Raw genomic sequence first — 57,671 nt, forward strand, 5'->3', positions numbered from 1 at the left:
CATTACGGTAACGCTTTAATAATGGCATTGCATTAGGCTGAGCAAAATCTTCAAACTGCAGTAACACATTTGGCCAGCGACGTTTAACTGCTTTAATGAATAAGTCTAAAAACTCATCGTATTCGTCTTGTGCAATACGTTTATGGCGAGCACCCATGTACATTGGGTCGTTTAATAATTTTTCGTTATTGGTTCCCACATCGAGCATAACCGGTAACGTATAGGCTGGGCTAATACCGCCACACGCGGTATACAAAGAAAGTTTACCAATTGGAATGCCCATACCGCCAATACCTTGGTCGCCAAGGCCTAAAATACGCTCACCGTCGGTAACAACAATCACTTTTACTTTGCCTTTTGTGGCATTACGTAAAATATCGTCAATGTGAAAGCGATCTTCATAGGAAATAAATAAACCACGGGCACTGCGATAAATATCAGAAAACTTTTCACACGCATCACCTACCGTTGGGGTGTAGATAATAGGCATCATTTCTTCAATATGATCGCGCACTAAGCGGTAATAAAGCGTTTCGTTGTTATCTTGAATGGCGCGTAAATAAATGTGCTTATTTAAGTTGTCGTTAAAACTTGAGTACTGCTGGTAACAACGCTCAACTTGCTCTTCTATTGTTTCGTAACGAGGAGGAAGTAAACCAGCAAGATTAAAGTTTTCACGTTCTTTTTGGCTAAAAGCACTTCCTTTATTCAATAACGGGGTTTCAATTAGGCCTGGGCCAGAATAAGGAATATAAAGATAATTTGGATCGGTATTTGTAGTCATATTTCCAAGCTTTACTGAATCTTAAGTAATGATCTGCCATTATCATTGTTAAAGGCTAAATTGCAATGACATTTAAGCTTGTCAGACCATTGAAAATTTACAAATACAAGCGCTACTTTAGTATAAAGCCACTCATATTTGGTGAATATGTTAGCTGGCTGTTGTGAGTTTATAAAAATTAAAACGAGCATTAGACCAGCGTTTGCTGTGTGCAATGATTACAACAGTGTCAGTTATTTTTAGATTTGCTAATTTTTTACGTTAGTTAACATACTATTTTCAATCAAATAATCATTAACTATTAAGCTGTTACATAAATAACAGCAGGTAATACATTAGCTGCAAACCTGCTGTTGATTATACATGTTTTAGAATTTAAATGAGGCTTTATTATTACTTAAATCCGATAATGCCATCCCTTCCCTGCGAGGATCGGCGGCGCCATACAAACGGTTATTTTTAACTTCTACCGCATGCAGCCCAGAGTTTAAGTCAATCACGCGCACATCATGGCCGCGCTTTTTAAGCTTTGGTACCACCGCTTCAAGTGCAGTGCCTTTTTCAATGCTGGTGTAGTCGTTGCGATTAGTGGTACGCGGTAAATTAATGGCTTGTTGCGCGTTCAAATTCCAATCTAAAACGCCAATAACAACTTGCGCTACATAATCAATAATACGACTACCGCCAGGAGAGCCAACCACTAAACGTAAGCTCCCATCTTGATTAAATACCATCACGGGTGACATTGAGCTGCGCGGACGTTTATGGGCTTCTACTCTGTTAGCCACTAACTTGCCATTTTTACGCGGCGAAAGTGAAAAATCAGTCAGCTGATTATTTAAAATGAAGCCATTAACCATGACCGTCGAACCAAACGCCATTTCTATAGAGCTGGTCATCGAAACAGCATTGCCTTTGCTATCAACAATCGAGACATGTGACGTAGACGGAAGTTCAAAAGAGTCATCATTTGCGTAGCTTAAGTAATCAACTGGATCACCAGGAAATGCTTTTTGATCTTTTTCAGTGATTAATTTTGCGCGGGTGGCGATATAGTCTTTGTTTAATAACTCCTCGGTAGGGACTTGGGTAAAATCAGGATCGCCAATGTATTTATTTCGATCGGCAAACGCAATGCGCGATGCTTGGCTAAAGTAATGAATAGCCTCTGCGCTATTAGCTTTAATATTGGCCATATCTTTATGTTCAAGCAAGCCTAAAATTTGTAGCACCGCTACACCGCCACTACTAGGTGGTGCCATAGAGCACACTTTGTAAACGCGGTATTTAATACATACAGGGGCGCGCTCTTTGCTGGTGTAGTTAGCAAGATCTTGCTCAGATAATTTACCCGGTGCAATTTTTGATTTCTGCACTGCACTTACCATGGCTTTTGCATTATCACCTTTATAAAAAGCGTCAATCCCTTGTGAGGCAATGTCTTTGTATAAATTAGCAAGCGGCTGATTTTTTTTAATACTGCCTACTTTGATCACTTCACCATTGGGAAAAAAATACTCATTTATGACCGGCATACTCATAACACCCGGGTTTAACTGCCTAACGAGTAAACCATGTAATCGTGGAGATACTTCAAACCCTTGTTCAGCTAGCGCAATAGCTGGCTTAAATAACGTTGCCCATGGCAAGTTACCATATTGTTTATGGGCACTGGCAAACGCATGTAAAATACCTGGTACACCCACCGAGCGACCACCTACAACTGCTTCAATCCATTTAACAGCTTTGCCATGTTCATTTAAAAACAGGTTTTCATCGGCATTACTGGGGGCTGTTTCGCGACCATCAAAACTGGTGAGTTTATTGTTAGCTTTGTTGTAATACATCATAAACGTACCACCACCAATGCCTGATGATTGCGGCTCAACTAATGTAAGCACTAATTGGGTGGCAATTGCGGCATCAACGGCGCTTCCGCCTTGGGCTAAAATGGCCTTACCCGCTTGTGAGGCATAAGGATTTGCAGCCGCAACCATGTATTTATCGCCAGGTACTAACTGCTTTTGTACTACCCCTGTGGCGGCTTCTGGTTCACGGGTTTCAATTTGGCTTGCTTGCTGTGCAAATAAAGGAAAAGACAGTGCACTTAAAGAGAGAGCAAATAAAGAGTTGAGCTTAAAATTCATAATTACTGATTAAACTTAAATTGCATGGAAGATAATTGGCATCTTAAAGTTAAACAGGCACAATATGCAAAAATAAATATAAAAAAATGATCATTAAATGCTTAATTTACCCCTTCAGCCGCGTTATGTTTTACCCCCCTTGTGTTTAATTGTATTAAGTACGCTCTTAGCATGGCTTGGTATGAACAATGAGCTTGAGTTTAATCGCCCATTAATTGAACAAGGCCAACTATGGCGCTTATTTACGAGTCAATTTGTACATGCTAACTGGGTACACCTAGGTTTAAATTGTGCTGGTATCGCGCTTATTTGGTTATTGCACGGTGAATATACTACACCTAAGCAATACAGCTTTAATATTGCACTCCTTGCGCTTTGGTGTGGCTTGGGTGTTTATTGGTTTTGTCCAACAATCATTATTTATACAGGGCTGAGTGCGCTATTGCATGGCGTGATCGTGTGGGGGGCCATAAAAGATGTCACCGTCGGGCTAAAATCAGGTTATATCTTGTTTATTGGTGTATGGATAAAACTTATTCTTGAGCAAGTTAATGGTCCAAGCGCAGAAATAGGTCAACTCATTCAATCAACGGTGGCCGTTGATGCGCATTTAATTGGTGCAATTGGTGGGGTTATATTAGCTGTGCCGCTGGTTGTAAAACACATCAAAAACGATAATAAACACGGTTAAAAAAACGCCACATAAGTGGCGTTTTTATTTTTAGTCGATTAAAGCGTTTCTTTAAACAGTTTATAAATTCGACGGTATTCATCTAACCAGCTCGAAGGCTGAACAAAACCATGCGGTTCTACTGGGAAGATTGCTGTTTCAAAGTTTTCTTTTTCAAGTTCTATTAAACGCTGTACTAAACGCACTGAATCTTGAAAGAACACATTATCATCAACCATAGGCGCATTTATTAATAAATGCTTTTTAAGCCCTTCTGCATAATAAATAGGTGAACTACGCTCATAGGCAATCGGGTCAACATCAGGGTGATTCAAAATGTTAGCCGTATAACCTGTGTTGTAATGAGCCCAATCAGTCACTGGACGAAGCGCTGCGCCTGATTGAAACAAGTCTGGTGCGGTAAATAACGCCATGAAGGTCATAAACCCACCATAAGAGCCACCGTAAGTCCCTACCGCTTGGGTATTAACATTGGCATTATCCGCCATCCATTTTACGCCATCGGCTAGATCTTGTGTTTCAGGTGTTCCCATTTGGCGATAAATAGCCGTTCGCCAATCACGACCATAGCCTTTAGATGCGCGGTAATCCATATCCATTACTACATAACCTTCATCTGCTAGTAATGAATGGAACATAAATTCACGGAAGTAGCCAGACCACCCCATGTGTGAATTTTGCAAGTACCCTGCACCGTGGTTAAAAATAACCGCTTTGCGGGTTTTGCCTGTTTCACCCTCTTGGTAATCAGCGGGATAATAGACTTTGGCGTATATGGGCTGATCTGTATGACTAGATGGCACAGCAACAATTTTAGGCGCTGTGAGTTTTTTAGCTAAAAACGCATCAGATATCGTATTGGTTAAACGAGTCGCGGTTGTGTTTGCTTTAGCCTCTGCCACATAAAGTTCAGTCGGCATAGTGATTTTAGAATGTCTAAGTAATAACTTAGATTGATCAGGGCTTAAGGTGTAATCCGTCATACCGTTTAAGTCGGTTACTTGCTCACTAACACCTGTTTGTGGATTAACGCGGTATATTTCGTAAAGACCCGGATGCTCAATATTCGCTTTATAATAAATAGCACTATTGTCATCAGTAAGCGTTAAGTCAGACACTTCAAACTGACCTTGTGTTAAAGCCGTAGCCTTGCCATTTAAAGGTTTTTTATAAAGCTGACTGTACCCCGACTCTTCCGATAAATAATACAGCGTGGTTGAATCATTTAACCAACCAAAGTCGTTAAACGCATACGCAATCCACGCATCGTCATGTAAACGGTGTTGAGATACGAGTTTGTTATTTTCAAAATCAACAGTGGCCAACCAACGATCTTTGTTATCCCATGCTTCAAGCATAATCGCCACTTGGCTGCCATCATCGTTCCAGCTGATAGGCGATTGATCCCATCCCCAGTCTGAAATTACATTAATACCACGCGGTTGTTTCTTAGACTTATACGTTTTGCCTTCGCGGGCATAGTTTTCTTTTTTAACCTCAGCGAGTACATCTTCATCAAAACCAGGCAAGGTATTAAACCCTAAAGTAGTTTGGCTTTGATCTGCAAGGTTAATATAAACAATTTCAGAAGTTTGCTCTTTAGCGTCAGCCACACGACGGCGAACTTTTTTAGGCTCTATAGTCGCATCATCAGTGATGTAGTTAGGCATAATATCGCCTTCACCACGCCATGAACTTTTTTCTTGAACAACCACAATTAACGCGTCGCCATTTGGAGAAAGCTGGGCTTCATCAACCGTGTTGCCATCACCTAAATAGTAATGCGTGTTGGCAATTGAGCTATTTTGGGCTTTAACTTGCTCATTTCGCGCATACTTATCTTGTTTGTTTTTATGCTGCAGTGCAATGTAATCAATCAGCTTATATTGCTCTTTGGCAATATAAGTTGTTGGCTCTTTTATACCTTGTGGTTTGTCAGCCAGCTTTAAATTAGCAATTTCACGGGTTAAACCTGTGGTTAAATCTACTTTAAAAAAGATATTACCTTGGCGATACGCTAAATTACCATCGTTTAAAAATTGTGGTTTTGATTCGGTCGCAGAGCTTTGCGTAATTTGCTTAATTACGCCTGACTGTACGTTTTTAATAAATATGTTGCCTTCAAACACATAAGCTTGAAGTGATTTATCGTTAGAAAAAACAGCTTTACTTGAGCCTACGCTGTGAAGCTGATTTAAAGCCACTTGCTCTGCTGTTTGAGCGTTTACAGCTTGAGTGAATATATCTCTTAGCTCACTACCTTGTTGTTTACGCGCGTAAATAACGGTACTTGAGTCAGCACTCCAAAATGCACTTTGCGGCTGGCGTCCAATCCAATCAGGGTGAGCCATCGCTTGTTCAAGCGTAATTTTTGAGACACCCATGTCTGCAGGTGTGTTAACAACACTTGCAACCTTGGTATTTGTTTGAATAGCTGAGTCATTAGAAGTTGTGGCGGTTGCTGTACAGCCCGCTAACATAACACTTGACGCAACAGCCATTGCAACAAGTGTTTTAGAAGATGAAAATTTAAAAATCATAGTGCTTCTTGACGGTTATTATAATTAACCGTATTTAAGCAGAAGCACCTTTATAATTGCAATTATTTAAGATAAACAACGCTGATATCGGGGTGAGTAACCCGTTTATTCAACCGTTAAATCAAGCCATACCATACGGTGGTCACTTGATGCGTTTCTATCTTTGATTAAACGGTACAATTCGCTTTGTTTTTTCGGCCAAAATACGCCACCATCTTTAATGGTTAGTCCATAATTTGAAGGCAGAACGTAATCAACGCGTGCCTGCCAGTTAGCAGTGTAATTTTTAGCATAAGCTTGTGGGTATTGCTCTTTAGCGCCCTCACTGGTTGGAATAAAACCGGCATTAATCATCGGGCTTTTAAGTAACTGATCTGTTGTATTTGTGCGCTTTTTATCGCCCTCAGGGGCGGCATTTAGGTCACCTAAAATCACAAAGCGTGATTTTGCTGCAAGGCCGCCCTTTTTACCGTTATCGTCATACAGGTAACTTTCGTTATTAACGTAATCAGCAATTAATCTAATTTCATCATGATTACGAATGCCGTTTCTGTCTTCATCACCATCAAACACAGGCGGCGTAGGATGCGAGGCTAACATGTGAACTACTTTATCATTTACTTTTACCGGTATATCCCAAAACGATTTAGAGCTTAAACGTAAAGCATTCCATTCTTCTTCGTTATACCAATTTGTATTGGTTTTTGGATCTACCGGCATTTTCACATTCGGTAAATCTTTGTGCTTAAACGTTTGCAGGGTTCTGATGTTGTCAAAATCAATGGGGTAACGAGACAAAAACGCCATTGCGTAGTGGCCTTCAAAAAATCCAAAACCTTGCGCATCACCCATCACACCATTTTTTTTGCCATCGTTGTCTAAATCAAACTCTGTGGCTAAGCCTGTGTTAACTGGTGCAATGTAAACATAAGGATAATCGATAGCCGCTTGATCATTTTGCCCTACATTTAAGTAATGGGTTTTAAAGTATTCTATCCCTTGTGATTTAGGGACGTAGTCAAATTCATTTAAAAGCACCACATCTGGACGAACGCGTTGAATTATTTCAGCAATATTTTTAATTTGCTGGTGGTCAGAGCGCAGCGCGTTAACTAAGGCATCGCTTTTTACTTTTTCATTTTTAGCGGTGTAATTGGTTGCATCCATACTGACATTAAACGTTGCGACCCGTAATGACTCTGCGTGAACATAGCTTGCTGAAACCAGTGACAATAAAAAGCCACCAATAATTTTAATACCGAGATCATGTCTCATTATATGAATCCATCTATAATTAATAATAAAATAACACTGCTAACCACGATCCAAAGAATCACAGCCATTAAAAACGGTTTAATTCCCGCTTGCTTTAGCACCGATAACGACAAACCACTGCCAATTAAAAACAGTGTCATCACTAGTATTTGCTTCGCTGCAATGTTTATCAACTCCCAATAAGATGAAAGCGACGGCACATAGGTATTAATTAATGCGGCTAATAAAAAGCCTACAATAAATAATGGAATACTCGCCTTTTCATCTGAGCGCATAAACACACCCGCAAGCGTAGTGTATGGAATAATCCACATAGCACGAGTAAGCTTCACTGTTGTTGCTATGCTCAGTGCCACTGCACCATAAGTAGCCGATGCACCTACCACGCTACTGGTATCATGAATTGCAAGTGCAGCCCATAATCCAAACTGCTCTTGGGTTAGTTCAAAATAATGCCCAATTGCAGGGAATAATAATAACCCTACACCATTGAGTAAAAATACGATACCCAGCGCCACAGCCACTTCATGATCTTTGGCTTTTATAACCGGTGCCATGGCCGCAATAGCGCTACCACCACAAATAGCGGTTCCAAAGGAAATTAACACGCCTGTGTTACGATTAAGTTTAAACACTTGAGTTAAAATTTCGCCAAGCCCAATTATGGCAGTAATACTGACAATTGTTAACACTAAAGAGCTGCGACCAACCTCAATTACCTGATTAAAATCAACAGCAAACCCCAACCCCACAACCGCCAACTTTAGCATCCATTTACTGGCCTTTTGTGATAACTCAGCAAACGGGTTACCCAAGGTAATCGCAAATAACGCCCCCATAACCAAGGCACTACCAGCGCCAATAAATGGAGTGATGCACAAAGCCAGTAATATTATAAATACAGGTTTATGTAATTTAGCGATAATCATAACGTTAAGCGCGAATGAGTTTATTAGTCAGTTTATGGACAACGGGGGCAACAAATATAACCGTTGGAAAGGCAATACAAAAGGCAAATAACCACGCTTTAAGCCAGATAGATACGATGTTATCGACCATACCAACATTAAATAGAGAAATAACTAACGACATAAAACCTGACATGAAAAGTGCCATAAAAAAGGCAAACACAATAGTACGAAACTTTGGATGGATCATTGAAAAGAACCTTTAGAAGGTAAAGCGATATATTGAAGTTAAGTTCAATTTATCGCTTTGTTTTTTAACTTATAATAGCGATTTGCTGGTAGCTAATACACCGGGGTAATCTTGCTCTGGTAAACACATTGCGAGTTCACCAAGGCGTTCACCTAATTGCTGTAAATTATCAGCAGATACATTAATGTGGCCCATTTTGCGACCAGGTTTTACACTTTTACCGTACCAATGGCTGGTTACATCTGCTGTTTTTAACACATCAGTAGGGATTTGTGCTTGGCCTAATACATTTATCATAGCAGTCGGTTGCTTAAGTTGCGTACTACCTAAAGGTAAGCCGGCAACAGCACGCATATGGTTTTCAAATTGCGAGCAATGAGCACCTTGTTGCGTCCAATGGCCTGAGTTATGAACTCGCGGCGCAATTTCATTAACCAGTAATGTACCTTGCACATCAAAAAACTCAATGGCGAGTACACCCACATAATTAAGCTCATTCGCAATTCGGGTAAATGCCGTGATTGCTTGTTGTTCTAGTTGGCTATTATTGTTTTTACCTGCAACCGAAAGCGTTAACACACCCTCGGTGTGCTCGTTTTCAGTTAATGGATAAATAGCAACATGGCCGTGTTTATCGCGCGCACCAATAATAGAGACTTCACGTTCAAACGGGATCATTTTTTCTGCAATTATGGTGTGCGGAGCGTGCTCAGTGCCTGATGCAATAAAATCAGCCATTTCAGCCCAAATCTGTTCAATTTGATCGTCTGATTTTAAACGCCATTGGCCTTTACCATCGTAACCCGCTTGGCATGTTTTAATGACTAATGGCTTACCAAGCGTTTGAACCGCGAGTTCAAGATGCGCTTTTTCTGTAATTAATTGATATGGCGCGCATGCGACCGCGGTTTTATCTAGGAGTGCTTTTTCAAGCGCACGGTCGCCACCGGTTTTAATGGCTTGTTTGCCCGGATAAAACTTATTGCTATTACAACACTGTGTAAGTACATCATCTGGAATATGTTCAAACTCGGCCGTAATAGCATCAGCGTTTTCTATCGCTTGTTCGAGCGTTGTTGGGTACACTTCGTTTGTAAGCGGATGTACAATCTTTTTGCTGCCTACATCATAAGCAACCACATTTAAATTAAGCGGTGCACCAGCTAAGCTCATCATTCGTGCTAGCTGCCCTGCCCCTAAAATTAAAATATTCATGATCACTCTGCAGGATTTGGGTTAGCTAAAATAGTCTCAGTTTGTTCTTTACGGAACGCTTCGATTTTTGCGAAGATTTCTGGATTTTGACATCCTAAAATTTGTGCCGCTAATAAACCTGCGTTTGCAGCACCGGGCTCACCAATAGCAAGAGTACCTACCGCAACACCTTTTGGCATTTGGCAAATAGATAACAGAGAGTCTACACCGTTTAGCGCTTTAGATTTAACGGGTACGCCTAAAACTGGCAGAGATGTAAACGCCGCCGCCATACCCGGTAAGTGCGCCGCGCCACCTGCGCCTGCAATAATAACTTTAATACCGCGTTCTGCGGCTGAACTTGCGTAATCGGCAAGTAATTGAGGAGTGCGGTGGGCAGAAACCACTTTAGTTTCATACTCAATGCCAAATTTTTCTAGCATAAGGGCGGCGTGTTCCATGGTTGGCCAATCTGATTTAGAACCCATAATAATGCCAACAGTCATAAATACTCCTCAGTAATGTATTTTAAAAATAGCGGACTTATGTCCGGTTTTATGGCGGGTATTATATACTTAAATGCTGCACTAATGCGACCAGCAGGCAATAAAAAAGCCATGTTAAACATGGCTTTTTTTAAACAGCGAAACAATCAGCAATTAAGCTTCTTTACTCGCTAAATATTCTGAGTAGTTACCTCTAAAGTCGATAACTTTTCCGTCTTTAATTTCCCAAATACGGGTGGCAACTGATGATACAAACTGACGGTCGTGTGACACAAACATCAAGGTACCTTCATACGCTTCAAGTGCTAAGTTAAGCGCTTCAATTGATTCCATATCCATGTGGTTGGTTGGCTCATCCATTAATAAGATATTTGGTTTATGCATCATGATTTTACCAAACAGCATACGACCTTGCTCACCACCAGATATTACTTTTACAGATTTTTTGATATCGTTTTGTGAAAACAACATACGACCTAAGAAACTACGAACAACTTGCTCATCGTCGCCCTCTTGTTGCCATTGCTCCATCCACTCAAACAAATTCATGTCTTTTTCAAACTCATCGGCATGATCTTGTGCATAGTAGCCAATGTTTGCATTTTCAGACCATTTAAACTCACCGCTTTTAGGCGCTAAACGTCCTGCTAAAGTGTTTAATAATGTTGTTTTACCCACACCATTTTCACCAATAATAGCAATGCGTTCACCTACTTCAACCAAACCCTCAAGGCCTGAGAATAAAGTTTCTTCAAAACCTTGAGATAAGCTAGTCATTTCTAGTGCGTTACGAAATAACTGCTTTTCTTGTTCAAAACGAATAAAAGGTGTTTGACGTGACGACGCTTTTACTTCGTCTAATTGAATTTTATCAATTCGTTTTGCACGTGAAGTGGCTTGCTTTGCCTTTGATGCGTTGGCAGAAAAACGCGATACAAACTGTTGAAGCTCTGCTATTTGGCTTTTCTTTTTCGCGTTTTCACTTAATAAACGTTCGCGTGCTTGAGTAGCTGCAAACATGTATTCATCGTAGTTACCCGGGTAAATACGTAGTTCACCGTAGTCAATATCGGCCATGTGCGTACATACCGAATTTAAAAAGTGACGGTCATGCGAGATGATGATCATGGTACAGTCACGTTGATTCAATACATCTTCAAGCCACTTAATTGTATAAATGTCCAAGTTATTGGTAGGCTCATCGAGCAGCATGATATCAGGGTCTGAAAACAAAACTTGAGCTAGAAGCACACGAAGTTTAAAACCTGGTGCAATTTCTGACATAGGTCCGTAGTGCTGCTCTGTAGCAATACCCACACCTAATAGTAACTCACCCGCTTTAGATTCAGCCGAGTAACCGTCCATTTCAGCAAATTCAGTTTCAAGAGCGGCTACTTTCATGCCGTCTTCTTCACTCATTTCAGGTAGGCTATATATACGGTCACGTTCTTGTTTGATATCCCACAATTCTTTATGACCCATAATCACGGTATCAATAACAGAATATTCTTCGTAGGCGAATTGATCTTGGTTTAGTTTAGCAACGCGCTCATTTGGATCAGTACTTACGTTACCCGAAGATGGTTCTAATTCACCACTAAGGATTTTCATAAAGGTCGACTTACCGCAACCATTAGCACCAATTAAACCATAACGGTTTGATTCGCCAAATTTAGCTGAGATATTTTCAAATAACGGTTTAGCACCAAATTGCATGGTGATGTTAGCTGTACTAATAATAGCGCTACCCTCCAAGGGAGACTGAAGTATTTAAATTGCGCGCAGTTTAAACCAAATCACCGTTTTTTTCTATGAAAGTTTATAGCACCAAACTCAAAGTAAACGGTGGCTGTTTATTAACTATAAAAGCAATTAAATAGCCAAAGTACTGGGCGAGTAAATGTGCTAAAAAGGTGAGTAAAACTCATTATTGTACTGTTGATGCAGTAAAAAAATGTTTAATAAAAAAACAACTAGCATAAAACCCTTTATAAATTATTTAATCGCGTTTACAGGCGACTTGGTCGCATTTTACTTTTATTAACAATTAATACGGCTATATTAACGTTTTTTATAGTATTAGAGTTTTAGCTCTACCCATGCCGACAAGCGAAACTATGAAAAAAATTCAACACTCCCTCTCCTGCATTTAAGCCTAATGTCTTATTCCAAAATTAATTGGCAGTTTATACGGCTACAAAATAAAAACAGCATTAACTTAACATGAACAAGCTGCGTGTTTTGTGCTAATTGTCATTGATAATTTTTCACTTTTGAGCCTTTTATTGCTTTGCTAGTCTGCACGACTTCGAATTTAGTAATTATAAAAACGTCTTTAATTTAGGCAAGGCACACACAATGAAAAGAAAATTAGTATCGCTAGCAATTGCGGGTATTTTAGCTGCTCCAAGTGTTTCAGCAGTAGAAGTGTTTAAGGATGAAAAAAATACAGTCGCAGTAGGCGGATATATTGATGCGCGAGTGATAAATACTCAAGGTCAAAACGAAATCGTCAATGGTGCCTCACGAATTAATTTTGATTTTAAACGCCAACTAAAAAACGGCTGGGAAGCAATGGCTTTAGTTGAATGGGGTGTCAACCCTGTTGGCAGTAGCGATATTGTATACAACAACCGTTTTGAATCTATTCAAGATGAGTTTTTATATAATCGTTTAGGTTATGCAGGACTTAAACACGATAAATACGGCCAAATTACGATTGGTAAACAATGGGGTGCGTGGTTTGATGTTGTGTATGCTACAAACTACAGCTATGTATGGGATGGTAACGCTGCCGGTGTTTACACTTACAACAAAGACGATGGTGCAGTAAATGGTACTGGTCGTGGTGATAAAACACTGCAATACCGTAATAGCTACAACGACTTTGACTTTAGTGTTCAAACTCAGTTAAAAAACAGCGCTTTTTATACTTGTGATGTAAGTAATATTACAGAATCACAATGCCAAGCAAATTTTGAGTCTGGAGATGCTGCTGCACAACAAGTTGAATTTAACTATACGTTTGGCGGTGCAGTAACCTATAACGTGACTGATAAGCTAAAACTGACCGCGGGTATTAACCGCGGCGAGTTTGAATTAACGTATGGCGACGGAACAACCCGCTCTGTTGACGATTTAATTTATGGTGCAGGTGTTATTTGGGGCAATATTGATGCGCCAGGCTTGTATGTAGCCGCTAATATCAACAAAAACGAAAACCACGATACAGATAACATAGGTCGTTTAATTAAAGATGCGATTGGTATTGAAACATTTGTGTCGTATCGCTTTGATAACGATTTTAGACCATTTATTGCCTATAACTTATTTGATGCAGGTGATGACTACGTAATTCAACCAAACTTTAATGCCGATCCTAACGATGTATTTAAGCGTCAGTTTGCAGTTATTGGTGTGCATTACTTAATTGACCAAGACACACAACTTTATGTAGAAGCACGTAAAGACTTTGGTGATTTTGAAAGTAATAATAAACAGCAGCAAGCGCTAATGGAGCAATCTGAAGATGACGGTATTGCTTTTGGTTTTAGATACGTTCTTTAATATCAGTTGAGCTTTCAAGCTTAAAATCACAAAGCGAAACTTAAAGCCCTGCAAAATAGCAGGGCTTTTTTTCGATTTGTTTAGTTGAAGCTTGAGCTATTTTTTCTTAAATGCTTTTTTTAACGCACGCGTCCCCTCTGTTGGCCCTAGAATAAGCCATAAAAAAGCAACCCCTCCTGGGACTAAAACTGCTTTTAATATTGGCCCTAGCAAATAAGAATAAAAATAAATTAGTGGAATAAAAAGTACATAACCAATAACACGTTTGATAAACTTCATGTAACATCCTTATAAAAATGAGCATGCTCACAATATTAATTGAGCGCGCTCAACTAATCAAATAATGGTTTAGCCCTTTTATTTAACAAACAAGTAAAGCATTGAAATATAATGAGTAAAAAAGAAAAGACACGCGATAAAATTTTAGCTTCAGCATGGGAATTATTTTTGCTGCAAGGTTACGATCACACATCAACAAGAGAAATAGCGGTTGCAGCCAATGTTGCTGTAGGTACAGTGTTTAGTCATTTTGAAAATAAAATTGATTTATTGATGGCCGGTATGCAACAACAAATAGCCGTTATTATTAACCAAGCAAAGCAGTTAGATACGCAGCACTCCCCTCGCTTAAAGTTACGTCATTACGCTCATCCGCTTTATTCTTTTTATTGTGAAAATAGTGAATTTAGTAAGCTATTAATTAGCGACATCATTTGGAGAACGTCTTTTTTTAAAGCGCAGATGGATGAATTTAAACAACTGCTTTTTAGTGAACAACCGAAGTTTGATGAAACAAAAGCAAGCGTAATGATGGACTGTTATTTTATGACCTTAATCGATGGGTTAAACGATCCCTTACCAAATGCTGAAAATATGCTTAGACAGTTAAGTAATAAAATAGCGCTTTTGTAATTAAGTCCTAAACGTATAGACCGGTGCTGATATAAATAAAGCACCGCCCACCTTTTTTGTTATTTAAATTCTTTATTTAACGATCCAGATAGCCAAACTCAATAAGCGTTATAAACCCACCACTCCACTTATGAGTAAATCGATAATTTATATTACGCCATTGCTAAGATTACATTTAAACACAATTTAGTATGATGTGTTCTTACATGTATTACCTTACATCCTCCAGCCATTTACACCATAAAATAATTTATAGCAAAACGGCTTAACTGTACATATATACAGTTAAGCCGTTTTGCTAGTACTACTCTTAATTAAAGTTTAACAATATTATTAATTAATAAATTCATCATAGGCCATTAAAGCCCCCGTAATACTCAATGCTGGATTATCATTATGCTTTGCATCAGGGTTTACTTTACTGCCCCACACTAACCAGTTACTAGTATGGCTGACTAAACTTTGCTCCAAGTTATTATACGCCTCAAGCATTAATTTATGCTCAGCCCCGCCAACAGTAAAATATAATAAGGCGGGTCTATAGTAGCTCTGTGTTTTAACTTGTAAAAAGGTATTAAGATGATTTACTACGGTCATATCGTCATACCAAGCCGCAGGGCTAAATGCAAAGTAACCATTAAATAGCGATGGTTTGGTATGCAGCGTATATAAAGTAAAACTGCCCCCTGCCGAAAATCCCGTTAATATACGGTTTTCAGTTAACCTGTAGTTAGCCTCTAAATAAGTAAGTAGCTCTTGCTCTATAAAAGCTAAAAACAAATCAGCTTTACCAAAAATTTCTGGCGAAGTTTCATGTTTAGGTCGAGGATTTGTATTTACGTCCTTCCTTGCATAAGGTGGTACAAGATCACGATTTCGGGTATCAGTAAAAAACTGATTAGGTATAGCAACTAAAATAGCCTCATTTAATATACTTTCAGGATTTAATGCTTTTAGCGCTTTATCCCAATTAGCTAAATTAAAATTACCATCTGTTTTTATAATAAGTGGATACGCTTTATTTTTATCAAAATCATCGGGGAACCTTATAAATACCTTACGAGACTCATTAAGCACCTTTGAATCTAGGGTTACATCAACAAAATCTGATACATCATTTTTGTAATAACTAAACCCAATTGTTGTAACCCCAAATACACTAACAGCAAGCAACACATTTAAAATAATCGCTTTTTTTATTCTCATGCGTCACCCATTTTAGTTAATTGCTTATGCCAAATACCATTGTTTAATTGCTCGTTTAACACAAACCCAAGCTTAGTCAGTAAATTATAACTACGAACGTTATGTCCGTGAATTTCAGCATATAATTGCTCTATCTTTAATACACTCGGTATCTGGCTCATAAAACCGCGCAGCACTTCTTGCATTAAACCTTGCTGCCAATAAAAAGGATCGAGTTCGAAGCCCAAATAAGCACTTTTGGTTTGTTTACATATTTTATATAAGCCACATGTACCCAGTAGTTTGCCACTCATATTATGTTCAATAGCGAGTCGAATCACTTCACCTTCGTAATATCCGCTTATATCATCTTGAATTAATTGTTTAATATGGTCTTTGTTTAAAGGTGTTTTATAATCGTTAAACTCATAAACGAGTGGATTATTTAAAATTGTTAATAGCGCTGCGCCGTGTTTGTGGGTAATTAAACGTAAGGTAACGCGGGGTAATTTTATAGTTTTAAACATGCCTACGCCAAATAAAGTAAACGCGCTTTAAATAGCACTTTATAGAGCGTCATTATTAACTTACCATACCGTATTCACAAGCATTAATTGAGATAAACTATGAGTGACAATTTTAAAGTAATACAACCAACTACTACTGTTTACTGCCCAAAACGTGGTGAAGGTTGGACCCTTACCGGCATTACTAATATTAACGAGTTTACGTCGGTTATGTTTGATGGTGTACGTTACACCTTACCAGCGAGAGAAATTGTAGAGCAGTTGTTGCCTAACCAATTAGCGCGTGAACAGCAAAATAGCTAAATTAAACAAAATTTATCACTTAACCATATGTACACAGTTTTCTGGTAATGGGCTTAAGTCATGATTTTCTGGGGTATTAGCAGCAACTTTAAAGCCTAGCTTTTTATAAGCCGATACTGCTGCTCGGTTGTATTTATAAATAAACAATGAGCAATCATTAACATTTAAGTTTAATTGCCCATGTTTACATAATGCTTTAATTAGGGTGGCTGCAATTCCCTCCCCCCTTCGTATAGGGTTTACTATTAAACGCGCCAAATGACATTTGTTTTTTTGTTGATAATATTGCCCAAAAGCGAGTAATACGTTTTGTTGTCCAACCAATACAAAAGAAGTCGAGACATCAAGGTTTAAGTTTTCAATAAAAGTCTGCGCCGTAAATGGGTACCTAAAGTAAGGGCCAGCCCATTAAGTTATGTCATGTTGATCATTAAACCAACTCATTAGCTCGATAATATGCGTATTATTAAGTGGTTGTAATGTCATTCGCCTTGTTGATTCCTTCAAAACGCATCATCTTCGCTATACACATTTACGCCAAGCTCGTCTTCATCATCAAACACCACAAACGTAATGGGCTTACAGCATACTTGACAATCTTCTATGTATTGCTCATCAATATCAGCCACATCAATTAATACTTCTATGGTTTCGCCGCAGTAAGGACAACTGATTGACTTTTCAGTTAACTGGTTCATATTTCACCTGATATTTGTATGATTGTGTGATCTCACTTTAGTAAACAACCTTATATATGACAATGCTCGTAAAGTGACTTAATAATTCAAATTTAAACAGCGTTAGCTAAAATATTGTTTAACTTAATTAAATCAACTAAGCCATGTTGGTTCTGATTTAAAAAATAATCGCATTGCCAACGCTGAGTAACTTTAGCAGAGTTACTAAATGCGCCAATCCCTTTTAATGCCCTACTTTCGCTCCAAGGCGGAAATACTCTAAAAGCCGTTTTACCTTTATAGTTTCTACCTGTGACGATGCCTTTTTTAACTAACAATTCAATCGGAAATAAAAAGAAACCTTTTTGTATATTTGCTACTTGGTTATTAATAGTGGTTAATCCATCACTTGAAACAGCTACTAATAAATAGTCAAACTCATTGGCAAATGGAATTGGTTTAAAATTACTCAAATCCGCTGGGCGTTTCCATAGTGCTAAAAAAGCGCCAGGTCTGTCGGGTGTAACTTTAGCTTTTCTGTAAATTATACGTTTTTGGTTTAAAGTAAATGCATAGCCATGGTATTGGGCATTTTGATTATGAGGTATCAACTCATCAGCGTTTGGTAGTTTATACCCTGAGGGAGCAAAGTTGTTTTGTAAAATGATTAATAATTCATCATGCAAATGATCATTCGTCATTAAACTTTTCATATCTCGCATCCGTTTTATATAAAGTGAGTTCAAACCCTTAAGCAACTTTGTAATGAAAGAGTTTTTAAAGTTAGCGGGTCTTACTATACAAGTATTTATACATAACTAAAGGTGAACATTTTTATGAAACACACATTAGCGCTAGTATTGACCTCTATGGGGATTTTGTTTAGCTCATTAACATACGCTAAAACCGAACAAGCTATTTTAGCCGGTGGCTGTTTTTGGTGTATGGAAAGTGACTTTGAAAAACTCGAAGGTGTAACCGATGTGAACTCAGGGTTTACTGGTGGTGAACTTAAAAATCCAACCTACAATGGTAATCACCAAGGCCACTACGAAGCTGTGCTGGTTACCTACAACACTAATGTATTAAGCTATCAAGATATTTTAAACCATTACTGGGTGAATATTGATCCTTTTGACGCAAAAGGTCAGTTTTGTGATAAAGGCCCAAGCTACCGTAGTGCGATTTTTGTTGCTAATGAGCAACAGCGACAATTAGCTAAGCAATCTAAACAAGCAGTAGTTAACGAATTTCCTGAGCAAACGGTAGTAACCCCTATTCTCGATGCTAAAACCTTTTACCCTATAAAGGGCGATGAAAGTTATCACCAAGATTATTACAAAAATAATCCTATTCGTTATAACACCTATCGCTGGCGTTGTGGCCGTGATAGTCGCCTAGAAGACATTTGGGGCGATCGAGTTACCCACTGAGTTAAAAAACCAAAAGGCTGCAAAAAATGCAGCCTTTCTAATATTTAAGCAAAGTAATAGCAGACTAATTATTTATTCTATGCTCAAAGCTGCAAGCCCACTTAAACAATTCATTTTTTAAGACGGTTAAATAGGCTTCCTATCATGACGATTTCTTTTTTATAGGAAACACCTTAAACCAAAATGCCATTTCAAAAACAAAGCCCGCAATAATAAAAATAAATAAGCCAGTAGTGCTACCATAAGAATAACAGGCAATAGCAGCAATAATTAATGCAGCTAAAATCAACCATTTTATAAACACATTCATCTTTAATACCTTCGGTTCTGTTGATTTATCGTGGCAAATTCCATTTAGGTAATCAGATCCTATGCATCATGATTATTCACCCAAAAGTGTGTCTAGCGTAATTACTCGTTTATTGTTTGTCTATTAAAACGTATCGTAAAATGTTACGCATTGTTTCTACTGAGTTTTTATTTTAAAAAACGCGTTATTTGCAGAATCTTTAATTACTAATACCTCAAGTAAGTACACCTTCGCTCACAATAATTTATTAAATATTCTAATACAAAGGTAAATTTCTTGTTGCCACAAAAGGGACTAATGAGTACTTTAATTAAATAATTAGTTTTATAACTTTAACTAATTATTAAGTACTAAATACAATTTCATGTCTTAAATTAATACAGGAGATTTACCTTGCTTGATATCATAGCGCTTTTTATAAAAGTAAATCATTACAAAACATTTAATGAAGCGTCAGTAAAGTTAAATATTCCTTTACCCACTTTACAAAGAAAAATAAAAAAACTTGAAGAAGACTTATCGTTAGCGTTGTTTTATCGTGAAAAAGGAAGTTTGCGATTAACAGAACCTGGAAAGAGTTTTTATAGCCACTGCCTAGCCCATGTAGAAGGTTTACAAACTACGCTGTGCAATTTTAAGAATTTCAGTGAAAATAAAGTGAGTAAAATTAAACTAATAGCGCCGCAAAACTTTATAAAGAGTGTGTACTTCTCAGGCGTTATAAATCAATTCACATTACTTTATCCAAATATTAAAATTCATATGATGCTATCGGATGAACGCCTTGATTTAAAAGCTACCGAGTTTGATTTAGCCATTAGAATTGGAAAACTAGATAGCTCTCAAAATATATGTAAAGTTATTAACCAAATGAGTTTTGTTTTAGCTTGTTCATCGAGTTTAATTGAGCAATATGGCATACCAAGTAATTTTGACGATTTAGCTAAACTACCCCACATATCGTGCTCGCCATTCGAAAACTGGTCCTTTAAAACAAATAAAAATGAACAGGTAATTTTTAAACCTCAACCTAACTTTATTTCTAACGATATAGAAATGTGTGCCTTAGCTGCTATTGAAGGAAGAGGTGTATATTATGGCCCTAAATATTGTTTATTACCGCATATAAAAGACGAAAGCTTAGTTGAAGTATTAACTCAGTTCAAACCCATAAAGCGAGATGTAAACCTGATATGGCCTGATAAATTAATTCCAAAAAGCACACGCTATTTAATTGATTTTTTAGAGCACTCTCTCAAAGGAATCAAAATGTAGCTACCGCAGCATTAATAATTTAATTAATTTTTGTAATGTTTAAGCAACTAATATTTTTGAAAAATCAACTTTCATATAACACTCTATAAAAATAAAGCGAGTTCTTTAGAATCAAAATCGGTCCAAAATTAGATTATTTAATTAGGACCTCATTAAAATATAATTTTAAAGGATGTAACTTAATGAAAAAAATATTACCCCTATTGCTGTTGTCGCATACAAGTTTTGTAAGTGCTAATACAACTGCAATTTATCCAGATCAACTTAAAAATGAAAGCTTAGGTGCTGGAGTTTGCTCAGCTGATAATAGACTAATTACAAAGGCTGAAGCGCAAACCTACAGAAATGAACTTACTAACAAAATGGGTAAGTGGCAAATAACGGGATTAGCTAATGGCTGGGTTATTATGGGTTCTGGCTACGCAGGTGAAATAAAACAAGGGACTGCTGCAAATTCTTGGTGCTACCCTAACGATCCTATTAATGAGATCCCTACATTAAGTCCCGTAAAAGTATCGCCAGGCAGTCAAAGCCAAATTGAATGGGACTTAGTGAATCAAAAAGAGGGGTTTATAAAACCCCTTTCATACCTTGCCCATACAATGGGATTTGCGTGGGTTGGTGGAAATCGCTCTAGCTATGTGGGTGATGACATGGAGGTAACCAAAACGGGCTCAGGGTGGAAAATACAAGGTTACAATGGTGGCAGTTGTGATGGTTATCGATGTGATGAAAAGTCAGCTATTACCGTATCTAACCTTCAATATGTGATGGATAACGAGTCATATAAAATAACAGGTGATATTGTTGCTGCCGACAAAGAACTAATAAAAACGTTAACAGTCCCTGCAGTGAATGACACGTCAGCAGCTCAAATGTCAGTGGTTACAATTGAATACGATGCGGCAACCAACTGGTCTAAAACCAATGATTACAGTATTTCTGAGTCTGTTACATTATCTAATACATGGAAGTCTCCCTCTGTTACTGGCGGATCAGACACTTCGTTATCAGTCACAATCGCAGCGGAGCAAGCATGGGGAACAAGTAATGGCGGCTCAGAAGCTGAGCGAGTAGTTGTACAGGCAAGAACCAATGTACCAGCATACACACAGCTTAATGCAAAGGTCGATTTGTTTAAATCATCAATATCGTATCCGTATGCATTCGATGCTGATATTACCTATGATCTATCTATAAATGGCTTTATGCGATGGGGAGGCAATGCTTTATTAACCCACCCAGAAAACAGACCTAACGACACTGCTAATTTTGTAATTGGCCGTTGGGCAGGTCAAGATAAAAGCATTGAGTATCAATGGGAACATCGCTATATACCAGGTGAGAATAAAAAATGGGATTGGCCTTGGATGATACAACAAACAAGCTTATCAACAATGCAATACTATTTAAGTCATGTTTTAAGACCTAAAAAAACAACCCTAACAGGCCACTTTTATGCACAAAGCCAATTTGCGGGCAGTGTTTACTTTGGTGACGAAACCCCAATTGTCACTAACCAAAGAAGTAAGCGAAGTGTTTCATCTAGTGAGTACTCTAGTGCAGAAAAGTTAAAAAAAGAGTTTGAAGATGCGGGTTTTAAAAATGTCGTTGTTAATATTGAAATGATTGATTTATAAACACCTGTGGGCTCTCATAATGAGAGCCCTATTTCATAAATTTAAACAAAAATATTATTACTACTCACCTACTTTACTATTCCCTTTATTAAAATACATATACAGCTGAACCAACCTCGCCTTTAGTTTATTGAGAAATTATGCTTTGATGCATTAATAAAACTATTAATCACATTAGTCTATTAACATACACCAGCACAAAGTGATTATAAAAATAATAAGAGAACAACAATGGCACAAAATACAAACAACAGCGTAGTAATACTCAGTGCGGTTCGTACCGCTATCGGCAGCTTTGGTGGCAGTCTCAAAGATTTTAGCCCAGCTGAGCTTGGCACTTTGTGCGCAAAAGAAGCCCTAAATCGGTCTAAACTTATCCCTAACCAAGTAGGTTCATGTGTGGTAGGCAAAGTTATTCATAACGGCCCTAAAGACGCTTACCTATCCAGAGTCATTGGTCTCGATGCTGGGTTGCCTATAAGCAGCCACGCTGTAACGCTTAATCGCTTATGTGGCTCTGGCCTTGAAGCCATTATTCAAGCGGCACAACAAATTCAATTAGGTGATGTAGATGCAGCCCTTGCTGGCGGAGCTGAAAGCATGAGCAGCTCTGGCTATACCCTCGAAAGTAACCGCTGGGGGCAAAAAGTGGGTAATAGCACTATGGTCGATGAGCTCACCACGACCTTACAAGACCCATGGGATAATAACCCGATGGGAATAACTGCTGAAAACATCGCAGAAAAATATTCAGTTAGCCGTCAGCAGCAAGACGAGTACACAGCAAACAGTCATCATAAAGCCGCAAAAGCGATTGCCTCGGGCCATTTTAAACAGCAAATCCTCCCAATAGAAATCAAGTCGCGAAAAGGGTCGTACCTTTTTGACACCGACGAACACGTTCGCGCCGATACCACAGCCGATAAACTTGCAACTTTAAAGCCCTACTTTAAAAAAGATGGCACCGTTACCGCAGCAAGCTCATCAGGTATAAACGATGGTGCAGCCATGTTGGTACTTATGTCAGAGCAAAAAGCCAATGAGCAAGGCTTAAAACCGCTCGCTCGTTTAGTGGGTTATGCTAGAGCAGGCGTTGATCCTACTTTAATGGGTATCGGCCCTATTCCTGCAGTACAACAGGTATTTGAAAAAACCGGCTTAACCATTGACGACATGGATGTAATTGAATCTAACGAGGCCTTTGCAGCACAAGCACTGTGCGTTGCCAACGAGTTAAACTTTCCTGCGCATAAGGTAAACCCGAATGGCGGCGCCATTGCGTTAGGGCACCCTGTAGGCGCAACAGGTGCAATTTTATCAACTAAATGCTTGTACGAACTAAAACGAATTCAAGGCAAATATGGGTTAATTACAATGTGTATTGGCGGCGGGCAAGGTATTGCAGCCATTTTTGAAGCGCTTTAGTTTTAAATTTGTAACAGACGCTTTGCTTTTAGAGAAAAAACAGGGAGCGAAGCGCTGCTACACCTTATTGCTTAACAACAAAAAGCTTGCCTCAAACGTTGGCAAAACTCTCGTCTACAAAACGTGTTTTAAAGTTAACTTTCTTACGCCTACTAAAACACCACCAAATGAGATTAAAAATAATATTGGTAAAAACAGTAATGTTTCGGTGTTTTCTATATTTATAGCTGGGCTGCCAATAACTGCCAGCGTATTAATTAACAGCAGTATCAAACTTGATTGCAAATAGCCCTTGTAACCAATAGCCCCTGCAAACAACAGCATAATAAATGATCCTGATATTGCAGGCGTAAAAGGTGCGGCGGCGAGTAACATACAAACAAACGAAAATATAACAGCACATCCAATTATTACTTTAAACATAACATCCTCCATGGTGTTTAACAGTTAATCCAATATAGCTTAACGTAAAGCACCTTATCGTGCCTTTATTCCACCAGCTATTTATAGCAGTATTATCAAAAATCGTATTCCATTTAACAGGTTTAACCAAATTACTGTTTTATCGATAACCCCTATATAAAAACTACTTATTTCCAAACTGCCGTTCACAGGGCTTGCCATCTTTATCCCCGTCCATTTTGGTATTGAGGCAATGTTGAATAAAAAATAACGCCTCTGCATAGGAGGTCATTTGGCTACAATGTTGGCGGCCATCACAACGAAATGCTTGCTGTGTTTTATTAAGTGAGCTTGAACCCGCGGGCATAAATGACTCTAAGTTAGCATTAGTCACTACAGGTGTTTGTTTGGTATTTAAAAAACCGGTTTTATAAACACTAAAACCAATACCAAAAATAATACCAAGTGTTATAAGCTTCATTAAAGGTGAGTTCTTACCTGAGGTTTTGCTTATTCTAACTGGCCTTGATGAAGCTTTTATGTGTGGTTGTGCGAGTACGCCCTCAATACGGCAATTTACAGCTTTAGTTTTACCATTAGACTCAGTCGCAACCTCAAAATAGATAATGTCGCCCACTTTAGGTTTACGGCTCATATGTTTGAGCGATGAAATGTGTATAAAGGTATCGTGCAGCAGTGTAGTTGATTTAATAAAGCCAAAGCCTTTCTCGTCATTCCACGATTTTAATAATCCTTTGTTCATCCTTGAATCATCCATTTAATAGCTGTTAATTTTACACCCGTTTTAAAACAGGCTCAAAACCAAGCAAACCTAGCGAGCCCACCAACAAACGTACTTTTCCTTATTAACTAACTCATTTTGCAAAAAAGCGTATTTTTGCTTCTTTTAATGTGTTTAAAAATACAGAAAACGCACAAATTCCGCCCCCCATAAACGCAATTTGAAAGCTTGATAGTGACGAGAAACTAAATTGCTGAGAATACATGTACTGCACTAATAACTGTGCAAAGGTAGCCACACCTAAAATAATTAATAATGGGCACACAACTAGCGTAAACCAAAACCAAATACGTTTAATACCTTTCATAATTGATACCTTCCATTAAAGATCCTTTTCCTTAATTTAACACAAAGATTAATTAGCTAGTGAGTCACCAGCATTTTAAAAGCAGCTTATAAGATTGCTGCATGTATTGATGTCTGAAGTCAAGATTTGACCCCATTTGGTTTTTACTCGGCAACTCCAAAATTAACGCAAACCAAAATCGCCGAGCGTTGAGGGTCTGCTTCAATTGTTTGTTAATGCTCTTTACCCAGGGCCATAATCTGATAATCAGACAAAGAAAAACCCGACTTTTCGTAAGCTCGCTTGGCAACAGCATTGTCTTTATGTACGTATAGCCTCAGCTCTAAACCGCCTTCTCGATACATTTCTGACTCTACACATGTGATCAACTCGCTCATTAAACCTTTGCCTCTATACTCGGGTCTTAGGTACATGCTTTGAATCCACCAATAATAGCCAGCATTCCAATCACTCCATTCTCTTATCGAGGAAACACTACCTATCGGAATATCATTTTCATCAGACATAACCCAATAACTTGCAACATCTCGGTCACAAAGTGCGACTTCTATACCACGCTTTAGAGTTTCGGGTATCTTGACAGCATTCTCAGCTTCACGAGCTTCTTCGGAAGTGAACTCGACTAAAAATGACAAATCTCGTAACTCTGCTTTTCGTATATTCAAACTATTTCCTCTCATAGAGCAATAACGCCACAAATAAACGGCAAAAATTAGTTGGCTAAAATTTGTGAGGTACGAACAAAGCCAACTAGTTTTTGTCCGCACTTTTTAATTTGCTTTGTTATATGCCGATTACCAATTCGCCTGCTTAGTTTTTTTTATAACCTAGCCACATAGTAATTGCTAGCGTTAAACATCCCAACAAAATGAAAATAGCTGTTACATTTGGGGACTCTTGCACAATGCCAAGATTTCCATTTAACCATGCAGGGAAGAATATACTAAATGGGATGTAGGTAACGATAAACAACAGAAACCAAATATATTGGCTAAACACGTTTAACAAACTACGACGATTAACCAGTTTAAGTTTATCTGCTAAATGTTTATGGAACTTTACGATACTCAAGCAGAGCCAAACATAGACCACAAATGAAACTACAAAAATAGCAATATTCACATAACTCTCTTAGGCATATAACGCCCCATTAATGGGCTAAATATTGTTGGCTAAAATAAGCGACGAAGGAGCAAAAGCCAACTGTTTTAAGTCCTTGTTTATTTTCTTGTTATGTTTACTCATCACCGTAGCACTTTATGTCAGATGGATTTGATTTAACGTAGAAACATGGGATAAATGATTCTTTATTTAAATCCGCACCATCTTTAGGTACTTCGAATTGGCGCTTAGCTAATTTAGCTTCCACTTTTTTAACATAGTTAGAAGGTGGCTGAAAATTAATATCGATATTTTTTATTGGGTTAGTTGCTTTTGAAAAGCGTAGATTTGATAATTTACCGTCTTTATCTACTTTAACTGCAAATATAACTCCGTAAATATTTACATTATCTCCACTCGAATTATTGGTACTTTGACAACCGAATAATGACACCAATATCGATAATATAAATAGCTTTTTAAACATACGCCGAATTTCCTTGTAAACATAACGCTTTGCTAAGCGGCAATAAAATAGTTGGCTAAAATTAGCGAGGAACGAGCAAAAGCCAACTGTTTTTTGTCCGTTTAAGCAACTTGTTAAGTTTCGTTTTCAGCATGCCATTTTTTTGCATGTTCTAATTCATTTTTCACCCATTCAGGAGTATATATTTCAAATTGCACATGGTTTGGGTTGCCTAGTGTAAAAGTTGGTTTTACTAATTTGGCTCCCATTTCCCCAGCTACATCAAAAAATGCTTGTGTGACTTTCTCCCAAGCAGATGCTGCTAGTGCAGTGATTTCATCGTCAGGAAATTGCTCCAATTTCCATTCTCGCTGCACACATGTATATTCGCCACCTCCATCTTCTTCGGTATATAAAATACCGAGGAAATCAACATCTTTAGCTGCGTAATTAATATACTTTTTAATCCCTATTTCGCTATCACTGAGCGGGTCAATAGGAAAACCTAAACCCAATTTCATACCTCTACCACGAGTAAATCCAACACCAGCCTTGCTTGCAGGCTTTAACATAGATTTATGTACAATTATGTCACGCTGTTTATAAAGGAAAGATATTAAAGGATCTTTGGATAATTCCGCCTTCTTAGCAGTGACCACTTTTTTAAGCCCTTTATCACCTTGAACTTCCATGGTGACCAATTGCATGATTTCTTTTAATGCTCTCAAAAAAGAGTTTAAAGACCACCTAAATTTATCAGCTTCATGGTAGTTTTCTTCCATTAATCGAATGAACCATGCAGCTTCATCAATTCTATCGAATGAGGATGATAAGGAATTGAATATTTCTTTATTTGGACAACTATCCACGTTCACCTACTTAGAAACTTAACAACTTTGTCTACGACATTTGTCGTTTTATAAACCGACAAATGTCCATATATTACATAGAATTTATCTTAGCCCTCAAATAAACACCTGTAAACAACTAGTTAACTTCGGCTCATACTTCATAAATGCACAAATATACCAAAATGGTAGAGATCAGTAATATTGGACAAAACGCCATAAACTGTATAAATATACAGCACACGTAAATATGCCATTTTCTGCTTACAAAGCACCCAACAATTTAGCAAGGTGGTTTTAATTTTTGCTGCTGTTTATTATGATGAGCGTACACCCTGCCTTTTTAAATCCATTAAGGTTTTTTCAGTCATTTTATTAAGGATTATCTCATGTCTAGCTATAACGAATCTCCAGAGCAAATTGCACAGGCCACTGAGGGCTATGTGATGCAGCAAACCATGTTGCGTATTAAAGATCCAAAACCGTCGCTGGCATTTTATGAAAACGTATTGGGCATGAAACTATTAGGAAAGTACGACTTTCCTGGTATGGAGTTTACTTTGTACTTTTTAGGCTATGAGCAAGATATGCCAAAAGGCGATGATAAACAAAAAACACAGTGGGTGTTTCGCCGCCCTGCGCTGATTGAGCTTACCCATAATTGGGGAACTGAAAACGACGACAGCTTTAGCGGTTATCACAGTGGAAATGAAGAACCAAAAGGGTTTGGCCATATTGGTATAAGCGTACCCGATGTATACTCAGCCTGCGAGCGCTTTGCTAAGTATGATGTGGAGTTTGTAAAACAGCCAGACGGTGGCTCAATGAAAGGCCTTGCCTTTATTAAAGACCCTGATGGTTACTGGATTGAAATACTCTCGCCAGAGGGCATTACTGACATTATTCAATCGCAATAAAAAACATTAAAAATAAAAAAGCCTGCAAATGCAGGCTTTTTGTTACAAGTACTGTGAAAAACTTGAATTTTTTTAACGACGTAGTGCGTCTATACGTGCGTCAAGCGGTGGGTGAGATGAAAACAACTCAGCCATGCCTTTACCACTGGCAATACCAAACGCCATCATTGAGCCTTCTAATTGCGATGGGTGGTTTTGCTTTAATCGCTCAAGGGCTGAACGCATTTTGTCTGCGCCAACCAACTGAGCTGCGCCGTTATCGGCTGCAAATTCACGCTTACGGCTGTAATGGGCAACCACAATGCTTGCCAATACGCCAAATAATACTTGGAATAACATATCGAATAAGAAGTAAGTCCAGCTGCTGCCGCCCTCTTCTTCATCGCTATTGATAAAATTATCTACAATGCCAGCCAACACTTTAGCGGCAAAAATAACAAAGGTATTCACCACACCTTGAATAAGCGTGAGCGTTACCATGTCGCCATTAGCCACATGCGATACCTCGTGCGCCAATACGGCTTCGGCTTGATCTTGGCTCATGTTATGTAATAAACCCGTACTTACCGCCACCAGCGAATTATTTTTACTTGGGCCAGTTGCAAAGGCGTTCATTTCTGGGCTGTCGTAAATTGCTACTTCAGGCATTTTAATACCTGCTTTTTGAGCTTGTGCTGATACAGTTTGGACAAGCCAGTGCTCGGTTTCATTGCGCGGTTGAGTAATTACCTGTGCGCCCGTTGATTTTTTAGCAATCCACTTAGACATAAATAACGAAATAAACGAGCCACCAAAGCCAAATACAGAGGCTATAAGCAATATTCCGCCAAGGCTACGATGGCTCAAACCCAGCGCGCTCATTATTATTGAAAGCACTACACCTAATACCAACATAACTGCTAGGTTAGTTAATAAAAACAAAAATACACGTTTCATACGAGTTCTCCAAAAATAACATTTATTGCTGAGCGATTTACTATGTTTGATCGGCTTTGAGCAATCACTGCGTTATGACACACTATGTCATAACGTCAGCGCTATTCTGTGACAAACTATGTCACAACACAAGGGTTATTTATGGATTTATGGATAATTTTTCAAGCAGGGTTTTATAAATTTGTAATTTAGGGGTTTGCTCTCTGTATGGGCTAATGGCAAGCAGTGGAAATGGTAAACGTGTTATGAGTGAATCTAGGTTTGCTTGGTATTCATCCATAGTGGCATCAACTTGGTTTGCAATCCACCCTACACAATTAACACCCATACTTTGCATGTGTGCAGCAGTGAGTAATGCATGATTTATACAGCCTAGTTTCATCCCTACCACTAATATTACTGGCAGTTGTTCTGCTTTTACCCAGTCGTATAAATACTCGTTATTATTAATTGGTAATGCCCAGCCGCCCGCGCCTTCTGTTAACAGGTAATCTGCGCCTTGTTGCTTAACATGTTGATAAGCCATGCTGAGCTTCTCTACTGTTATGTTTAGTCCCGCTTGCTCTGCAGCAATGTGCGGAGCTATTGGCGGCGCAAATGCAAATGGGTTAATTATGTCGTATTTAGCGCTGACCGTGGCACTTTCCATTAGCATTAGCGCATCGGCGTTTACGAGCTGCTCAAACGCCATTTCACACCCAGAGGCAATCGGCTTAAAACCTATTGCGCGCTTTTTATGTTGCGCGAGTAACTTTAACAGCAAACTGGTTACATGAGTTTTACCGGCGTCGGTATCGGTACCGGTAATAAAAAACTGGTGCATGGCATGGCCTTATTATTTTTACTGGGCTTTTTCTAATGATAACAATACCACATGGTAAGATACATGGGCTTTATTGTTTATAATCGGATAGGCATCACATACTTTTTGCAGCGCTGATTTGGTTAATAAACCACGACGACTTGTTGCATGATTTTGTGTGGTGGCACCAATGGCTTTAATCGATTTTATAGCCGCTAATGCACTGCTGTGTTGATCGGTATAAATGACTTTTTTTGATGCGTTGATCTTAAACCCGGCCTTTTCGACCGATTGGTTTATATTATTATGGCTTGCAAACTGATTAATATGATTATGTGAATCAAGCACTGCAAAGGCGGTTTTGACCTCGTTTAATGACCCTGCAACAACCGTACTAATATAGGCTTGCCCGCCTGGTTTTAATGCTTGGTAAAGCGAGTGCATTAAGGCTTCAAAATTAGCAGACCACTGCAGCGCAAAATTACTAAATAGCACGTCAATACTGTTAGCTTGCAGCGGTAAATTATCCATGTCGGCGCACAGTTTTGGGGTGTTTAAATTACTGCTTTTTAGCATGTTAAAGCTTAAATCTATGGCAACAACTTGGCCAAATAATGCCTTTAAAGCCTGAGTATTAACAAGCGGCCCTGCCCCTAAGTCAACACAGAGCTTTTTAGGGCTTGCAGTAATGAGTTTAAATAAATCATTTGCCGCTTGTTTTTGCACATTGGCATGCTGGCTGTAACTGTTTGCTGCTTTTGAAAAGTTATGCGCTGTGGTTTTTTTTAAAGCCTGAGCAGCTATACACATAGTTGTAGGGCTAAGTGGCTTAGTTTTAATTGCCTGCGGGCTTATCATGAAATAACCTTTTGTAAGCTACCAACGAGTTGTTTTATATCCTCATGGGTGTGGGCTGCACTTAAGGTAATACGCAAACGCGAGGTATTGTGTAAAACAGTTGGCGGGCGAATAGCCGTTAGCCAAATGCCCTGCTGCTTTAGTTGCTCACTGGCTTTTAACGTTTGCTCGGCGCAGCCTAAAACAATCGGTTGAATCGCGGTGTTAGAGTCCATTAGAGCAATGTGCTGCTCTTTAGCTAGGCGTTTAAACAGCGCAATATTAGCGTTTAATTTGGCTCGCCTGTCGTTGGCGTCTCTTATGCTTTTAATACGCGCCAAAGTATGAGCGGCAATAAACGGTGACATAGCGGTTGAGTAGGTATAATCACGATTAAACTGCAGCATGTAATCTATAAAATGCTGCGAACCTAATACGCACGCCCCACTACTAGCAACCGCTTTACCAAAGGTGATCACTAAAATATCGGGCAAGGTATCGGCTGCAATTAAGGCTTCACAACTGCCAAGCCCCGATTTTCCTAAAACACCAAAACCATGGGCGTCGTCTATCATTAACCAGGCGTTATGCTGCTTTGCTAAGGTAAATAGCGCTTTAATTGGCGCAGTATCACCATCCATGGAGAACACACCTTCAGACACAATGAGCTTATTGCGCGCTTTTGATTTTTCTAGCCGTGAGCGTAAATGGTTTATATCGTTATGGTTAAAGCGTACTAACGCGGCGTTAGCGTGTAATGCGCCATCAATTAAACTGGCATGATTGAGTTTATCTTGAAAAATCGCACTGTGTTGCGCTGTCGCTTTATCTTGAAACAAGGCTTTAATCACACTGCTATTTGCGCTAAAGCCCGAATTAAACAACATGCCTGCCTCATAACCCAAAGCACTACATAAAGCTTGCTCAAGCGCTTGCTGTGGTTGTTGATAACCCGTTACTAATGCTGAGCTGTGGCTACCTAGTAATGGCGCGCTGGTTAACTCCACCGGCGAATCGCCAAACCCTAAATAATCGTTACTCGCAAAGTTAAGGTAGGTTTTATCATTAACCGTAATAGTACGCGCCGTTGCGCTTTGTACTACATAGCGTTTACGCAAGAGCTGCTGCGCTTTGCGTTCATCTAAATGGGTGTTTATAAATTCAAATGACATAAATGCTTTAACCTTCAACGCGATACTTTAAACCATTACCATAGTACTGAGCACTTTACGCTTCGTAAAACAATTCTGCGGTTGCTTTATCGGCCACTTGCGATGACAAAGACGCAGCAACGGCTTCATCTGAATAATCGTGGCGTGTTTCTGGGTTCATCCCAAGCTTTTTAATTAATTGCATGTCGGCATCGGCTTCTGGATTTTCTGTTGTTAATAGTTTATCGCCATAAAATATAGAGTTAGCACCGGCAAAAAAGCACATTGATTGCATTTGTTCGTTCATTGCTGTGCGCCCTGCTGATAAACGTACGTAGCTATGGGGCATCATAATACGTGCTGTGGCTATGGTACGAATAAACTCAAACTGGTCTAAGTCATCAACGTTTTCAAGCGGTGTTCCTTTTACCTTTACTAGCATATTAATTGGCACACTTTCGGGCTGCTGGGGTAAATTAGCCAACTGCATTAATAAGCCATAGCGGTCGCTTGCTTGCTCACCCATACCGACAATACCGCCGGAGCAGACTTTCATACCAGCGTCTCGCACATTGCCTATAGTATCAAGGCGGTCTTGAAAGGTACGAGTTGATATAATTTGCTCATAGTATTCAGGTGAAGTGTCGAGGTTGTGGTTATAGTAATCAAGCCCTGCACTGCGCAGTTCATGGGCTTTTTCGTTATTTAACATGCCTAAAGTCATACAGGTTTCAAGGCCAAGGGCTTTTACTTCTTTTACCATTTGCGAAATGTATGGCATGTCTCTGTCTTTTGGATCTGACCATGCAGCCCCCATACAAAAACGAGTGGCGCCTTTTTGTTTTGCTAACCGTGCTTGCTCTACCACTTTTTCTACTTCTATTAAGCGCTCGCGTTCTAAATCAGTTTTGTAATGCCCCGATTGCGGGCAATATTTACAGTCTTCTGGGCAGGCACCGGTTTTAATAGATAACAACGTAGAAATTTGTACTTCGTTTGGATTAAAATTAGCGCGATGCACAGAGGCGGCTTTAAATAATAAATCGTTAAATGGCATTTCAAATAAGGCTTTCACCTCACTGTGGGTCCAATCGTGTCGAACTGTTGCAAGCTCCATAATACTCTCTTTTATTTTTTGCTCTTGGTGTTATTGGCTTAGAATACGTATTGCCGTACCATTGTCAACGAAGCCCACTTAGTTAAAGTTTACATATGATTAATAAACAAACGATAGACCTTGATTTTGATCGTCAGCACATTTGGCACCCCTACACCTCAATGACTCAACCTATTCCGGTTTACCCCGTAACGAATGCAAGTCACAACCTTATTCACTTAGAAACGGGCGAACAACTCATTGACGGTATGGCCTCATGGTGGAGTGCTATTCACGGCTATAACCATCCGGTTTTAAATGAAGCGATGCACGCCCAGATAGATAAAATGAGCCATGTAATGTTTGGTGGCATAACCCACCAACCGGCAGTAGAGCTCTGTAAAAAGCTGGTAGCGATAACGCCAGAGGGATTAACAAAGGTGTTTTTAGCCGACAGTGGCTCAGTAAGTGTTGAAGTAGCCATAAAAATGGCGCTGCAATATTGGTTAAGCCAAGGGGTTACAACAAAACAAAAATTAATGACCCCGTTTAAAGGCTACCATGGCGATACGTTTGCAGCGATGAGTGTGTGCGATCCTATTAATTCTATGCATAGTTTGTACGCTGGTTTTTTGCCTGAGCATATTTTTGTGCCTGCCCCTATTAGCCAATTTAATAGTGCGTTTAATCAAGCTGAGGCCGATGAACTCGAAAGCTATTTTTTAAAGCACCACCAGCAAGTCGCCGCGTTTATTATTGAACCTATTGTGCAAAACGCCGGGGGGATGAATTTTTATCATCGTGAGTATTTAGCCTGTGTGCGTAAGCTCTGCACTCAATATGATGTGCTGCTTATTTGCGATGAAATTGCCACCGGATTTGGCCGCACCGGCAAATTGTTTGCTGTAGAGCATGCCAATATAGAGCCCGATATACTGTGTATAGGTAAAGCGCTGACTGGTGGCGCAATGACCCTTTCAGCAACCATAACTAGCGACAAAATAGCCACAGGAATCAGCGAAGGAGAAGCTGGGGTTTTGATGCACGGACCTACATTTATGGGAAATCCGCTGGCCTGCGCTGTTGCTTGCGCCAGTATTGATTTATTACTAAGCCAAAACTGGCAACACTGTATCAGCGAAATAAATACTCAATTACAGCAGCTGCATAAATGCCAAGCGCTCAGCGCCGTAGCGAATGTACGTACTTTAGGAGCTATTGGCGTAGTAGAGCTTACAGAAGAGGCTGGTAGCATTGATGTCGCTAAAATTCAGGCTTATTTTGTATCTCAAGGAGTATGGATACGCCCCTTTGGTAAGCTAATTTATCTAATGCCACCGTATATAAGTGACAAAAACAGTATTCGCGCTTTATGTGATGCTATTTATAACGCCATAAAAGGTAAACATTACGTATAGATAGGTTAACTATTATTAAGGGTTACGTTAAAATTTATGCAAATAATTAGTTTGCTGCCTATTCGTCCCAAAACATTGGTATTTTTAGCCCTGACCTGTCATTTAGTGTGTTGATCTGAGTGATCTTTAGGGATATGATAATGCCTATCATTTACAATAACATTTATGGACTCACTTGCTATGAAAATATTACTTAAGCCTGCCAATACATTAAGTGCAAGTTTTTTACTCGCCTCTGCGATTTTTGCACAACCTGTATTTGCTAATGGCCCTATTGGTGAGCATGTTAATCACCTTCAAGCTAATTTAAAAACTTACAATGAAGACGTTGAATGGATGATCTCTAAAGTCGATACCATGGTAAGCGATTACGAGAAAAAAGGCGCAAAAGCAGTCAATAGTGATGATTTGGTTGAGTACTGGGAATCAGTTAAATTCCACAGCGCAATAGAAACTAATTACGTGCCTGTCTATGCCTCTATTTGGCAAGGTTTGTATGGCATAAAAATGGCTATCGATAATAAAAAACCAGCGTCAGAAGTACGCAAACAACAACAAGCAATGAATAATGCCCTATGGCAAGGATTAGGCGCAGTTAAACTGGCGGCTAAGTTTCAACAAAAAGGGTTATTAGATAGCGTAAAAGCTACAGCAACTAAAGAAATGACGCAAAGTGCGACTATCGACGAAATTAAACATAAATTAGACCGAGTGGTCGCTAAATACGCAGAACGTTTAAGCGATGAAGCCACCAACATAGTGCACGATACTTACCTACATTTATTTGAAGGTGTTGAAGGTACACTAATTGAACAAGACGCGAAGTTAGTAGAAGTTCTAGAAAAAGACTTTAACGTAACACTTCCACAAGCAATTTCTAATAATAAAAGTGTTGATGAAGTTCGTGATGTGGTTGTTGATATGCAAACCAAACTAAGCCGCGCTCAAACGCTGATTGAAAAAGCAGAAAAAGCACGTAAGGATGTATTTTAAGTGAAACGCAGAACCTTTATTCAAGGCTTAGCTGCGTTAGGGGTAGCGGGTGCTTTACCGCTATCGCTTTCACGCGCTTTTGCCGCTGATATTGCTATTGCAAACCCCGTGTCTGTTGATACATTGCCTAAATTAAAAGGTGCATTGACGCTTTATTTAGGCCGTGGTGAAGGTGGCTTATATGAAAACGTATTACAAGCCATTCAAAAAAAGAACCCTGATCTTGACCTTGCCATTCGTCGCGGCCCTACCGCAGCGCTTGCCAACACCATTGTTGCCGAAGCAAATGCAGGGGTAAAACGTGCCGACTTATTTTGGGCAGTCGACTCTGGGGCAATTGGTTTAGTTACCGATGCCGGCCTTGCCAAGCCCATGCCGAGTGATTTATCAGCGCAATTACAGCCACAATTTAGATACGATGAATGGGCACCTGTTACTGGCCGTATTCGTACTTTGCCTTTTAATACTGAGCGTTTAACCAAAGAGCAAATTCCAACAAGCATTATGGAAATAGCCGACAGTGATTTAAGTATTGGTTGGGCGCCTGCTTATGCTTCTTTTCAATCGTTTATAACTGCTATGCGACTTTTAGAAGGTGATGATAAAACAGCTAAGTGGCTCAAAAAAGTTAAAAAACGTTCTAAAACCTACGCAGGTGAACTCGGTGTGGTAATGGGCGTTGAACGTGGTGAAGTAGACATTGGTTTTGCTAATCATTACTACACGCTGCGCTTAAAATCAGGTAAGCCAGATGCAAAACTTGATTTAGCCTTTACGCAAAATGATGCTGGGTGTTTAGTTAACGCTTCAGGTATTTTATCGTTATCTGAAGACCCACTGGCAATCAACTTTATGCGCTATTTACTTAGCATTGAAGTGCAAAGTTATTTAGCAAGCGAAGCCTATGAAATCCCACTAGTTAATGGCATTACTCAACCCGATGGATTGCCAAAATTAACCAGTATTTCGCCACCTAAAATTGATTTAACCCAGTTGGCTGATTTACGCCCAACTATAGATTTAATGCGCAGCAGCGGCGTTTTATAATGCGAATACCTACATCTTACCCAATGGCGCTGCTTGCAGCGCTAGTGACCCTGACTCCTATTTTTGTTTTAATTACGCTTGCCTCTGACGCAAGCTCTTTTTTTGATAGCCATAATTTAACTATTTTAGGCAATACCCTGTCGTTAATGGGATTAACTGTATTAGGTTCAATTTTAATTGGTGTGCCCTTGGCATTCATTAGCGCCTATGTGCAGTTACCGTTTAAAAAGTTTTGGCTGGTGGTGTTTGCAGCCCCGCTTGCTATTCCCAGTTACATTGGCGCTTTTACGCTTTATGCTGCATTTGGTCCCGGCGGTGAAATAAACAACTTACTTGGTTTTGAAACCCCTTCTATGTATGGGTTAACGGGAGCCGCCATTGTCATGACCTTGTATACTTTTCCGTTTGTTATGATGACTACCCGTTCGTCTTTACTTAGTTTAGATGCCAGTATGGTCAACGCTGCTCGCACACTGGGTATGTCGATGACGCAAAGCGTATTTAAAGTTATTTTACCCCGCGTAATAAATGGCATTGCTGCAGGGTCATTATTGGTTGCGCTGTATACCTTATCTGACTTTGGTACTCCCGCAATGATGCGCTTAGATACGTTTACCCGTGTTATTTATGTGGAATACAATGCTTTTGCCTTAAGCCGTGCGGCTATGTTGTCACTGCAACTGATGGTGATTGTTGGCTTTTTATTAATGATTGAATCACAGATAAAAACCGCCTCAGAGCGTCAAGGTCGTTCGCTTATTTTATTCCCTAAAAAATGGCAACTAGGCGCTATGTTTGCCACCTTTGCGCCTATTTTATTACTCGCTATTGGCCTACCTTTAGCAGTATTTACTTTGTGGTTAGTGCGTGATGGCTTTAGCTCGTTTGATTTTAGTATTGCCTGGCATTCAACTTACGCTTCAGCCATTGCCGCTATTGTTACAGTTATTGTTGCCATTCCGGTTGCCCATGCGGCTTTAAGTGGTAAGGCCGGTAAAGTAATGGAACGCGTTACTTACTTTGGTTTTGGTATTCCGGGTATTGTTATGGGCACAGCGCTTGTGTATGGCGGCTTACAACTACCGTTTTTATATCAAACGCTGGGCTTATTGATTATTGCTTATATGCTACGTTTTTTACCACTTGCGGTAGGTTCTGTGCGTACCAGCACCGAGCATCTTGACCCAAGCTTGGTAAAATCAGCGCGGGTATTAGGCGCAAGCCCGCGCGAAGCCTTTACGCGTATTACTTTACCCCTGACTATCCGTGGTATTATTGCAGGTGGCGCCTTGGTCTTTTTAGAGTCAATGCGCGAATTAGAAGCCACACTTTTATTAGGCCCCACTGGCTTTGAAACGCTATCTACCTACTTATGGCGTGTTTACGAAGCCGGTTATTTTGGCCGTGCCGCTATTCCTGGCTTATTGTTGGTGGTGATTTCTGCGGGTGCTTTAGCTATTATGATGTCTGGCGAAAAACGCAACCAGTTTGAACATTAAGGATTTATAAAAAATGCTATCTGTAAGTCAGTTGTCTATAGATTATGGCAGTAATCGTGTTGTTAGCGATTTAAATTTCACCTTAGGTGAAAGCGAAATATTAATGCTTGTTGGTCCAACAGGTTGCGGAAAAAGTACTATTTTACAAGCGTTAGCGGGGCTTTTACCGATTAGCGAGGGTGAAATTAAAGTGGCTAAATGGACAGCAACACCAAAGCATACTGTGGCGCCTGAAAAACGCAGCGTAGGTATGGTGTTTCAAGACTTTGCGTTGTTTCCTCATTTAACAGTTGAACAAAACGTATGTTTTAAACTAAAAGACAGCAGCCCTGCCGATCACTGGCTAAAACTTCTTGGTTTAGATGCATTTAGGCATAAAAAACCAGCCACACTGTCAGGCGGGCAAAAGCAACGCGTAGCATTAGCGCGTACCCTTGCCCACCAACCTGACTTTGTATTACTTGATGAGCCGTTATCTAACCTTGATGCTGCCTTAAAAGATATGTTGCGTTGGGATATCCGCAACGCATTAAAAGAAGCTGGTGTACCGGCAATTTGGGTAACGCACGATCAAGAAGAAGCGCTTTCGGTGGGCGATCGTGTGGGTGTTTTAAAAGGCGGTGAAATACAACAAATTGACACCCCAGAGCAGTGTTTTAGTACCCCAAACAACCGCTTTGTGGCCCGCTTTTTAGGTGAAGCCAGCTTTATAAAAGGAACCCTAAATAACGGCCAAGCGCTTACCGATATTGGTAATGTACCTGCAAACGGTGTTGATTGTGACACTGGAGAGGTAGAAGTTTTACTCCGTCCAGATGATGTATTATTAGTACAAAGCAGTATTGGTAATAATGGTGAAGTAATTTGGGTACGCTTTGAAGGCGGTAGCCGTTTATGCGCGGTTAAACTTGCATGCGAAACCGTGGTAACTAGCCGAGTAAGCCATGAAGTGGTTGTACACCCAGGTGACAAGGTACATGTTTCGCTCAGTACATCTCACCCATTGGCGGCATTTAAAAGCTAGCGCGTAATAACACGAGTAGTTTTATGAAAAAGCCCTAATTTTGGGCTTTTCTTATAATTACCACTCAAACATGTAGGCCATTTTACTAATGGTTTTAAGCGGTATGTTATGGCTGTTGCGCTTGGCATATAAGTGCTGCATTGATTTGTCTTTTACTTCACCAACAATCACTTCTTTTACTTGATACCCTAAAGCTATCGCTGCTTGCGAATAGGCAATGAATTCCCATTTTTTAATGTTAGTGTTATCAACAATAACCAGTTCAATACCTTGTGCTAACGCGTTAATAAAACGTGCTAGGTTTAGGTTATGATATTGCGATAATTTAAACTTATCGAAATGATATTCACCCTGCTCGTTTACAAAGTAATCATCTGTTGAGCAAATAAAATAATTGCTTTCATCTGCGCCCGATAATTCGTCAGCGAGATTTTGCGCATAATATGACTTACCACTGCCTGGCAGTCCTCGTAAAATAAAAACTTGTTTCATAGCATCCATTTTTTATTAATGGTAAACGTTAATTCGGTTTGATTACTAATAATGCCACAAATTGATGAATTTTCAGAGTAACAAATGGTAATAGTAGCCATTTAACACTAAAAACTGGTTAAAAAAACCGCGCATGACTAAAAACTTTTAAAGAGTTGCCCACAACAGTTTTTTTATTTTACTTTACTAGGTATTATACAAGGTTCAAGTGCAGTGACCTTACATACATAAATGCATGAGTAACGCACAATTAATTTATATAGTTAGGCAACTTATATCATTGGAGTGAAGATGAGCCATTTAGCGATTTCAGAGCTATTAAAAGGCAATGTTGCGGTAGACAGCCAAGTAACCATTAAAGGCTGGATCCGTACACGCCGCGATTCAAAAGCAGGAATATCATTTTTAGCCGTTCATGACGGTTCGTGTTTTGATCCTATTCAAGCGGTAGTTCCTAATTCACAGAATAATTATGATGAAGTTACAAGCTTAACAGCAGGCTGTTCTGTGTCGGTTACCGGTGTATTAGTACAATCAGCAGGACAAGGCCAATCTTTCGAAATTCAAGCTAACTCAGTGACTGTGTTAGGTTGGGTTGAAAATCCAGATACTTACCCAATGTCGGCTAAGCGCCACAGCATTGAGTATTTACGTGAGCACGCTCACCTTCGCCCGCGCACCAACATGATTGGCGCAGTAACGCGTGTACGTAACTGTTTAGCGCAAGCGATTCATCGTTTTTACCATGAGCAAGGTTTTTACTGGATCAGCACACCAATCATCACAGCCAGTGACTGTGAAGGCGCAGGTGAAATGTTTCGCGTATCAACCCTTGATATGCAAAACCTGCCAATGACAGATAAAGGCGAAATTGATTACAGCGAAGACTTTTTTGGTAAAGAAGCATTCCTAACGGTATCTGGCCAGCTAAACGGTGAAACATATGCGTCAGCTATGTCTAAAATTTACACCTTTGGTCCTACGTTCCGTGCAGAGAATTCAAATACATCTCGCCACTTAGCTGAATTTTGGATGGTAGAGCCAGAAGTTGCGTTTGCTGATTTAGAAGATATCGCAAAATTGGCTGAAAACATGCTTAAGTACGTGTTTAAAGCGGTATTAGAAGAACGCCGTGACGACATGGAGTTTTTTGCTCAACGTATCGAAAAAACAGCCATTAGCCGTTTAGAAGAATTTGTTGAAAAAGACTTCGCACAAGTTGATTACACAGACGCTGTAGAAATTCTAAAAGCATGTGGCAAGAAATTTGAGTACGCTGTTGAATGGGGTGTAGATTTACAGTCTGAGCACGAGCGTTACCTAGCAGAAGAACACTTTAAAGCACCGGTTGTTATTAAAAACTACCCGCGCGATATTAAAGCATTTTACATGCGTCAAAACGAAGACGGCAAAACCGTTGCGGCTATGGACGTAGTAGCACCTGGCATTGGTGAGATCATTGGTGGTTCACAACGTGAAGAGCGTCTTGATGTATTAGATGCACGCCTTGACGAAATGGGCTTAAACAAAGAAGACTACAGCTGGTACCGCGACCTGCGTAAATACGGTAGCGTGCCACACTCTGGCTTTGGTTTAGGGTTTGAGCGCTTAGTTGCTTATGTTACCGGTATGGGTAACGTACGTGATGTAATTGCATTCCCTCGTACTAAAGGCAGCGCAACGTACTAAGCCACGCTTTGTAACGTTAAATAAAAAAACCAACCTACGGGTTGGTTTTTTATTGTCTTTATCTAAATCTTTATAAATATCTTGCGTTTATAAAGCATATTTGAAATTAACCAAAAGCCAATAACATGCAATAAAGCAAAGGTGAACGATGCCAATTTAGCACTCATGACTAAGGCTAACTGTTGATACATCCAATCCCCCAAGTTTAGCTCGCCAATATTAATCAGTGAATAGCTCAGTACCCACACACCCGATAACACATAAATAAACAACGGATTCGAGCCATACACAATTAATGGATTAACAAGGCGTTCGGGTTTTACTATGTCGCAAAGCCACACAAAAAAGGCCAGTACAATACAGGCAATCCCTGAGGTGTAAATAACGAAGGTACTGGTCCAAAGCGATTTATTAATTGGCATAATCAGCGAGCCTAATTGCCCTAAAGCGATACCAACAACCCCAATGACCAACAAACGCTTAATACTTGTCCATTGACTGCTAGAGCTGGTAAGTAAACGGGTAACCTCAAAGCCAAATAAAACACTTACTACACTTGGTAAGGTGCTCAAAAGCCCTTCTGGATCAAACGCTAATCCTTTACCTTGCCACAAATGCGATTCACCTAATACCGCTATATCAACCGTTCTAACTAAGTTATTCTCTAGTGTATACGCATTATTAGGACCAACACTTAAAAGCAGTAACCAATATGCAATTAAAATAACAACCGATAAGCTGATCACCCCTCGCCTGTTGAGTAACAATACACAGATAGACGCTAAAATATAGGCAATGCCTATTCGCTGTAATACGCCCAGTATTCTTAAGTTTTCAATGCTCGTGGTAAAGGGATACATATTTAACGCTAAGCCAATAGCAAAAATAATTGCTCCTCGTTTTATCAGCCGTAACACTTGGCTTGCATTAGCTGTGCTGTTGGTTTTTTTAAATGAAAAAAACATCGCAGAGCCAATAATAAACATGAAAAACGGAAAAATTACATCCGTTGGTGTACACCCATGCCAATCGGCATGAAGTAAAGGGGCATACACGTGGGACCACGAACCCGGTGTATTTACCAGTATCATTAATGCGATGGTTAACCCCCGCATAGCATCAAGCGCTTTATACCTTGTCATTTTGGCTCCTATTTAATAATTTGTATGACTACAAATGACAACGCTGTCACTTTGTTATAAAAAAAAGCCAAGCGCAAGTAATTTAGATAAGTGGCGTTATTGAATTAAAAAAGCCGCAGAATCAAGAATGAAACGGCGGCTTTAAATCAGAATATTTAACTTTATATAATGCTGTGGTTATTTAACTTTATAAAGCTTGTTCAAGTTCAGGTAATACATCAAATAAATCAGCAACTAAACCGTAATCAGCCACTTGGAATATTGGCGCATCTGGGTCTTTATTAATGGCCACAATAATTTTTGAGTCTTTCATGCCTGCTAAATGCTGAATGGCACCACTTATACCTACGGCAATATATAAATTAGGCGCAACAATTTTACCTGTTTGACCTACTTGCATGTCGTTAGGGACAAAGCCTGCATCAACCGCTGCACGTGAAGCGCCAATTGCAGCTCCCAGTTTATCGGCAATACCATTAAGAAGTGCAAAGTTTTCACCATTTTGCATGCCTCGACCACCTGAAATAACTACATCAGCTGCAGTGAGCTCTGGGCGTTCAGATTCAGTTTGTTCAACACTAACAAAACTACTTAACTGTGAATCAGAGACCGTATCTAAGGTTGTGACATTAGCTGGTGCTTGTTCGCCTTGTAAATCAAAGCTACTTGCACGCACGGTGATCACTTTTTTACTATCGAGCGATTTAACCGTTGCTATGGCATTTCCCGCATAGATTGGGCGTTTAAACGTGTCTGCGTCAATAACATCAGTAATTTCTGAAATTTGTGCAACATCTAATAATGCGGCAACACGCGGCATAAAGTTTTTACCTGTCGTTGTGGCACTTGCCACGATATGGCTATACTCATCTGCAAGTGATAACACTAGATCTGTCATGCTTTCAGCAAGTTGATGTTCGTACACCGCGTTATCTGCAAGTAATACATTTGTAACACCCTCGATGCTCGCAAGTGACTCACTCATGGCACCTAAGTTTATGCCAGCTAACAATACATCGACATCAAAGCCTAATTTTTTAGCGGCGTTAATGGTTTTTGAGGTTTCTGGTTTTAAGGCACCGTTATCGTGCTCTGCAATTACAAGAGTTTTCATTTAAATCACCTTTGCCTCTGTTTTAAGTTTTTCTACAAGCTGTGCAACGTCTTCAACAATAATGCCGCCGCTGCGTTTTGCTGGTTCTTCTACACGAACGACTTCAATACGCGGTGTTAAATCGACACCTAACGAATCAGCCGCAATAACTTCTAGCGGTTTACGTTTAGCTTTCATAATATTAGGTAGCGACGCATAACGAGGCTCGTTTAAACGTAAATCGGTGGTTACAATCGCTGGTAAATTAAGTGCAACAGTTTGCAAACCGCCATCAACTTCGCGGGTTACATTCACTTTGCCATTTTCAATAACGACTTTTGAAGCAAATGTACCTTGGCCGCGATTAGTTAATGCAGCGAGCATTTGGCCCGTTTGATTATTATCAGAATCGATAGATTGCTTGCCTAAAATAACCAGCTCAGGAGATTCTTGCTCAACCACTTTCGCAAGTAACTTTGCAATATGGAGAGATTCTAGGTTTTGCTCGGTTTCAACATGAATCGCTTTATCAGCGCCAAGGGCAAGTGCTGTGCGTAATTGCTCTTGTGATGCTTTAGCGCCAATAGTCACAACAACCACTTCGCTTGCAGTACCCGCTTCTTTTAAACGAATCGCTTCTTCTACCGCAATTTCACAAAATGGGTTCATTGCCATTTTTACGTTTGTTAAATCAACACCGCTGTTATCAGGTTTAACGCGAGCTTTTACGTTGTAATCAATCACTCTTTTTATTGGTACGAGAACTTTCATAGGGACTCCATAATTATTTAAACCTATAAGCTAACGTATACGTCAACCTATTTATTTTATGAAATCAGACTACTTCCTGTTGACGTAAACGTCAACCTAAAATAACCTTAAACTATTCACAACCTGTAACGTTTAATTTGCATCACAAAATAACAGGTTGCTTAGCTTACTTATTGCCTACAGGGCAAAAGTGAGTCCGTCATAGATAAAGAGGTTATTATGATTGAACGCGAAACCATGGAATTTGATGTTGTTGTTGTAGGGGCAGGCCCTGCTGGGCTTTCAACAGCAATTAAACTCGCGCAGCAAGCACAAGAAAAACAACAAGAGTACATGATTTGTGTGGTTGAAAAAGGCTCTGAAGTGGGCGCGCATGTATTATCGGGTGCTGTTTTTGAAACCAAAGCATTGGATGAGCTACTGCCAAACTGGCAAGAATTGGGCGCGCCTGTTACGACTAAAGTCCAAAGCGATGAAATTTATTGGTTTAATAACGAACAAAAAGCAACCTCTATTCCTCATTTTGCAACCCCAAACACATTTCATAATAACGGTAACTACATTGTTTCTATGGGGAATGTATGTCGTTGGCTTGCTGAGCAAGCAGAAAACTTGGGCGTTGAAATATTTCCAGGCTTTAGTGCTCATTCACTTATTATTGAAGATGATGTTGTTAAAGGCATTATTACCGGTGATATGGGGCTGGATAAAAACGGCGACGAAAAAGACGGTTACATGCCGGGTATGGAGTTACGTGCTAAATACACGGTATTTGCTGAGGGCTGTCGCGGCCATTTAGGTAAGCAACTGATCAATCAGTTTGCTTTAGACGATGAATGCTCGCCACAGCATTACGGTTTAGGCTTTAAAGAAATTTGGCAAGTGGATGAATCTAAACATCAGCTTGGTAAAGTAGTTCACGGAACCGGTTGGCCATTGAGTGGCGATACTGGCGGTGGTGCTTTTATGTATCATAGCGAAAACAACCAAGTGGTGGTTGGTTTAATTGTTGATTTAAATTATTCAAATCCACATTTAAGCCCATTTGATGAGTTTCAGCGCTTAAAACACCACCCGGTATTTAAAAACACCCTTGAAGGGGGTGAGCGTATTGCTTATGGTGCGCGCGCCATTGCCAAAGGCGGTCTACACTCTTTGCCTAAAATGCATTTCCCGGGTGGCTTGTTAGTGGGCTGTGATGCAGGCACGCTTAATTTTGCAAAAATTAAAGGTAATCATACGGCTATGAAGTCAGGCATGATAGCCGCTGAGGTCATTTTTAATGCGCTACAAAACGATTTAGCTAACACTGATTTAACCCAGTACACCGCTGAGTTTAAAAAGTCATGGGCGTATAAAGAGCTGTATCAATCTCGTAACTTTGGCCCTGCAATGCATTCATTAGGTAAATTTGCAGGCGGTGCATACAACACCCTTGATCAAAACATATTTAAGGGTGCCCTACCGTTTAGTTTTAAAGATAACGTACCCGATCACGCCACTTTAAAAGACGCTGATCAAGCTGAAAAGATTGCCTATCCGAAGCCTGATGGCAAACTCAGCTTTGATAAGCTTTCTTCGGTATTTTTATCAAACACTAATCATGAAGAATCGCAGCCGTGTCATTTAAAACTCAAAGATGCATCAATTCCGATTAAGGTAAATTTAGTTAAATTTGATGAACCTGCACAGCGATACTGCCCTGCCGGCGTTTATGAAGTACAAGAAGTCGAAGGCGAGCGAGCCTTTGTGATCAATGCGCAAAACTGTGTGCATTGTAAAACCTGTGATATTAAAGATCCAAGCCAAAATATCACCTGGGTCACTCCTGAAGGTGCTGGCGGTCCTAACTACCCCAATATGTAACAACCTTTCTAAAGAAATTATAAACTTATCCTAAATTGCAGGGGCTTCGGCCCCTTTTTTGCGCTATGCTGTTAAGTAATATGAATAAATGAGAGTGTGTTATGGCGTCGTCGAGTGTAATTTTTCGTTTTTTAGCAGAGCCTACCGATGTAAATTTTGGTGGTAAGGTGCATGGTGGTGTGGTCATGAAGTGGATTGACCAAGCAGGCTATGCCTGTGCTGCAGGTTGGAGCGGTCATTACTGCGTAACCGTATCGGTTGCAGGCGTTAAGTTTAGCCGTCCTATTTTGGTTGGCCAAATTGTTGAAGTGGAAGCCAAAATTGCACACACCGGCAAAACCAGTATGCAAATTTTCATTCAAGTACGCTGTGGCGACCCTAAAACCCAAAACTTAGTTGAAACTAATCATTGTGTAATAAGTTTTGTTGCTATGGATGAGACGGGTTACCCTGTTGCCGTTCCTGAATTCACATCTGTTACTGACGAAGATAAAAAGCTAGAAAATTACGCCATTAAAATGAAACAAATAGCGATAGAAACAGAAAACTTACTTTATCAAGTTTAATTAAGTACCTTTTGCAGGTATGTATAAACTACAACAAGCTGTAAATTCTACAATTTTTATTTTTTACAAATTAACAGTACGCTTAACAGCTGGATGTTTTGCGTACTGAAACCACCAAAAAAGTTCAATAAATACACTTTAAGAGCAAATATTAAACAAAAAAAATATTGGCATGTTCACTGCAATTAGTAAATCGACGTTTGATGAATCTATCGAACATTAGATTTTATTTTTTAAAGGAGCTATACAATGATTAAAACACTTTCTCTTTCTGCACTTGCTTTAGCAACACTGGGTTTTAATTCAGCAGCACAGGCTGATGTTACCGACATGGACTCTCCACGTATTTATACGGGTATTGGTTACGGCCAATATTCATTTCAGTTTGAAGATAGCGAAAACGACACCGATTTCGATGACGACGCGCAAATGTTAAAAGGTTATATCGGTACTCAATTTAATGAACATTTCAGCCTTGAACTTGCTTATCAAAATTTTGATGAAGTGAGTGACATAGACAGTAAAGCAGAAATTGATGGGGTATCACTAGCAGCGCGTTTTGCAGCGCCAATCACTGAAGATTTTTCTGTTTATGCAAAAGGCGGTTGGTTTGAATGGGATGCTGATTTAACTCAAGAACTACCAGTAGGCAGCGTTAGCGTATCACAAGACGGTGGTGACGTATTTTATGGTGCAGGTATTGAATATGCTTTCACAACCAATATGCAAGTGCGTTTAGAGTATGAGCGTTACGAATTAGATGATGATATTGATCCAGAAATGGACGTTGCGTCAGTATCTTTCCAATATATGTTTTAATAACAACTCAATAGTTGCAATGTAAGGGTAAGGCTAGGTTTAGCCTTGCCCTTTTTTATCCCACATTTAAACCAGTCAGTCTAAACTCTCTTTATGCTGATTATATTAAGCTAATGCCACCAATGGTAATTACAGGTAGAATACCCCCCTATTTTATTTGTTAGCGAGCATTATGAGCGATTATCAGATTTCGGCTATTGGCCATATTCAATCACCGTATAAACAAAAGTTTGCCATTCCTAGACAACCTCGATTAGTGCCAGAAGCAAAAGCTAAACTTATTTTTGCTCCAGATTTTAATCGTGAAGAATTTGTTCGTGGTTTAGATGAATTTAGCCACATTTGGCTGTTATTTCGTTTTCATGAAACCGCGGATAAAGGCTATTCAGCAATGGTGCGCCCGCCGCGCCTTGGTGGCAATGAACGTAAAGGCGTTTTTGCCACACGCGCTACATTCAGACCTAACGCTATAGGGATGAGTGCTGTTAAGTTAGAGGGAATTGAATACAAAAATGGGCAGTTAGCGTTATTGCTCGCCGGTATTGATTTACTTGATGGTACACCTATTGTTGATATTAAGCCTTATTTGCCCTATTCAGACGCTTTACCTGATGCAAGCGCTGGATTTGCCGATACGCGTCCAGAAACTCAAATGAGTGTTGAATTTAGTGAGCAAGCTTTGGAATTTATAAATAAACAAAGCCACTATCCTGAGCTACAAGCATTTATCAGCAATGTGCTAAAACAAGATCCTCGCCCAGCGTATAAAAAGCAAAAACAAGGCATGCAAAGTTATGGTATGAATTTGTATGAATACAACATTACCTGGCAAGTGACTGACTCTCATCATCTGGTTACTCATATAGAGCCCAGTTAAACTAACTTTAAAACCCTGCTATGGCTATAAAATGCGATAAAAAATCACTTAGCGCTTTAGTGTCAATGCATCCGCTGGTAAACTGAGCGCCTTAATTAAAAGAACATATTACTCTATTTCGGAAAAAACATGCGTACTAGTCAATATATACTCGCTACACTTAAAGAAACGCCATCAGATGCGGAAATTGTATCGCATCAATTAATGCTTAGAGCCGGAATGATCCGTCGCGTCGCTTCGGGTTTATACACTTGGCTACCCTCTGGTTTACGTGTGCTTAGAAAAGTAGAAAACATTGTACGCGAAGAAATGGATAAAGCAGGCGCAATTGAAATGCTAATGCCAGTAATTCAACCGGCTGACTTATGGGAAGAATCGGGCCGCTGGAGTGAGTTTGGTCCAGAGCTTATGCGCTTTACCGATCGTCACAATCGTGAATTTGCTATGGGTCCTACCCATGAAGAAGTGATCACCGATTTTGTCCGCAAAGAAATTAACAGCTACAAACAACTGCCTATTACTTTGTACCAAGTACAAACTAAAGTACGTGACGAACGTCGTCCGCGCTTTGGTGTTATGCGTGCTCGTGAATTTACTATGAAAGATGCCTACTCATTCCATTTAACCGATGAATGTTTAGATGCAACTTATCAAGTTATGCACAAAGCCTACTGTAATATTTTTGAACGTTTAGGCCTTGATTTCCGCCCTGTTATTGCTGATACCGGCTCTATAGGCGGTAGTGTATCGCATGAGTTTCACGTACTTGCTGAATCTGGCGAAGACGCTATTGCCTTTAGTGATGCTAGTGACTACGCCGCTAATATTGAAAAAGCAGAAGCGCTAGCGCCAACTGAATCGCGCCCTGAAGCAAGCAAAGAGCTAAAAGCATTCCCAACGCCTGATGCTAAAACAATTAATGAGCTGAAAAAACACTATGGTGTAAAACCACATCGCGGTGTTAAAACACTGATTGTTTATGGCGCCCCTGATGAAGACGGAAAACGTGGCTTAGTTGCACTAGTACTGCGTGGCGATCACGAGCTTAATGAACTTAAAGCTGAAAAACACCCACTGGTTGCTGCACCATTAGAAATGGCAACCGAGGCAGATATTGTGGCTGCCATTGGCGCAAAACCGGGTTCTTTAGGCCCTGTTGGCTTAAACATGCCAATTATTGTTGATAGAACAGCGAATGTAATGGCTGATTTTGTAGCTGGTGCCAACAAAGACGATGAGCACTTTAGTGGTATTAACTGGGATCGCGACGTAACAGACTACGAAGTTGCTGATATCCGTAATATTGTTGAGGGCGACCCTAGCCCGTGTGGTCAAGGCACGTTGCAAATTAAGCGCGGTATTGAAGTTGGTCATATTTTCCAACTAGGTACTAAGTACTCAGAAGCAATGAAAGCAGGTGTATTAAGCGAATCGGGTAAAAACCAAACAATGACTATGGGTTGTTATGGTATTGGTGTATCGCGTGTTGTTGCTGCAGCTATTGAGCAAAATAACGACCAATACGGTATTACCTGGCCTAAAGCCATCGCCCCTTTCGATTTAGCAATTGTGCCAATGAATATGCATAAATCGCATCGTATCCCTGATATTGCTAATAATCTATATCAAGGTTTGAAAGATGCAGGTTTAGATGTGCTATTTGATGACCGTAAAGAGCGCCCTGGTGTTATGTTTAACGACATGGAATTACTCGGTGTACCTTACACGCTTGTAATTGGTGAGCGTAACCTTGATGAAAACAAGGTAGAACTTAAAAACCGCCGCACTGGTGAAAAGCTAATGATAGATATTGATAGCGCGATTGAAACAATCAAAAATCAATTTAATGCATAAGCTTAAAATTAATTAAAAAACCGCTGTATGATTTTTTCATACAGCGGTTTTTTATTAATTCCTGTAAGCCAAGCTCGATTTTTTAAGTACTCATTTCAGCACTAAAACCTAATAATAATTAATAAAAAAGGTCGCTCTGCGACCTTTTTTATACTTATGAATTATCTAAACAACACATCTTCACGGTTAAACCATTTCACACAAAATGCCAGGAGTGCCCCAGCGATGAGTGCTGTTGCTAGGAATATCAATCCCACCAGCGTGTAATCAACGGTGCCTTTAACAATTTCTTTAATCGCTAAGGCGACGTTAGTTACTGGAATAAACGCCGTTTTAGAAGTCAGTTCCATGTTAGGCATTATTGAAATAATAATCGGGAAAAACACGACCATGCTTAATGGCGTCATGTAATTTTGCGCTTCTTTAAACGAGCGTGCATAGATTGATATTGCCAGAGCTAATGCAGAAAAGGTTGCTGCTATAGGCAATAATAATACAAAAATCATTAGTAAGTCTGTGATAGCCAATGTACTAAAAGCGGCTTTGATAAATTCAAGATCAGCAAAAGCCAGCGCTAAGGCTATCCAACACCCCATACTAATTACGGTTATCGTGGTTGATGCAATTGACGTGGTGAGTAGAGTAATGAATTTACCCAATACTAGCTCGGTACGAGTAATAGGTGTAAGTAATAAAGTTTCTAAGGTACCTCGTTCTTTTTCACCGGCCCCTAAATCAATAGCCGGATACGTTGCGCCTACCAGTACTAACGGAATAAGTAGATAAGGTAAAAACCCACCCACTTTTTCACCTAGGTTTTCGCGCTTATCGGCAGTGTCTACTTTAACTACATTAACTGGCTTTAAAATAGATTCTTGTGCGCTTTTATCTATACCAAAGCTCAATAATTTACTTTCTTGTAAAGTATCGCTGTACTCTTTAGCAAGCTCTTTGACACGCTCAAATAAGAAGTTAATTGATTTTGAATCATTAAATACAACTTGCCATTCGCTTTGCTTTTGCTCATTTAATGTTTGCACTGCATCACTTGGCAGGTATATTCCCATGTCGATATCGCCGGCGTTTACACCAGCTTTTAGCTCCTCAATACTGTTGAAGGTTTTATCACCTTTATATAACTCAAAGCTTTTGTGATAAAACACTTTATCAGTAAATTCTGGTGCATAGTCGCCATTGATAATCACATAGGTATTTACTTTTTGTTCAGCATCAAGCGCAGCTTGCGAGGATATAAACGCAACCACAGCAAATAACAACGGGAAAACCACAATAGGAAATACCACCACGAACAATAAAGTTTTTTTATCGCGTAGCAGCTCGGTTAATTCCTTTTTAAATACTTCAAACATCATGTTTCTCCGTTAATATGTTCATAAACGCTTGATTTAATTCTTCACTGTTGCCTGCCTGTTTAAATTCAGCAAGCGTGCCATCAAAACAACTAACGCCTTCATTAATTACCGCAACGCGGTCACATAAAAGTGCTACTTCATCTAAATGATGCGTAGAAAAAATAACAGGAGTACCTTGTGCTTTTAAGCCTTTAATAAAGTTGATCACTGTTTGGGTGGTCATAATATCGAGGCCGGTAGTTGGCTCATCGAGAATAACAACGTCTGGGTGATGTACCACAGCACGCGCAATGTTGGCTTTTTGCTTCATGCCGGTTGATAGGTTCTCAGCGCGTTTATCAATAAATTTATGCATATCAAGTAAGGTAAATAACTCTTCACAGCGTGCCTTAATAGCCTGCTTGCTCATGCCGTGTAGCTTTGCAAAATATTCGATATTTTCTTTTACCGTTAAACGGCCATATAAACCAGTCGAGCCGGATAAAAAACCAATACACTTGCGCCCAATGAGTGGCTTTTTAATTATGTCGTTTCCTGCAATAGTAATACTGCCATCATCCGGTTTTAAAGCGGTAGAGATCATTCTTAACGTCGTGGTTTTGCCCGCGCCATTCGGTCCTAATAGCCCTAGTACTTCGCCTTTTGCACAGCTAAAGCTGACATTTTTAACCGAGTGAAAATAATCTTTATCTTCACGGGGGTCTATATCATCTATTTTATTTTTTTTATGATCTTTAGTGAGCTTAAACTTCTTTTTAAGCGCGGTAACTTCTATCATTTTCGTGTCCTTCGTTTCGGTCTAAAATAGTCCGTGTTATCGTAAAATGATGGATTGTTATTCTCATCAAACCAACCAGGAACACCTAATAAAGGTAAAGGTGAAAGCTGTTTGTTATCGGCTAAACAATCATCAGTTTTAATCATCTCATAAAGGCGCTGATCTAGGTACTGGTATTGAGTTACTAAATCTTTACAAAATATTTCATCCGGTACATTTACAAATAAGGCTTTGCCAGTCAGTCCAATATAAGGTTTGGTTAACATTTCATAATTAGCATGGCCAAACATGAAAGGCGCAATGGTTTTACCCCACTGTACTTTGTGCTCTACAAATGCAGTCTTCCATTGATGATCTCTTAACCACTCTTTCCACTGTGATTCGCTGACAGCTAGCACAACCCCACACTCGTCAAACAAGGTCAGTGCGTTACGGTGTTTACTTCGTTGTTTTAATCCATGCAACGCTATTTCATCAACATGACGCTGATTAATAAGGGCTTTTGTTTTTGGAAATAAGCACCAAATAAAACCACCAAACAGATCATGCCAGTTTTGTTGTCGGGTGGGCACGTCCCCTGTTTCAAAAATGACTTGTTCATAATAGCGCTCAGCAAAATCAACCTTGGCATCATCGACAAAACGAATTGGCAGATTATTAGCATTGATGGCGTTTAAATACGGGGTAAAGTACGCAGGCTCAGGCCAGTCTGTTTGCTGATCTATTTTAAACAGCTGACGAAGGTGCTCAAATGCACCTCCATTTATACTCGTTACTTGAAATTGTTCTGGGGGAGTAAAACGCTTCATTGTTACCTTTACTGTACATTTTTATCAGCAACAGTTTACCGCAAAAACTGGTTCTAATTAACAGAAGTTCATATACTAATGCCACTTAGAACAAAAAAAGAGCCAATATGAAACGTTATTTTTCTTTGACCCTAATAACAACGGCAATTTTAGCCGGCTGTGCAACAACAAGTATTACATCTGATGATGTCGCTAAAGGCTACAACAGCATTCAAGCGGATGAAATTGCTAAGCATGTAAAAGTGTTAGCTTCTGATGAATTTGGTGGACGTGCTCCTTCATCTGAAGGTGAAAAGCTTACGCTTGATTACTTAACAAAAGAATTTACTGCTTTAGGCTTTGAGCCGGGTAATGGCGACAGCTTTTTCCAAGAAGTGCCGCTTGTATCGTTAGAAGCAGACTCTGATATGGTGCTTAATATTGGCGGTAAAGACTACCAATACAAAAAAGACATGGTTATGGGTAGTAGCCGTATTAGTGCGCAAGAAGGAATTGAAAACTCGGAGCTTGTATTTGTGGGCTACGGTGTTAACGCACCTGAATATAACTGGAATGATTACGAAGGCCTAGATGTTAAAGGTAAAACCGTTGTTATGCTGGTAAACGATCCGGGTTTTGCAACTAAAGATCCTGCTTTATTCACCGGCGATGCAATGACCTATTACGGGCGTTGGACTTACAAATACGAAGAAGCAAGCCGTCAAGGTGCTGCTGGTGCTATTATTATTCATGAAACTGCTCCAGCGTCTTACCCTTGGTCTGTGGTTGAGAACTCATGGAGTGGCGAGCAATTTGGTTTCGTAAAAGAAAACAATAATATGGACCGTGTTGCTGTTGAAGGTTGGGTTACTGTTGATGTTGCAAAAGAGCTTTTTTCTAAAGCAGGCCTTAATTTTGAAACCGCCAAAGCAAACGCTGCCAAAGGTGCTTACCATGTTGATATGGGCGATTTAACAGCCACTGTGAATGTAAAAAACACCATCAAAAAATCGGTATCTTATAACTTCATTGCCACTCTTCCTGGTAGTAAAACACCCGATGAGCATATTATTTACTCTGCGCATTGGGATCATTTAGGAACGGATAAAAATCGTAAAGGCGATCAAATTTATAATGGTGCACACGATAACGCAACAGGTACAGCCGGTATGATAGAAGTTGCAGAAGCCTTTACCAAACTAGGTAAACGCCCTGACCGTTCAATGACCTTTTTAGCGGTAACCGCTGAAGAGCAAGGTTTATTAGGCTCGAAATATTATGCCGCGAATCCAGTTATTCCAGCTAATAAAACCGTTGCAAATATTAATATGGACAGCTTAAACCTATTAGGTAAAGTAAAAGATATTAGTGTGGTGGGTATTGGTAAATCACAAATGGATGAGCTATTAGCAACTGCGGCCAAAGAGCAAGGCAGAACAGTATCGGGCGACCCTAAACCATCTTCAGGTGGCTACTACCGCTCAGATCACTTTGCCTTTGCTAATATGGGTGTTCCTGCCATGTATGCCGGTGGCGGTACACAAGCGTTTGACGATGAAACTGCAAATTACCGTAAGCGTATGAGCTTAGTACTGCGTGGTTGTTACCATCAACCTTGTGATAGATACCGCGATGAGTGGGATTTATCAGGTGCGGTTCAAGATTTACAATTATTTTATAAAGTAGGTTTTGATATTTCACAACAAACTCAGTGGCCTACGTGGAATGAAAACTCAGAGTTTCAACGTAAAAAGTAACTACTGCGGCAACACTTAAATGATATTGATTATCATTTAATAAAATAGTACAGTGCGATCTCATTCTTTAATTAGGTCGTACTGTATGTTTTTAACATCCCATTTAGGAGTTATTTCGCCAGCTGCAAAACGTGTTTTTCATCAAAATAAACGCCTAATTTTACCTCTGTTAATTTTAGTCTGTTTAGCCCTGCCCGATTTACGCACCATAACAATTACTGCACTCAGTGATGCTTTTTTTCAAGTGAGTGTGTTTGTTGCTGCGACCTTATTTATTTACTACTACGCGATTGATCATTTACCCCAACTAGAGCTTCGTTACCTAAATGCTAAGTCACCGGTATTAGAGGTCAGCTTTGCTGCTTTTTTAGGCATGTTACCAGGCTGTGGTGGCGCGATTATTGTGGTGACTCAATTTACAAAAGGCCAAGCTAGCTTTGGCGCAATTGTGGCTGTATTAACGGCGACTATGGGTGATGCCGCGTTTTTATTATTAGCGACTCGCCCTACCGAGGGTTTAACCATCATGGCAATAGGGTTTGTGGTTGGTTCTGTAACGGGTTTAATCGTCAACACACTTCATAAAACAGGCTACTTATGCCCAACTGATCAAAAGCACACACCACAGATTACCCTTTTACCGACGAAGATAATTACGCTCAGTAAGCCTATTTGGTACATCGCTATTATTCCGGGGTTACTCATTGCCTTTTTACTCGCTTTTAATATTGATTTGAGCCAATTTGGGCAGTACACCACATTCACTGTTACTCATTTTGGCGCATTAATGGCGTTGTTTGTCGTATTTATGTGGGCGTTATCTTCAAAAGGTGAAAGCTATAAAGAAGTAACCTCAGAAGATGATATATGCAGTCCACCTTCAAAACTCACAAAAGTACTGCAAGATACTCATTTTGTAACCGCGTGGGTGGTTGCCTCCTTTATATTATTTGAACTACTGGTAACAGTGTTTGGCCTTGACTTAAAAACATGGTTTTTAAATTATGCTTATATGGCCCCGCTCATAGCGGTATTAATTGGTTTTTTACCTGGCTGTGGCCCGCAAATAATTGTTACCACTTTATATATTCAAGGGGTTATTCCGTTTAGCGCATTAGCGGCCAATGCCATTTCCAACGATGGCGATGCGCTTTTCCCAGCCATTGCCATGACACCTAAAGCGGCTATTATTGCTACAATTTATACCGCCATACCGGCATTAATGGTTGGTTATGGCCTGTATTTTCTGAGCTAAATCAGTCTAGCTTTTATTTATTTAGTTATAAAAAAACCAGCTAGTTGCTGGTTTTTTAATTTATAAATGAATATAAAGACTTAGCGCATAGCCATCATCATTTTAGCTGGCTGCTCTAAGTATTCTTTCCATAAATTATTAAAGCGCGCGATAGTGCCGCCATCAATTACACGGTGATCCCCTGACCAACTTACTTGCATAATTGCACGCGATACCACTTGCCCTTGCTCGTCAAAGCGCGGAAGGTGCTGTAATTTACCTAAGGCAACAATCGCCACTTCTGGCTTATTAATAATTGGTGTAGCTATAGTGCCACCAATCGCACCAATATTAGAAATACTAATAGTACCGCCTTTTAAATCATCTGGTGCTACGCGGCCTTCTCGAGCTGAGTCAGTTAATTGCGTTAAATTATTAGCCACCTCTACAATACTCTTAGTTTGGCAGGCTTTAATATTTGGTACTAATAAGCCCACTTTAGAGTCCACTGCAACCCCAATATTGTGATCATCATAGTAGGTAATTTCACTGCAATCATCATTTACTTTTGAGTTAAGTACCGGGAATTCAGTCATTGCCAAAGATAATGCCTTAATAAAAAACGGCATCATCGTAAGTTTAACGCCCTGTGCTTTATATTGCTCTTTAAGATCAGTTCGAAGTGCAATTAAATCAGTTAGATCAATTTCGTCACTGTAAGTAAAGTGCGGAATCGTTGAAACTGAAGCCACCATTTGTTTTGCCATGGCCGCTTTAATGCCTTTAATTACTTCTGTTCGCGTTCCACCCGCGCTAGTTGCGTGTTCAGTACTACGAGTGTTTTTACTCTGGGTAGTTTGTGGCTTGTTAAGCTCAGAGGTATCCATGCCAGATGGCACTTCATTTTTTATAAACGCTTCAATATCTTGTTTATAAATACGGCCATTTTTACCACTACCTGGTACGCAGGTTAAATCAACGTCAAGCTCACGCGCTTTACGCCTAACCGCCGGTGATGCAACCGCTTTTTCGTTAACTATTGCAGTTTGCGTTTGCTTAGCAGGTGCGTCTGACGTTGCGTTACTTTGTGCTTTTACAACTGCTTGGTTAACATCAACGTCTTCTTTTGCGACTTGCCCTGCAACCGTCATTTGAAATAATGGGCTATGCACCTTCGCAATTTCACCTTTTTGATAATACAGCTTTTGCACTGTACCGGTGTATTTAGCTGGTATTTGTACTAATGCTTTATCGGTCATTACATCACAAACGGCTTGATCTTCTTCTATTTCATCGCCCTCTGCAACTAACCATTCAACAATTTCACACTCAACAATACCTTCACCAATGTCGGGTAAAATAAAGTCTTCTAAGTGT

At 39.7% G+C, this 57,671-nt stretch carries 56 protein-coding genes and 1 pseudogene (2 of these 57 running past the window's edge); 22 read left to right on the plus strand and 35 right to left on the minus strand.

Going from position 1 to position 57,671, the window contains the following annotated elements; all coding sequences use genetic code 11:
* On the minus strand, positions 1-784 hold the 5' portion of the coding sequence (locus tag PISS_RS07695; protein ID WP_028835240.1) for an NAD-dependent malic enzyme. 911 nt of this gene lie to the left of the window's left edge; the window shows 784 of its 1,695 coding nt (coding positions 1-784); its start codon is at positions 782-784; its stop codon lies beyond the left edge, outside the window.
* A gap of 368 nt (positions 785-1,152) precedes the next feature.
* A complete protein-coding gene (ggt, locus tag PISS_RS07705) occupies positions 1,153-2,931 on the minus strand; it encodes a gamma-glutamyltransferase (protein WP_058154608.1) in 1,779 nt (592 codons plus the stop codon).
* A gap of 97 nt (positions 2,932-3,028) precedes the next feature.
* On the opposite strand from ggt, the gene rrtA reads away from it, so the two are divergent.
* On the plus strand, positions 3,029-3,622 hold the full coding sequence (gene rrtA, locus PISS_RS07710; protein ID WP_058154611.1) for a rhombosortase: 594 nt from the start codon (positions 3,029-3,031) through the stop codon (positions 3,620-3,622).
* 38 nt (positions 3,623-3,660) lie between these two features.
* Here rrtA and PISS_RS07715 read toward each other — a convergent pair whose 3' ends face one another.
* The 7 genes from PISS_RS07715 to PISS_RS07745 all read right to left on the minus strand — a co-directional run bounded on the left by PISS_RS07715 (position 3,661) and on the right by PISS_RS07745 (position 12,035).
* Positions 3,661-6,162, minus strand: coding sequence for a S9 family peptidase (locus tag PISS_RS07715; RefSeq protein ID WP_058154613.1), 2,502 nt, complete (start codon positions 6,160-6,162; stop codon positions 3,661-3,663).
* A gap of 105 nt (positions 6,163-6,267) precedes the next feature.
* The gene (locus PISS_RS07720; protein WP_033103442.1) at positions 6,268-7,437 is read right to left on the minus strand and encodes an endonuclease/exonuclease/phosphatase family protein; all 1,170 of its coding nucleotides are present in this window, start codon (positions 7,435-7,437) and stop codon (positions 6,268-6,270) included.
* The gene (locus PISS_RS07725; protein WP_058154615.1) at positions 7,437-8,366 is read right to left on the minus strand and encodes a YeiH family protein; all 930 of its coding nucleotides are present in this window, start codon (positions 8,364-8,366) and stop codon (positions 7,437-7,439) included. Before PISS_RS07725 ends, PISS_RS07720 begins: the two co-directional genes overlap by 1 nt.
* A 4-nt stretch (positions 8,367-8,370) precedes the next feature.
* Complete coding sequence (locus PISS_RS07730) at positions 8,371-8,595, minus strand: DUF2798 domain-containing protein (RefSeq protein ID WP_013464944.1); 225 nt, start codon at positions 8,593-8,595, stop codon at positions 8,371-8,373.
* Between the two features lie 69 nt (positions 8,596-8,664).
* Complete coding sequence (locus PISS_RS07735; protein ID WP_058154617.1) at positions 8,665-9,810, minus strand: 5-(carboxyamino)imidazole ribonucleotide synthase; 1,146 nt, start codon at positions 9,808-9,810, stop codon at positions 8,665-8,667.
* 2 nt (positions 9,811-9,812) lie between these two features.
* Positions 9,813-10,295, minus strand: a complete 483-nt coding sequence (gene purE, locus PISS_RS07740) for a 5-(carboxyamino)imidazole ribonucleotide mutase (protein ID WP_058154619.1) — start codon at positions 10,293-10,295, stop codon at positions 9,813-9,815.
* A gap of 153 nt (positions 10,296-10,448) precedes the next feature.
* Positions 10,449-12,035, minus strand: coding sequence for an ABC-F family ATPase (locus tag PISS_RS07745; RefSeq protein ID WP_083494672.1), 1,587 nt, complete (start codon positions 12,033-12,035; stop codon positions 10,449-10,451).
* Positions 12,036-12,653: 618 nt separating this feature from the next.
* Between PISS_RS07745 and PISS_RS07750 the strand changes: the two genes are divergently transcribed.
* Complete coding sequence (locus tag PISS_RS07750; protein WP_028835233.1) at positions 12,654-13,862, plus strand: porin; 1,209 nt, start codon at positions 12,654-12,656, stop codon at positions 13,860-13,862.
* A 96-nt stretch (positions 13,863-13,958) separates the two neighbouring features.
* Here PISS_RS07750 and PISS_RS07755 read toward each other — a convergent pair whose 3' ends face one another.
* The gene (locus PISS_RS07755) at positions 13,959-14,141 is read right to left on the minus strand and encodes a hypothetical protein (RefSeq protein ID WP_024602491.1); all 183 of its coding nucleotides are present in this window, start codon (positions 14,139-14,141) and stop codon (positions 13,959-13,961) included.
* Positions 14,142-14,252: 111 nt separating this feature from the next.
* Here PISS_RS07755 and PISS_RS07760 point away from each other — a divergent pair, with 111 nt between their 5' ends.
* Entirely contained in the window at positions 14,253-14,774 is a 522-nt protein-coding gene (locus PISS_RS07760; protein WP_028835232.1) for a TetR/AcrR family transcriptional regulator, read from the plus strand.
* 333 nt (positions 14,775-15,107) lie between these two features.
* Here PISS_RS07760 and PISS_RS07765 read toward each other — a convergent pair whose 3' ends face one another.
* Together PISS_RS07765 and PISS_RS07770 are read right to left on the minus strand one after the other, a co-directional pair.
* Entirely contained in the window at positions 15,108-15,980 is an 873-nt protein-coding gene (locus PISS_RS07765; protein WP_036956496.1) for an alpha/beta hydrolase, read from the minus strand.
* Positions 15,977-16,486 carry a GNAT family N-acetyltransferase gene (locus tag PISS_RS07770; RefSeq protein WP_033103437.1) on the minus strand — a complete coding sequence of 170 codons (510 nt, stop codon included), beginning with the start codon at positions 16,484-16,486 and terminating at the stop codon, positions 15,977-15,979. Before PISS_RS07770 ends, PISS_RS07765 begins: the two co-directional genes overlap by 4 nt.
* A 99-nt stretch (positions 16,487-16,585) precedes the next feature.
* On the opposite strand from PISS_RS07770, the gene PISS_RS07775 reads away from it, so the two are divergent.
* Positions 16,586-16,789: a hypothetical protein gene (locus PISS_RS07775; protein WP_013464954.1), complete on the plus strand. Its 204-nt coding sequence runs from the start codon at positions 16,586-16,588 to the stop codon at positions 16,787-16,789.
* 15 nt (positions 16,790-16,804) lie between these two features.
* On the opposite strand, the pseudogene PISS_RS07780 reads toward PISS_RS07775, so the two are convergent.
* From PISS_RS07780 to PISS_RS07790, 3 genes and pseudogenes are all read right to left on the minus strand, one after another.
* Positions 16,805-17,176, minus strand: a pseudogene (locus PISS_RS07780) (GNAT family N-acetyltransferase); the annotation flags it as partial.
* Between the two features lie 116 nt (positions 17,177-17,292).
* On the minus strand, positions 17,293-17,487 hold the full coding sequence (locus PISS_RS07785; protein WP_013464956.1) for a CPXCG motif-containing cysteine-rich protein: 195 nt from the start codon (positions 17,485-17,487) through the stop codon (positions 17,293-17,295).
* Between the two features lie 92 nt (positions 17,488-17,579).
* Entirely contained in the window at positions 17,580-18,179 is a 600-nt protein-coding gene (locus PISS_RS07790; RefSeq protein WP_058154625.1) for a MepB family protein, read from the minus strand.
* Between the two features lie 123 nt (positions 18,180-18,302).
* Between PISS_RS07790 and msrA the strand changes: the two genes are divergently transcribed.
* The gene (gene msrA, locus PISS_RS07795; RefSeq protein WP_058154627.1) at positions 18,303-18,899 is read left to right on the plus strand and encodes a peptide-methionine (S)-S-oxide reductase MsrA; all 597 of its coding nucleotides are present in this window, start codon (positions 18,303-18,305) and stop codon (positions 18,897-18,899) included.
* A 142-nt stretch (positions 18,900-19,041) separates the two neighbouring features.
* Here msrA and PISS_RS18900 read toward each other — a convergent pair whose 3' ends face one another.
* Positions 19,042-19,209, minus strand: coding sequence for a hypothetical protein (locus PISS_RS18900; RefSeq protein WP_167380509.1), 168 nt, complete (start codon positions 19,207-19,209; stop codon positions 19,042-19,044).
* Positions 19,210-19,602: 393 nt separating this feature from the next.
* Between PISS_RS18900 and PISS_RS07800 the strand changes: the two genes are divergently transcribed.
* The 3 genes from PISS_RS07800 to PISS_RS07810 all read left to right on the plus strand — a co-directional run bounded on the left by PISS_RS07800 (position 19,603) and on the right by PISS_RS07810 (position 23,549).
* Positions 19,603-20,484 carry a LysR family transcriptional regulator gene (locus PISS_RS07800; protein WP_033103433.1) on the plus strand — a complete coding sequence of 294 codons (882 nt, stop codon included), beginning with the start codon at positions 19,603-19,605 and terminating at the stop codon, positions 20,482-20,484.
* A 182-nt stretch (positions 20,485-20,666) separates the two neighbouring features.
* Positions 20,667-22,124: an aerolysin family beta-barrel pore-forming toxin gene (locus PISS_RS07805; RefSeq protein ID WP_058154628.1), complete on the plus strand. Its 1,458-nt coding sequence runs from the start codon at positions 20,667-20,669 to the stop codon at positions 22,122-22,124.
* 231 nt (positions 22,125-22,355) lie between these two features.
* Positions 22,356-23,549, plus strand: coding sequence for an acetyl-CoA C-acyltransferase family protein (locus PISS_RS07810; protein ID WP_058154630.1), 1,194 nt, complete (start codon positions 22,356-22,358; stop codon positions 23,547-23,549).
* Between the two features lie 114 nt (positions 23,550-23,663).
* Here PISS_RS07810 and PISS_RS07815 read toward each other — a convergent pair whose 3' ends face one another.
* From PISS_RS07815 to PISS_RS07845, 6 genes are all read right to left on the minus strand, one after another.
* A complete protein-coding gene (locus PISS_RS07815; RefSeq protein ID WP_058154631.1) occupies positions 23,664-23,972 on the minus strand; it encodes a DUF6419 family natural product biosynthesis protein in 309 nt (102 codons plus the stop codon).
* A gap of 163 nt (positions 23,973-24,135) precedes the next feature.
* The gene (locus PISS_RS07820; protein WP_058154633.1) at positions 24,136-24,714 is read right to left on the minus strand and encodes a cold shock domain-containing protein; all 579 of its coding nucleotides are present in this window, start codon (positions 24,712-24,714) and stop codon (positions 24,136-24,138) included.
* A 112-nt stretch (positions 24,715-24,826) separates the two neighbouring features.
* Positions 24,827-25,060 carry a hypothetical protein gene (locus tag PISS_RS07825; RefSeq protein ID WP_058154635.1) on the minus strand — a complete coding sequence of 78 codons (234 nt, stop codon included), beginning with the start codon at positions 25,058-25,060 and terminating at the stop codon, positions 24,827-24,829.
* A 212-nt stretch (positions 25,061-25,272) separates the two neighbouring features.
* On the minus strand, positions 25,273-25,725 hold the full coding sequence (locus tag PISS_RS07830; protein ID WP_083494655.1) for a GNAT family N-acetyltransferase: 453 nt from the start codon (positions 25,723-25,725) through the stop codon (positions 25,273-25,275).
* A gap of 572 nt (positions 25,726-26,297) precedes the next feature.
* Positions 26,298-26,648 carry a hypothetical protein gene (locus tag PISS_RS07840; protein ID WP_013464968.1) on the minus strand — a complete coding sequence of 117 codons (351 nt, stop codon included), beginning with the start codon at positions 26,646-26,648 and terminating at the stop codon, positions 26,298-26,300.
* 113 nt (positions 26,649-26,761) lie between these two features.
* Entirely contained in the window at positions 26,762-27,496 is a 735-nt protein-coding gene (locus PISS_RS07845) for a hypothetical protein (protein ID WP_016900358.1), read from the minus strand.
* Between the two features lie 368 nt (positions 27,497-27,864).
* Between PISS_RS07845 and gloA the strand changes: the two genes are divergently transcribed.
* Positions 27,865-28,392 (plus strand): lactoylglutathione lyase, encoded by a 528-nt coding sequence (gene gloA / locus PISS_RS07850; RefSeq protein ID WP_058154638.1) that lies wholly within the window; start codon positions 27,865-27,867, stop codon positions 28,390-28,392.
* A gap of 72 nt (positions 28,393-28,464) precedes the next feature.
* Here the strand turns inward: gloA and htpX are convergent, their stop codons facing one another.
* From htpX to bioB, 5 genes are all read right to left on the minus strand, one after another.
* Positions 28,465-29,328 (minus strand): protease HtpX, encoded by an 864-nt coding sequence (gene htpX / locus PISS_RS07855; protein ID WP_058154640.1) that lies wholly within the window; start codon positions 29,326-29,328, stop codon positions 28,465-28,467.
* Positions 29,329-29,467: 139 nt separating this feature from the next.
* Positions 29,468-30,151: a dethiobiotin synthase gene (gene bioD / locus PISS_RS07860; protein ID WP_058154642.1), complete on the minus strand. Its 684-nt coding sequence runs from the start codon at positions 30,149-30,151 to the stop codon at positions 29,468-29,470.
* 18 nt (positions 30,152-30,169) lie between these two features.
* Positions 30,170-30,988 (minus strand): methyltransferase domain-containing protein, encoded by an 819-nt coding sequence (locus PISS_RS07865; protein ID WP_058154643.1) that lies wholly within the window; start codon positions 30,986-30,988, stop codon positions 30,170-30,172.
* Positions 30,985-32,139, minus strand: a complete 1,155-nt coding sequence (locus PISS_RS07870; RefSeq protein WP_058154645.1) for an aminotransferase class I/II-fold pyridoxal phosphate-dependent enzyme — start codon at positions 32,137-32,139, stop codon at positions 30,985-30,987. Before PISS_RS07870 ends, PISS_RS07865 begins: the two co-directional genes overlap by 4 nt.
* Before the next feature lie 55 nt (positions 32,140-32,194).
* Entirely contained in the window at positions 32,195-33,235 is a 1,041-nt protein-coding gene (bioB, locus tag PISS_RS07875) for a biotin synthase BioB (RefSeq protein ID WP_058154647.1), read from the minus strand.
* Between the two features lie 95 nt (positions 33,236-33,330).
* On the opposite strand from bioB, the gene bioA reads away from it, so the two are divergent.
* From bioA to PISS_RS07900, 5 genes are all read left to right on the plus strand, one after another.
* Positions 33,331-34,632 carry an adenosylmethionine--8-amino-7-oxononanoate transaminase gene (gene bioA, locus PISS_RS07880; protein WP_058154648.1) on the plus strand — a complete coding sequence of 434 codons (1,302 nt, stop codon included), beginning with the start codon at positions 33,331-33,333 and terminating at the stop codon, positions 34,630-34,632.
* 180 nt (positions 34,633-34,812) lie between these two features.
* The gene (locus PISS_RS07885) at positions 34,813-35,625 is read left to right on the plus strand and encodes a hypothetical protein (protein ID WP_058155493.1); all 813 of its coding nucleotides are present in this window, start codon (positions 34,813-34,815) and stop codon (positions 35,623-35,625) included.
* Positions 35,626-36,672, plus strand: a complete 1,047-nt coding sequence (locus PISS_RS07890; protein WP_033103420.1) for an extracellular solute-binding protein — start codon at positions 35,626-35,628, stop codon at positions 36,670-36,672.
* Positions 36,672-38,171 carry an ABC transporter permease gene (locus PISS_RS07895; RefSeq protein WP_058154650.1) on the plus strand — a complete coding sequence of 500 codons (1,500 nt, stop codon included), beginning with the start codon at positions 36,672-36,674 and terminating at the stop codon, positions 38,169-38,171. The genes PISS_RS07890 and PISS_RS07895 overlap by 1 nt, the downstream gene beginning before the upstream one ends.
* A 13-nt stretch (positions 38,172-38,184) precedes the next feature.
* Positions 38,185-39,195 carry an ABC transporter ATP-binding protein gene (locus tag PISS_RS07900; protein ID WP_058154652.1) on the plus strand — a complete coding sequence of 337 codons (1,011 nt, stop codon included), beginning with the start codon at positions 38,185-38,187 and terminating at the stop codon, positions 39,193-39,195.
* Between the two features lie 57 nt (positions 39,196-39,252).
* On the opposite strand, the gene PISS_RS07905 is transcribed toward PISS_RS07900, so the two are convergent.
* Entirely contained in the window at positions 39,253-39,687 is a 435-nt protein-coding gene (locus PISS_RS07905) for an AAA family ATPase (protein WP_013464982.1), read from the minus strand.
* A gap of 291 nt (positions 39,688-39,978) precedes the next feature.
* On the opposite strand from PISS_RS07905, the gene asnS reads away from it, so the two are divergent.
* A complete protein-coding gene (gene asnS, locus PISS_RS07910) occupies positions 39,979-41,376 on the plus strand; it encodes an asparagine--tRNA ligase (protein ID WP_058154654.1) in 1,398 nt (465 codons plus the stop codon).
* 62 nt (positions 41,377-41,438) lie between these two features.
* On the opposite strand, the gene PISS_RS07915 is transcribed toward asnS, so the two are convergent.
* From PISS_RS07915 to PISS_RS07925, 3 genes are all read right to left on the minus strand, one after another.
* Positions 41,439-42,518 carry an acyltransferase family protein gene (locus tag PISS_RS07915; protein WP_058154656.1) on the minus strand — a complete coding sequence of 360 codons (1,080 nt, stop codon included), beginning with the start codon at positions 42,516-42,518 and terminating at the stop codon, positions 41,439-41,441.
* Between the two features lie 187 nt (positions 42,519-42,705).
* On the minus strand, positions 42,706-43,632 hold the full coding sequence (locus PISS_RS07920; RefSeq protein WP_058154658.1) for an electron transfer flavoprotein subunit alpha/FixB family protein: 927 nt from the start codon (positions 43,630-43,632) through the stop codon (positions 42,706-42,708).
* Entirely contained in the window at positions 43,633-44,382 is a 750-nt protein-coding gene (locus PISS_RS07925) for an electron transfer flavoprotein subunit beta/FixA family protein (protein ID WP_013464986.1), read from the minus strand. It lies immediately after the preceding gene.
* Between the two features lie 219 nt (positions 44,383-44,601).
* On the opposite strand from PISS_RS07925, the gene PISS_RS07930 reads away from it, so the two are divergent.
* From PISS_RS07930 to PISS_RS07950, 5 genes are all read left to right on the plus strand, one after another.
* Positions 44,602-46,248: an electron transfer flavoprotein-ubiquinone oxidoreductase gene (locus PISS_RS07930; protein ID WP_058154659.1), complete on the plus strand. Its 1,647-nt coding sequence runs from the start codon at positions 44,602-44,604 to the stop codon at positions 46,246-46,248.
* Between the two features lie 101 nt (positions 46,249-46,349).
* On the plus strand, positions 46,350-46,814 hold the full coding sequence (locus PISS_RS07935; protein ID WP_024602547.1) for an acyl-CoA thioesterase: 465 nt from the start codon (positions 46,350-46,352) through the stop codon (positions 46,812-46,814).
* A gap of 249 nt (positions 46,815-47,063) precedes the next feature.
* Complete coding sequence (locus PISS_RS07940; protein ID WP_058154661.1) at positions 47,064-47,633, plus strand: outer membrane beta-barrel protein; 570 nt, start codon at positions 47,064-47,066, stop codon at positions 47,631-47,633.
* A gap of 172 nt (positions 47,634-47,805) precedes the next feature.
* Entirely contained in the window at positions 47,806-48,510 is a 705-nt protein-coding gene (gene tsaA / locus PISS_RS07945) for a tRNA (N6-threonylcarbamoyladenosine(37)-N6)-methyltransferase TrmO (protein WP_013464991.1), read from the plus strand.
* Between the two features lie 129 nt (positions 48,511-48,639).
* Entirely contained in the window at positions 48,640-50,364 is a 1,725-nt protein-coding gene (locus tag PISS_RS07950) for a proline--tRNA ligase (RefSeq protein WP_033103411.1), read from the plus strand.
* A 161-nt stretch (positions 50,365-50,525) separates the two neighbouring features.
* Here the strand turns inward: PISS_RS07950 and PISS_RS07955 are convergent, their stop codons facing one another.
* The 3 genes from PISS_RS07955 to PISS_RS07965 are packed head-to-tail and all read right to left on the minus strand — an operon-like array spanning position 50,526 to position 53,324.
* Positions 50,526-51,734 (minus strand): ABC transporter permease, encoded by a 1,209-nt coding sequence (locus tag PISS_RS07955; RefSeq protein WP_058155495.1) that lies wholly within the window; start codon positions 51,732-51,734, stop codon positions 50,526-50,528.
* Positions 51,727-52,515 (minus strand): ABC transporter ATP-binding protein, encoded by a 789-nt coding sequence (locus PISS_RS07960; RefSeq protein ID WP_033103409.1) that lies wholly within the window; start codon positions 52,513-52,515, stop codon positions 51,727-51,729. The genes PISS_RS07955 and PISS_RS07960 overlap by 8 nt, the downstream gene beginning before the upstream one ends.
* On the minus strand, positions 52,512-53,324 hold the full coding sequence (locus PISS_RS07965) for a DUF3025 domain-containing protein (RefSeq protein ID WP_013464995.1): 813 nt from the start codon (positions 53,322-53,324) through the stop codon (positions 52,512-52,514). The genes PISS_RS07960 and PISS_RS07965 overlap by 4 nt, the downstream gene beginning before the upstream one ends.
* A 107-nt stretch (positions 53,325-53,431) precedes the next feature.
* Here PISS_RS07965 and PISS_RS07970 point away from each other — a divergent pair, with 107 nt between their 5' ends.
* Both PISS_RS07970 and PISS_RS07975 read left to right on the plus strand, forming a co-directional pair.
* On the plus strand, positions 53,432-55,060 hold the full coding sequence (locus PISS_RS07970) for a M28 family metallopeptidase (protein ID WP_013464996.1): 1,629 nt from the start codon (positions 53,432-53,434) through the stop codon (positions 55,058-55,060).
* A gap of 85 nt (positions 55,061-55,145) precedes the next feature.
* Positions 55,146-56,315: a putative manganese transporter gene (locus PISS_RS07975; RefSeq protein ID WP_013464997.1), complete on the plus strand. Its 1,170-nt coding sequence runs from the start codon at positions 55,146-55,148 to the stop codon at positions 56,313-56,315.
* 80 nt (positions 56,316-56,395) lie between these two features.
* Here the strand turns inward: PISS_RS07975 and PISS_RS07980 are convergent, their stop codons facing one another.
* Positions 56,396-57,671, minus strand: partial view of a dihydrolipoyllysine-residue acetyltransferase gene (locus PISS_RS07980; RefSeq protein WP_058154663.1) — the 3' portion only. 293 nt of this gene lie beyond the right edge of the window; the window shows 1,276 of its 1,569 coding nt (coding positions 294-1,569); its start codon lies beyond the right edge, outside the window — the gene reads right to left on this strand; the stop codon is at positions 56,396-56,398.

Origin of the sequence: Pseudoalteromonas issachenkonii (assembly GCF_002310795.1) — a bacterium.
GTDB classification, from domain to species: domain Bacteria; phylum Pseudomonadota; class Gammaproteobacteria; order Enterobacterales; family Alteromonadaceae; genus Pseudoalteromonas; species Pseudoalteromonas tetraodonis.

Coding starts and splice junctions, on each gene's coding strand:
- ggt (WP_058154608.1), bottom strand. CDS start 2,931: ATGAATTTTAAGCTCAACTCTTTATTTGCTCTCTCTTTAAGTGCACTG.
- rrtA (WP_058154611.1), top strand. CDS start 3,029: ATGCTTAATTTACCCCTTCAGCCGCGTTATGTTTTACCCCCCTTGTGT.
- PISS_RS07715 (WP_058154613.1), bottom strand. CDS start 6,162: ATGATTTTTAAATTTTCATCTTCTAAAACACTTGTTGCAATGGCTGTT.
- PISS_RS07720 (WP_033103442.1), bottom strand. CDS start 7,437: ATGAGACATGATCTCGGTATTAAAATTATTGGTGGCTTTTTATTGTCA.
- PISS_RS07725 (WP_058154615.1), bottom strand. CDS start 8,366: ATGATTATCGCTAAATTACATAAACCTGTATTTATAATATTACTGGCT.
- PISS_RS07730 (WP_013464944.1), bottom strand. CDS start 8,595: ATGATCCATCCAAAGTTTCGTACTATTGTGTTTGCCTTTTTTATGGCA.
- PISS_RS07735 (WP_058154617.1), bottom strand. CDS start 9,810: ATGAATATTTTAATTTTAGGGGCAGGGCAGCTAGCACGAATGATGAGC.
- purE (WP_058154619.1), bottom strand. CDS start 10,295: ATGACTGTTGGCATTATTATGGGTTCTAAATCAGATTGGCCAACCATG.
- PISS_RS07750 (WP_028835233.1), top strand. CDS start 12,654: ATGAAAAGAAAATTAGTATCGCTAGCAATTGCGGGTATTTTAGCTGCT.
- PISS_RS07755 (WP_024602491.1), bottom strand. CDS start 14,141: ATGAAGTTTATCAAACGTGTTATTGGTTATGTACTTTTTATTCCACTA.
- PISS_RS07760 (WP_028835232.1), top strand. CDS start 14,253: ATGAGTAAAAAAGAAAAGACACGCGATAAAATTTTAGCTTCAGCATGG.
- PISS_RS07765 (WP_036956496.1), bottom strand. CDS start 15,980: ATGAGAATAAAAAAAGCGATTATTTTAAATGTGTTGCTTGCTGTTAGT.
- PISS_RS07770 (WP_033103437.1), bottom strand. CDS start 16,486: ATGTTTAAAACTATAAAATTACCCCGCGTTACCTTACGTTTAATTACC.
- PISS_RS07775 (WP_013464954.1), top strand. CDS start 16,586: ATGAGTGACAATTTTAAAGTAATACAACCAACTACTACTGTTTACTGC.
- PISS_RS07785 (WP_013464956.1), bottom strand. CDS start 17,487: ATGAACCAGTTAACTGAAAAGTCAATCAGTTGTCCTTACTGCGGCGAA.
- PISS_RS07790 (WP_058154625.1), bottom strand. CDS start 18,179: ATGAAAAGTTTAATGACGAATGATCATTTGCATGATGAATTATTAATC.
- msrA (WP_058154627.1), top strand. CDS start 18,303: ATGAAACACACATTAGCGCTAGTATTGACCTCTATGGGGATTTTGTTT.
- PISS_RS18900 (WP_167380509.1), bottom strand. CDS start 19,209: ATGAATGTGTTTATAAAATGGTTGATTTTAGCTGCATTAATTATTGCT.
- PISS_RS07805 (WP_058154628.1), top strand. CDS start 20,667: ATGAAAAAAATATTACCCCTATTGCTGTTGTCGCATACAAGTTTTGTA.
- PISS_RS07810 (WP_058154630.1), top strand. CDS start 22,356: ATGGCACAAAATACAAACAACAGCGTAGTAATACTCAGTGCGGTTCGT.
- PISS_RS07815 (WP_058154631.1), bottom strand. CDS start 23,972: ATGTTTAAAGTAATAATTGGATGTGCTGTTATATTTTCGTTTGTTTGT.
- PISS_RS07820 (WP_058154633.1), bottom strand. CDS start 24,714: ATGAACAAAGGATTATTAAAATCGTGGAATGACGAGAAAGGCTTTGGC.
- PISS_RS07825 (WP_058154635.1), bottom strand. CDS start 25,060: ATGAAAGGTATTAAACGTATTTGGTTTTGGTTTACGCTAGTTGTGTGC.
- PISS_RS07840 (WP_013464968.1), bottom strand. CDS start 26,648: ATGTTTAAAAAGCTATTTATATTATCGATATTGGTGTCATTATTCGGT.
- gloA (WP_058154638.1), top strand. CDS start 27,865: ATGTCTAGCTATAACGAATCTCCAGAGCAAATTGCACAGGCCACTGAG.
- htpX (WP_058154640.1), bottom strand. CDS start 29,328: ATGAAACGTGTATTTTTGTTTTTATTAACTAACCTAGCAGTTATGTTG.
- bioD (WP_058154642.1), bottom strand. CDS start 30,151: ATGCACCAGTTTTTTATTACCGGTACCGATACCGACGCCGGTAAAACT.
- PISS_RS07865 (WP_058154643.1), bottom strand. CDS start 30,988: ATGATAAGCCCGCAGGCAATTAAAACTAAGCCACTTAGCCCTACAACT.
- PISS_RS07870 (WP_058154645.1), bottom strand. CDS start 32,139: ATGTCATTTGAATTTATAAACACCCATTTAGATGAACGCAAAGCGCAG.
- bioB (WP_058154647.1), bottom strand. CDS start 33,235: ATGGAGCTTGCAACAGTTCGACACGATTGGACCCACAGTGAGGTGAAA.
- bioA (WP_058154648.1), top strand. CDS start 33,331: ATGATTAATAAACAAACGATAGACCTTGATTTTGATCGTCAGCACATT.
- PISS_RS07885 (WP_058155493.1), top strand. CDS start 34,813: ATGAAAATATTACTTAAGCCTGCCAATACATTAAGTGCAAGTTTTTTA.
- PISS_RS07895 (WP_058154650.1), top strand. CDS start 36,672: ATGCGAATACCTACATCTTACCCAATGGCGCTGCTTGCAGCGCTAGTG.
- PISS_RS07900 (WP_058154652.1), top strand. CDS start 38,185: ATGCTATCTGTAAGTCAGTTGTCTATAGATTATGGCAGTAATCGTGTT.
- PISS_RS07905 (WP_013464982.1), bottom strand. CDS start 39,687: ATGAAACAAGTTTTTATTTTACGAGGACTGCCAGGCAGTGGTAAGTCA.
- asnS (WP_058154654.1), top strand. CDS start 39,979: ATGAGCCATTTAGCGATTTCAGAGCTATTAAAAGGCAATGTTGCGGTA.
- PISS_RS07915 (WP_058154656.1), bottom strand. CDS start 42,518: ATGACAAGGTATAAAGCGCTTGATGCTATGCGGGGGTTAACCATCGCA.
- PISS_RS07920 (WP_058154658.1), bottom strand. CDS start 43,632: ATGAAAACTCTTGTAATTGCAGAGCACGATAACGGTGCCTTAAAACCA.
- PISS_RS07925 (WP_013464986.1), bottom strand. CDS start 44,382: ATGAAAGTTCTCGTACCAATAAAAAGAGTGATTGATTACAACGTAAAA.
- PISS_RS07930 (WP_058154659.1), top strand. CDS start 44,602: ATGATTGAACGCGAAACCATGGAATTTGATGTTGTTGTTGTAGGGGCA.
- PISS_RS07935 (WP_024602547.1), top strand. CDS start 46,350: ATGGCGTCGTCGAGTGTAATTTTTCGTTTTTTAGCAGAGCCTACCGAT.
- PISS_RS07940 (WP_058154661.1), top strand. CDS start 47,064: ATGATTAAAACACTTTCTCTTTCTGCACTTGCTTTAGCAACACTGGGT.
- tsaA (WP_013464991.1), top strand. CDS start 47,806: ATGAGCGATTATCAGATTTCGGCTATTGGCCATATTCAATCACCGTAT.
- PISS_RS07950 (WP_033103411.1), top strand. CDS start 48,640: ATGCGTACTAGTCAATATATACTCGCTACACTTAAAGAAACGCCATCA.
- PISS_RS07955 (WP_058155495.1), bottom strand. CDS start 51,734: ATGTTTGAAGTATTTAAAAAGGAATTAACCGAGCTGCTACGCGATAAA.
- PISS_RS07960 (WP_033103409.1), bottom strand. CDS start 52,515: ATGATAGAAGTTACCGCGCTTAAAAAGAAGTTTAAGCTCACTAAAGAT.
- PISS_RS07965 (WP_013464995.1), bottom strand. CDS start 53,324: ATGAAGCGTTTTACTCCCCCAGAACAATTTCAAGTAACGAGTATAAAT.
- PISS_RS07970 (WP_013464996.1), top strand. CDS start 53,432: ATGAAACGTTATTTTTCTTTGACCCTAATAACAACGGCAATTTTAGCC.
- PISS_RS07975 (WP_013464997.1), top strand. CDS start 55,146: ATGTTTTTAACATCCCATTTAGGAGTTATTTCGCCAGCTGCAAAACGT.